Origin of the sequence: Kitasatospora sp. NPDC057015, from assembly GCF_042673745.1 — a bacterium.
In the GTDB taxonomy this organism is placed as follows: Bacteria; Actinomycetota; Actinomycetes; order Streptomycetales; family Streptomycetaceae; genus Kitasatospora.
Map to the genome: position 1 here is coordinate 1 of NZ_JBHUSG010000029.1, position 57,671 is coordinate 57,671.

Below are 57,671 nucleotides of genomic sequence, written 5' to 3' on the forward strand. Positions count from 1 at the left end.
AGCAGCCGGATGTTTCCGGACTCCCAGTCGACGTGCGAGGTCGGCGCGTCGACGTGCAGCGTCGGCGGCAACTGCCCGTGCCGCATCGCCATGACCATCTTGATCACACCGGCCACACCGGCCGCCGCCTGGGTGTGGCCGATGTTCGACTTCACCGACCCCAGCCACAACGGCTCCACCCGCCCCTGACCGTACGTCGCCAGGAGTGCCTGAGCCTCGATGGGATCGCCGAGCGTGGTGCCGGTGCCGTGGGCCTCCACCGCGTCCACCTCGGACGGCTCCAACCCGGCATTGGCGAGGGCCTGGCGGATGACCCGCTCCTGGGAGGGGCCGTTGGGCGCGGTCAGACCGTTGGAGGCGCCGTCCTGGTTCACCGCCGAACCCCGCAGCACCGCCAGCACCCGGTGCCCGTTGCGACGGGCATCCGACAACCGCTCCAGCAGCACCAACCCCGCGCCCTCACCCCAGGCCGTACCGTCCGCCGTCGACGAGAAGGGCTTGCAGCGGCCGTCGGGGGCCAGGGCACGCTGGCGGGAGAACTCCGTGAACTGCAAGGGGGTCACGCTCACGGTCACCCCGCCGGCCAGGGCGAGTGTGCACTCCCCCGAGCGCAGTGCCTGCGCCGCCAGGTGGATCGCCATCAGTGACGAGGAGCAGGCGGAGTCGACGGACACGGCCTGGCCCTGGAGGCCCAGCAGGTAGGAGACCCGGCCGGAGGTGATGCTCGGCGAGATGCCGGTGGCGAGGTAGCCCTCGGTGTCGGGTGGTGCCTGGTCGGGGCTGCCGACGTAGCCGGAGGACCAGATGCCGGTGAACACGCCCGTCTGGCTGCCCCGCAACGACGTCGGATCGATCCCCGCATCCTCCAAGGTCTCCCACGCGGTCTCCAGCAACACCCGCTGCTGCGGATCCATCGCGAGCGCCTCACGTGGCGAGATCCCGAAGAAGTCGGCATCGAACCCCGCCGCGTCCGCGAGAAAACCACCCGACCGCGTATACGACGTCCCCGGATGATCCGCATCCGGATGGAACAACCCCGCAACGTCCCAACCACGATCAGCAGGAAATCCCCCGATCGCATCCACCCCACCCGACACCAAACCCCACAACTCCTCCGGCGACCCCACCCCACCCGGCAACCGGCACCCCATGCCCACGATCACCACCGGATCACCCGACACCGGATTCCCGACCGGCACCACCGACGCCACCGACGCCGCACCCCCACCGGAGAGTTCGGCCGTGAGGTGGTCGGCGAGGTCGGCGGGGGTGGGGTGGTCGAAGACGAGGGTCGCGGGCAGCCGCAGGCCGGTGGCGCCGGCGAGGCGGTTGCGCAGTTCGACGGAGGTCAGGGAATCGAAGCCGAGGTCACGGAAGGCGAGTCCGGGGGTGATCGCGGCGGCGTCGGAGTGGCCGAGGACGGTGGCGGTGTGGGCGGCGACCAGGGACAGCAGGTCCGACGCGGGGGTCTTCGGCGTCGGCAGGGTCTGCGGCATCGAGAGGTCGGCCGTGGTCAGCGCGGGACGTCCGGCGGCCAGCGCGGTGTCGAACATGGCCAGGGCGCGATCGACGCCGATGGGGCGGATGCCCTTGCGGGCGAGGCGTTGGCGGTCGGCCGCGGTGAGGTGGGCGGTCATGCCGCTCTCCTGCTCCCAGTAGCCCCAAGCCATCGACACCGCGGGCAGTCCGAGGGTCTGCCGGTGTGCGGCGAACGCGTCGAGGTAGGAGTTCGCGGCCGCGTAGCCGGCCTGGCCGGCGTTGCCGAGTACACCCGCGGCCGCGGAGAACAGCACGAAGGCGGCGAGGTGGTGCTCGCGGGTCAGCTCGTGCAGGTGCCAGGCACCGTCGACCTTGGGACGCAGCACCCGGTCGAGCTGCTCCGCGGTCAGCCGGTCCACCACGGTGTCGTCGAGCACGCCGGCGGCGTGGACGACGGCGGTCAGCGGATGCTCGGCCGGGATGGAGTCCAGTACGGCCGCCAGCGCGTCGCGGTCCGCGACGTCGCAGGCCACGACCCGCACGTCGACGTCCCCTTGCGGCTCCAGGTGCGGCACCGCGCCGCCGCCGCGGCTGACGAGCAGCAGGTGCCGTACCCCGTAGCGGGACACCAGGTGCCGGGCGACGGCCTGGCCGAGGGTGCCGGTGCCGCCGGTGATCAGCACGGTGCCGCCGGGGTCGATCGGCTGGGGGACGGTGAGGACGATCTTGCCGGTGTGGCGGGCCTGGCTCATCAGCCGGAAGGAGGCGACGGCCTGGCGGAGGTCCGCGGCGGTGACCGGCAGCGGCTCCAACGTCCCGTCGGCGACCATCGCCACGACCCTGGAGAGGATGTCGCCCTGCCGCGCGGGGTCGACGTCGTTGAGGTCGAAGGCCCGGTAGATCAGGCCCTCGGGTGAGCGGACGTCCGTCTTGCCCAGCTCGACGAACCGTCCGCCGTCGGCGAGCAGCCGCAGGGAGGCGTCGGTGAGTTCCCCAGCGAGCGAGTTGAGGACGACGTCCATGGCCGGGAACCGGTCGGCGAAGCGGGTGTCGCGCGACGATCCGATGTGGTCGTCCGCCAGTCCGAGGCGCCGCAGGGCGTCCCACTTGGCGGGGCTCGCGGTGGCGAAGACCTCCGCGCCGCTGTTCAGGGCCAACTGGACGGCGGCCATGCCCACACCGCCCGCGCCGGAGTGGACCAGGACCCGGTCACCGGGGCGCAGTTCGCCGAGGTCGAACAGCCCGTACCAGGCGGTGGTGAACGCGATGGGCACCGACGCCGCCTCGGTGAAGCCCCAGCCGTCGGGGATCGCCGTCAGGAGCCGGTGGTCGGCGACCGCGCGCGGCCCGAAGGCGCCGGGCATCAGTCCCATGACGCGGTCGCCGGGCCGCCAGGCCGTGACGCCGGGGCCGACCTCGATGACGGTGCCGGCGCCTTCGCCGCCCAACGGGGGCCGGTCCGGGTACATGCCGAGGGTGATGAGCACGTCGCGGAAGTTCAGGCCGGCCGCGCGTACGGCGACCCGTACCTGTCCGGGTTCCAGCGCGGCCTCCTGCCAGGGCAGCAGGGCCAGGTCGTCCAGTTGGCCGGTGCCGGACTCGCTCAGCCGGTACGCGCCGTCGGGGGCGGTCAGTTCCGGCGCGTACCTGGCCTGCCGCGGCACCAGGACGCCTTCCCGGCGCAGGGCCAGTTCGGGTTCGTCGCCGGCTGTCATGGCGGCCCGGACCGCGTCCTCCTCGGACGCGTCGCCCAGGTCGACCAGGACGAACCGGCCGGGGTGCTCGGCGGCGGCGCTGCGGACCAGGCCGCGTACGGCCGCGCCGGCCACGCCGCGGGTCAGGACGGCCAGGCGTGCGGCCGCCCGCTCCGGCTGCTCGGCCAGGAAGTCCTGGACGAGCGTGCGGGCCCGCTGGACGAGGGCGTGCACGGAGTCCGCGTCGGCTTCCGCGGTGAGGACCGGGCTCGGCACCACCTCGGTCGGTGTGCTCGCGGTGAGGGGCACCCACCGGGTGTGCAGCACCGCGGTCCGGACCTCGGCGGCCGGACGGACGGTCAGCGCGGTGATGTCCGCGACCGGGTTGCCGGACAGGTCGGTCAGTGTCGCGCGGTAGGTGCCGGTGCCCGTGCGGACCAGGTGGACCCGGGCGGTCGACACACCGGTGGTGTGCACGGCGACGCCGGAGAAGGAGAACGGCAGCCGGACCCGGGTGTCGGGGCTGAGCAGGATCAGCGGCTGGAGTGCGGCGTCCAGGAGCGCGGGGTGGATGCCGAAGCGGGCGCCGTCGGGGACGGACACCTCGGCGTACAGTTCGTCCTCGCCCTGCCACAACGCCCGCACGCCCCGGAACGCGGGTCCGTACTGGTATCCGAGTCCGGCGAGGAAGGCGTAGAACCCTTCGGGGTCCACGGGTTCGGCGTTCCTCGCGGGCCAGTCGAGGCGACCGGCCGTCACCTGGCCGCCGAGGGTTCCGGACGCGTGGCGGACCCAGCCGTCGCCGCCCCTGGAGTGCACGGTGACCGGCCTGCGGCCGGCGTCGTCCGGGGCGCCGACCGAGACCCGGATGTCCGTGGGTGTGTCCGAGAGCGCGAGGGGCAGGTGCAGGACGAGGTCGTCAACGGTCCCGCCGGCCAGGGTGGCGAGTTCGAGGAAGGCGGTGCCCGGCAGCAGGACCGTGCCGTCGACGGCGTGGTCGGCCAGCCATGGGTGGGTGCGGGTGGAGACCCGGCCACTGTGCACGGTGTTCCCGTCGGGCAGTTCGACCGCGGTGCCCGCCAGCGGGTGCCCGGTGCCGTGGTCGCCGGCCGCGGGGGTGAGCCAGTAGGTGCTGCGCTGGAAGGCGTAGTGCGGCAGCCTGACGCCGTGCGGGCGCCGCTGCGGCCAGGTCACGGCGACGCCCTGGACGTGGAGGCGGGCCAGGGCGGTGTGGAATTCCCCGATGGCGCCGTGGTCGCGGCGCAGGGTGCCGGTCGCGATGCCGTCCAGCTCCTGCACCAGCACCGGGTGCGGGCTGACTTCCACGAACACCTCGTGGCCGTCGGCGGTGAGCCGGGCGGTGGCCAGGTCGAACCGTACGGGTTCGCGGAGGTTGCGGTACCAGTAGTCGGCGTCCAGGGCGGAGGTGTCGACGGGTTCCGCGGTGACGGTCGAGTAGAAGGGGACGTCCGCGGTCCGCGGTGTGATCCCGGCGAGGTCGGCGAGCAGTTGCTCGCGGATCGCCTCGACCTGCGCCGAGTGCGCCGCGTAGTCGACGGGGATGGCGCGGGCGCGGATGCCGTCCCCGGCGCAGGCTGCCAGCAGTTCGTCCAGGGCACCGGGGTCGCCGGACACGACGACGGTCGAGGCGGAGTTGACCACCGCGACGGTGATCCGCTCGCCCCAGGGGCTCAGGTAGCCGGCGGCGTCGTCCGCGGACAGCGCGACCGAGACCATGCCGCCGTATCCGGCCAGGGCGACCAGGGCCTTGCTGCGCAGGGCGACCACCTTCGCGGCGTCCTCCAGGGACAACGCGCCGGCCACGTACGCCGCCGCGATCTCCCCCTGCGAATGCCCGACCACGGCATCAGGCACCACACCATGCGCACGCCAGAGTTCGGCCAACGCCACCATCACCGCGAACAGAGCCGGCTGCACGACATCCACGCGCTCCAGCGGAGCGCCACCGACCAACACCTCCACCAACGACCAATCCGTGTACGGCGCCAACGCCGCCTCACACGCATCGATCACCGCCCGGAACACCGGCTCCGAGCCGTACAACTCCCCACCCATACCGACCCACTGCGCACCCTGCCCCGGAAACACGAACACCGACCGACCCACCGGGCGGGCGGTCCCGGTGACCAGACCCGGCACCGACCGGCCCTCCGCCAGTGCCTCCAGGGCAGCGGCGGTACCCACCACCACGGCCCGGTGCTCGAACACGGTGCGGGCAGCCAGAGCGCCCCCGACCGCGGCCGGGCTCACCTCGGGGTGCACGGCGGTGAAGGCCCCCAGCCGACGCGCCTGCTCCCGCAACGCCGCCTCGGACCTGGCCGACAGCGGCCAGAGGACCTGGTCGTCCGCGCGGCCCCGGGGAGCGGGTGCGGCGGAGTCGGCCTCGGCGGGCTGTTCGAGGACGCCCTGCTCGATGATGACGTGGGCGTTGGTGCCGCTGATGCCGAAGGCGGAGACGGCGGCCCGCCGTGGCCGCCCGGTCCCGGGCCAGGCGACCGGTTCGGTGAGCAGGCGGACCGCGCCGGACTCCCAGTCGACGTGCGTGGTCGGCGCGTCGACGTGCAGCGTCGGCGGCAACTGCCCGTGCCGCATCGCCATGACCATCTTGATCAGGCCGGCCGCGCCGGCCGCGGCCTGGGTGTGGCCGATGTTCGACTTCACCGACCCCAGCCACAACGGCTCGTCCCGCCCCTGACCGTACGTCGCCAGCAGCGCCTGGGCCTCGATGGGATCGCCGAGCGTGGTGCCGGTGCCGTGGGCCTCCACCGCGTCCACCTCGGACGGCTCCAACCCGGCATTCGCCAGTGCCTGGCGGATCACCCGCTCCTGGGAGGGGCCGTTGGGCGCGGTCAGACCGTTGGAGGCGCCGTCCTGGTTGGTGGCGGAGCCTCGGATGACCGCCAGCACCTCGTGGCCGTTGCGGCGGGCGTCGGACAGGCGTTCCAGCAGCAGGAGTCCGGCGCCCTCGGCCCAGCCCGCCCCGTCGGCGGCGTCGGCGAAGGACTTGCTGCGGCCGTCGGGCGCGCTCGCCCCCTGCCGGGACATCTCGGTGAACAGCGTGGGTTCCGCGTTGACGGTGACGCCGCCGGCCAGGGCGAAGGAGCATTCTCCCGAGCGCAGCGCCTGAGCGGCCAGGTGCAGGGCCACCAGGGACGACGAGCAGCCGGTGTCCAGGGACAGTGCCGGGCCGAGCAGGCCGAGCTGGTAGGCGAGCCGGCCGGACCCCACGCTCGACGCGGCGCCGGTGACCTGGTAGCCCTCCAGGTCGTCGGGGACCGGCCCGGCGGCGTAGCCGGTGGACCACATGCCGGCGAACACGCCGGTGGCTGTGCCCTCCAGCGTGGTCGGGTCGATGCCGGCGTACTCGATGGTCTCCCACGCGGTCTCCAGCAGGATGCGCTGCTGCGGGTCCATGGCGAGCGCCTCGCGGGGCGATATCCCGAAGAACGCCGCGTCGAAGTCGCCGGCGGCGTCGAGGAAGCCGCCCCGGGACGTGCTCGACGTGCGGGGGCGGCTTCCCGTCGGGTCGTACAGGCGGTCGATGTCCCATCCCCGGTCGGCCGGGAAGTCGCCGACCGCGTCCACGCCGTCCGCGACCAGCCGCCACAGGTCCTCGGGGGTGCCGACGCCTCCGGGGTAGCGGCACCCCATGCCGATGACCGCGATCGGCTCGTCCGTCGCGGCCGGGGCCGGGGCCCGCGGCGTGTCCTGCTCGCCGGACTCGCCGGACAGGTGGGCGGCCAGCCGTGCCGGGGTGGGGTGGTCGAAGACGAGGGTGGCGGGCAGTTTCACCCCGAGCGCGGCGGTCAGGCGGTTGCGCAGTTCCACCGCGGTCAGCGAGTCGAAGCCCAGGTCCTTGAACGCCTGCCGGGGGTCGAGCCGCTCGGGGGTGGCGTGTCCCAGCACCCCGGCGACGTGGGTGGTGATCAGCTCCAGCAGGTCGGTGCCGCCGGCGGGGGGCGCGGGTCGGGGGGCCTGCGGCCGGCTGTGGGCCTCGGGCAGGTCCCGCAGCAGCCGGCTCGGCCGCGCGTGGGTGTAGGCGCGGGCGAACTGTGCCCAGTCGGCCTCGGTGACGACCGCGAGGGCCTCGTCGTGGTCGAGGACGTCCTGCAGCGCGTCGAGTGCCCGGCCCGGGTCCAGTTCGCCGAGGCCGAGCAGGGTGCGCTGGCGCTGCACGGACTCCAGGGCCGCCATGCCGCCCTCGGCCCAGATGCCCCACGCGACGGAGGTCGTGGCGCGGCCCTGGGCGCGGTGCTGTGCGGCCAGGGCGTCGAGGAAGGCGTTGCCGGCGGCGTAGGCCGCGCCGTGGCCGTCGCCCCACACGCCCGCGGTGGAGGAGAACAGGACGAAGGCGTCGAGGTCCGGCAGGAGTTCCGCCAGGTTCGCCGCCCCGGCGACCTTGGCCGTGACCACCTCGGCGAACTCCGCCGGTGTCGTGTCGGCCAGCCTGGTCGCCCTGATCGCGCCGGCGGTGTGGAAGACCGCGCGGATGTCGCCGACGCGCTCGACGAGGTCCCGTAGGGCGTCCCGGTCGGCCACGTCGCACGCCGCCACGGTCACCCGTGCCCCGGCTGCCTCCAGTTCGTCGCGCAGGCCGGCCGCGCCGGGTGCGTCGGGGCCGCGGCGGGAGGCCAGCACGATGTGCTCCGCGCCCTGCCGCGCGAGGCGGCGGGCCACATGTCCGCCGAGCGCGCCGGTACCGCCGGTGACCAGCACCGTGCCCCGCGGCCGCCAGGGCCGCGCGGCCGGGCCCGACGAGGCCTTGCGGCGCAGCCGCTTGGCGAAGCGCCGGGCGCCGCGGATCGCCACCTGGTCCTCGCCCGTGCCGGCGAGCACGACGAGCAGCGCGTTCACGCTCTCCTCGTCGGGCACGGCGGGAAGGTCGACCAGGCCGCCCCAGCCGTGCGGGAACTCCAGCGCCGCGGACGCGCCGGTGCCCCACGCCAGGGCCTGGGCCGGGCTGGTGACCGGGTCGGTGCCCGAGGTGCTCACGGCGCCGCTGGTCGCGCACCACAGCGGGACGGCCGCCGTCCTCGCCGGGTCCGGGCTGCGCTCCGGGTCCAGGGTGCGGATCAGATCCAGGGTGCGGACCAGGCCCGCCGGGAGCACCGGGTGGTCGGGGTGCGGCTCCTCGTCCAGCGCCAGCAGCGACAGCACACCGTCCGGCCCGGGCCGGGTGTCCCCGGTGTCGGCCACGTCCCAGCTGTCGGCCACCGCGAAGCCCCGTTCGCGCAGGGCCTCGGCCCACGGGTGCCCGGTCGCGGCCAGGACCAGCCAGCGATCCGGGTCCACCGGGGGCACGGCACCGCTCGTCGGCGCCCATGCCACCTCGTACCGCCAGTCGTCACGGGGCACCGGCGGGGTCGCGGTCACCCAGTAGGGCTCGCGCTGGAAGGCGTACGTGGGCAGGTCCGCCCTGGGTGCGGTGCGGGGCAGGACCGGAACCCAGTCGACGTCGGCTCCGGCGGCGTAGAGGCGTCCCGCCGCGGCGAGGAACTCGGTGAGGCCGCCGTGGTCGCGGCGCAGTGTTCCGGTGGCGGCGACGTCCAGCGCGGGCACCAGCACCGGGTGCGGGCTGACCTCCAGGAACAGGTCGTGGCCGTCGGCGGTGAGCCGGGCGGTGGCCAGGTCGAAGCGTACGGGTTCGCGGAGGTTGCGGTACCAGTAGCCGGCGTCGAGGGCGGAGGTGTCGACCGGCTCGCCGGTGACCGTCGAGTAGAACGGGATCGCCGCCGAGTGGGGCGTGATGTCGGCCAGTTCGGTGAGCAGTTGCTCGCGGATCGCCTCGACCTGCGCGGAGTGGGCGGCGTAGTTGACGGGCAGGCGGCGGGCGCGGATGCCGTCGGCGTCGCAGGCGGCCAGCAGTTCGTCCAGTGCGTCGAGGCCGCCGGACACCACGACCGCCGCGGGTCCGTTCACCACGGCGGTGGTCAGCCGCTCGCCCCAGCGGGCCAGGTAGCCGGCTGCCTGTTCGACGGACAGCGCGAGGGACACCATGCCGCCCCGGTCGGCGATGACGGCCAGTGCCCTGGAGCGCAACGCCACGACCTTGGCGGCGTCCTCCAACGACAACGCGCCGGCGACGTACGCGGCGGCGATCTCCGCCTGGGAGTGGCCGACCACGGCGTCCGGCTGCACGCCGTAGGACCGCCACAGGTCGGCCAGCGCCACCATGACGGCGAACAGGGCCGGCTGCACCACGTCGACGCGGTCCAGCGAGCCGTGGCGCAGTTCGTCGACCAGCGACCAGTCGGTGTACGGGGCCAGGGCGGCGGCGCAGGCGTCGATGCCGGCGCGGAAGACCTCGGACTGCTCGTACAGGTCACGGCCCATGCCCGCCCACTGCGCCCCCTGGCCGGGGAAGACGAACACGGTCCCGCCGGTACGGGCCGGCAGTCCCGGCAGTCCCGGCGGGAGCGCGGCCAGGCCCGACAGCAGGTCGTCCCGGTCGGCGCCGACCACCGCGGCCCGGTGCTCGAACCGGGTGCGGGCGGCCAGTGCGCGGCTGATCGCGGCGGCCGGGACCTCTGGGTGGGCGGTCGCGTACGCGTGCAGCCGCTCGGCCTGGGCGCGCAGCGCGGCGTCGGTCTTCGCGGACAGCAGCCAGGCGGTGGGGGCGGCCCGGCCGGCGGGTTCCGGAAGGTGGTCAAGGTCCGGGTCGGAGGACCTCTCGATGCTGCTCTGCTCGACGATGAGGTGGGCGTTGGTGCCGCTGACGCCGAAGGCCGAGATGCCGGCGCGGCGCGGGTGCTCGCGCTCCGGCCACGGCCGGGCCTCGGTGAGCAGCCGGACGCCGCCGGAGGCCCAGTCGACGTGCGGGGAGGGGGCGTCGATGTGCAGGGTTCGCGGCAGTTCGCCGTGCCGCATCGCCATGACCATCTTGATCAGGCCCGCGACGCCGGCGGCGGCCTGGGTGTGGCCGATGTTCGACTTCACCGACCCCAGCCACAACGGCTCGTCCCGGTCCTGACCGTAGGCGGCCAGCAGGGCGTGGGCCTCGATGGGATCGCCGAGGGTGGTGCCGGTGCCGTGGGCCTCCACCGCGTCCACCTCGGACGGCTCCAACCCGGCGTTCGCCAGCGCCTGGCGGACGACGCGTTCCTGGGAGGGGCCGTTGGGCGCGGTCAGGCCGTTGGACGCGCCGTCCTGGTTGACCGCGCTTCCGGCGACGACCGCCAGCACGCGGTGGCCGTTGCGGCGGGCGTCCGACAGACGTTCCAGCAGCACCAAGCCGGCGCCCTCGGCCCAGCTGGTGCCGTCGGCCGCGGCGGCGAAGGGCTTGCTGCGGCCGTCCGCCGCGAGGCCGCGCTGGCGGGAGAACTCGGTGAAGCCCAGCGGTGTCGCCATGATCGTGACACCGCCGGCGAGCGCCAGCGAGCACTCGCCCGCGCGCAGGGCCTGGGCGGCCAGGTGGACGGCGACCAGGGACGACGAGCAGGCGGTGTCCACGGACAGCGCCGGACCGCGCAGCCCGAGGTGGTAGGCGACCCGGCCGGACGTGACGCTGGTCGCGATGCCGGTGAACAGGTAACCCTCCAGGTCCTCCGGCAGGCCGGGCCCGGTCGCGTAGCCGGACGACCAGACGCCGGTGAACACGCCGGTCTGGCTGCCGCGCAGCGAGACCGGGTCGATCCCGGCGTGCTCGAAGGTCTCCCAGGCCGTCTCCAGCACGAGCCGCTGCTGCGGGTCCATGGCGAGCGCCTCGCGGGGCGAGATGCCGAAGAACGGAGCGTCGAAGTCGGCCACCGCCTCCAGGAACCCGCCCCGGGTGATGTACGTGGTGCCCGCGCCGCGCAGTTCCGGGTCGTACAGGCCGCCCAGGTCCCAGCCGCGGTCGTCCGGGAAGTCGCCGATCGCGTCCACGCCCTCCGTGACGAGCCGCCACAGGTCGTCCGGCGAGGCCACCCCGCCGGGGAAGCGGCAGCCCATCCCCACGATGACGACCGGGTCGTCGTCGGCGGCCCGGGCGGCGGCGGCCGGCCGGTCGCCGGGGCCGGTGCGCAGCCAGTCGATCAGCTCCGCGGGCGTCGGGTGGTCGAAGACGAGACCGGAGGGGAGTTGCCGGTCGAGGGCGCCGACCAGGCGGTTGCGCAGTTCGAGCCCGGTGACCGAGTCGAAGCCGAGCTCCTTGAAGGTGAGCGCGGGATCGATGTCCGCGGGGTTCTCGTGGCCCAGCACGAGCGCGATCTGCGCGGTGACCACGGCGGCCGCGTCGATCGCGTCGGCCGACTCGGCCGACTCGGGCTCGCCCGGGTCCGTGCCGCCCACCGCGGTGTCGTAGGTCTCCGGGCCGCCGTCCGGCCGGCCGGGCGCGGCGGCCTGCGCCGCGTGCGCACCCGGGCCGGCCGCGGTCCGTCCGCTCTGCCCGGCCGTCGTTTCGGGCAGCCAGTACGAACGACGTTGGAAGGCGTACGTGGGCAGGTCGACCGGCGCGGCCCCGGCGACCGCCGGGGACCAGTCGACCGGCACGCCGGCCACGAACAGCCGGGACAGCGCGGTCAGGAAGACGTCCGGCCCGCCCCGGTCACGGCCCAGCGTGCCGGTGGCGACGCCGGACACGCCGGTCCGCTCGCGGGTCTGTTCCAGGATCTGTTCGAGGGCGGGCAGCAGCACCGGATGCGGGCTGACCTCGACCACGACGTCATGCCCGTCCGCCAGCAGTGCGGCGGTGGCCAGGTCGAAGCGGACCGGCTCGCGCAGGTTGCGGTACCAGTAGCCGGCGTCGAGCTCCGTGGTGTCGTCGAGGAGGCCGCCGGTGACCGCGGAGTAGTACGGGATGGTGCCCTGCCGCGGCCGCACACCGTCCAGTTCGGTGTCCAGCCGTTCGCGGATCGCCTCGACGTGCGCGGAATGGGAGGCGTAGTCCACCGGGACGACGCGTGCCCGGACACCGTCCGCCGCGCAGGACTCGACCAGTTCGGACAGGGCCTGCGTGTCGCCGGACACCACGACCGAGCCGGTGGTGTTGACCACGGCGACCGTCAGCGCGCCGCCCCAGCGCGACACGTAGTCCTCGGCCCGCTCGGCGGACAGGGCCACGGACACCATGCCGCCCCGGCCGGCCAGCGCCACCAGCGCGCGGCTGCGCAGCGCCACGATCCGGGCCGCGTCGGACAGCGACAGCGCCCCCGCGACGTACGCCGCGGCGATCTCGCCCTGCGAGTGCCCGACCACCGCGTCGGGCTCGACGCCGAAGGAGCGCCACAGTTCCGCCAGGGACACCATCACCGCGAACAGGGCGGGCTGCACGACGTCGACGCGGTCGAGCGGGGCGCCGTCCAGGACGTCGGCCAGGGACCAGTCGGTGTACGGGGCCAGGGCCTGGGCGCACTCGTCCATGGCGGCCCGGAAGACGGGGTACGCGGCGTACAGCTCCCGGCCCATGCCGACCCACTGCGCGCCCTGGCCGGGGAACACGAAGACGGTACGGCCCGGGGTTCCGGCCCGGCCGGCGGCGACCTGGGCGGAGTCGAGCAGGACCGCGCGGTGCGCGAAGCGGGTTCTGGTGGTGGCCAGCGCGTGCGCGACCTCGGCGCCGGTCAGGTCCGGGTGGCTGCGCAGGTGTCCGCGCAGGCGCTCGGTCTGCGCTCGTAGCGCCTGCTTGGTCCGCGCCGTGACGATCCACGGCGCCGGCAGGGCCTCGGGGGCGGGCCGCCGGACCGGCGGCGCGGCCGCCTCGGGCGCCTGCTCGACGATCACGTGCGCGTTGGTGCCGCCCATGCCGAACGACGACACGCCGGCGAGCAGGGGCGCGTCCGGCCGCGGCCACGGGGTCAGAGCCGTCTGGACCCGCAGCGCCAGTGCGTCGAGCGGGATGCCGGGGTTGGGGGTTTCGTAGTTCAGGCTCGGCGGCAGTGCGCGGTGGTGCACGCTGAGGACGGCCTTGAGCAGACCGACGATGCCCGCGGCGCCTTCCAGGTGGCCGACATTCGTCTTGGCGGATCCGACCCGCAGGGCGCTGTCGGCGTCGCCGGACTCGGCCGGGTCGCGGTAGGCCGCCGCGAGGGCGGCGGCCTCGACGGGGTCGCCGACAGCGGTGCCGGTGCCGTGCAGCTCCACGTACTGCACATCCGCGGGACGCACGCCGGCCCGGGCCAGTGCTCCGCGGATGACCTGTTCCTGGGCCTGCGCGCTGGGCACGGTCAGGCTGCGTGTGGCGCCGTCGTTGTTGACCGCGCTGCCCCGGATGACACCGTAGACGCGGTCCCCGTCGGCCAGGGCCCGGTCCAGCGGTTTCAGGACGAGGAAGGCGCCGCCCTCACCGCGGACGAAGCCGTTGGCCCGGGCGTCGAAGGTGTAACAGCGGTCGTCCGGGGACAGGCCGCCGAACTCCGCCGCTCCCTCCTCGCGGGCGGCGGTCAGGTTGAGGTTCACCCCGCCGGCCAGGGCGAGCGCCGACTCACCGCGGCGCAGGCTCTCGACCGCCAGATGCACCGCGACCAGCGCCGACGACTGGGCCGTGTCGACCGTCATGCTCGGTCCGCGCACGCCGAGGAAGTGCGAGACGCGGTTGGCGATGACGCCCCGGCTGGTGCCGGTCAGTGTGTGCGGCGTGATGTGACCGGGGTAGGCCAGGGACGTGTAGTCCTCCCACATCGAGCCGACGAACACCCCCGTCGGGCCGCCCGTCAGCGTGCTCGGCACGATCCGGGCGTCCTCCAGCGCCTCCCAGGCGAGTTCGAGCATGAGCCGCTGCTGCGGGTCCATGCCGGCGGCCTCACGGGGGGACACACCGAAGAACGCCGCGTCGAAGCCGTCCACCCGGTCCAGGTAGCCGCCCTGCCGTACGCCCTGCCGGCCCACGGGCGGCGCGGTGATCGCGTCGGCCCCGTCGCACAGCAGTCGCCAGAACGCCTCCGGGTCCGGGGCTTTCGGCAGCCTGCCCGCCATGCCGATGACAGCGACACGATCAGCGTGCGAATCCAGGGGGGAGCGCATCACATCGACACCTCGTGAGCCGGGGGATGAAGGAAGGCGGGGTGTTCCCGTAGCAGTCCCGATGGTGCGGCTCCGCCGCGCGAGCGGCCGGATCATCGAGCACGCGGCCGGCACGGCGACCCGGTGGTGTCCGAACCCGGGCTCGACCGCGCCTCTGGCGCCTATTCAGTGGAGCGGTCCTCGAGCGCGACAGCGTTGGCGACGCTCTTTCAGGAAGATGCGCTGGTGAGCTGAGCGTGGGGCCGAGGCGATGATCGCCCGCGAACGAGCATGGCAGCAACATCACGCCATCGCCATAGAGCAGGCGAAGGCTGTCTCAAACGAGGCACATGACAACGACATCTGCCTGCACGACCGCGGCACCATGGCGAGATCCGTCCCGTGCCGCGTGAAACGCGGCGCTTCTTGCGGACGGCGTGTCGCAGTGCGCGCCGGCCGACCTGCCGCGAATCTGCCGGTGAACCTGCCGGGGCGGTCGCGGACGTTCCTCCACGCCCCGCACCGCAACGACCGGGCCGGGTTCACGGGCACCGTCGACGCCGCCGGTGACAACACCCTAGAATCCCATTCGCACTCGCACGGAAGAACGTCCTCGACCGCCATCCGGCCACCCGGGGAAACCTCCGCACGGCGATCAATACCCGGATCGAGCGAACCGATCACCGGCGCCGCCGACAGCTCCGGCCGAACCGTTCGACCCCCATCGACTTCGAGACGATCGCGAAGTGCCACCGCCACCGGCGGCACACAACCCAGCTGTCACCGATCCGTGCATCGGTCCCGGCCGCTCGCGCCCGGCACCCGGTGCCCCGGTCTGGTGACATCCAGTCAGGAGGCAGCGATGCAAGCCACGTTCCCCCTCACCACGCCACACCACCTCGACAACGAGCCCGAAGCCGAGGCTCTGCTCGCACAGGCTCCGGTCGTCCTCGCGACGATGGGTACGACAGACCTCTGGCTCGCCCTCTCCTACAAGGCGGTGCGCCAGGTTCTGAGCGACAGCCGGTTCAGCCGGGAGGCGGCCACACGTCCGGGCGGCTCGCTGAAACTGTCCGTCGCCGCCGACCCGTTACTGGTCACCAGCCTGGACGGCGAGCGCCACGCCCGCCTGCGCAAGCTGATGTCGCAGGCGTTCAGCCCACGCATGGTCGATCAGCTCGAACCACGCGTGCAGTCCATCGTGGACTCCTTGCTCGACTCCCTCGATCCAACCGCGGACCTTGTGGCAGGTCTCTGCGCCCCACTGCCGTTGATGGTGATCTGCGAGCTGCTCGGCGTGCCCTACTCCGAGGCGGAGGCCATCCGCAGGTGGACCAGGCGGCTGTTCGTCACGAACATCACCCCGGACGAACTGCGGGCCGCACAGGGCGAGATGCAGGACTGGCTCGCCGATCTGGTGCGCCAGAAGCGGGCGCAGCCCGACGACGGGTTGATCTCGGCGATGGTCGCCGCCAACGACGAGGGCGACCACCTCACCGAACCCGAGCTGCTGGCCAACCTGGAGGGCCTGCTGATCGCCGGCCACGAGACGACCGTCAACCAGCTGGGCAACTCGTTGCTGACCCTGCTGCGCCACCCGGACCAACTCGCGCTGCTGCGGTCGTCACCGGACCTGATCGGACCGGCGGTCGACGAACTACTGCGCTACAGCAGGCTCTTCACCTCGGCCGAGGTCCGGGTCACGACCGAGCCCGTCGATCTGGAGGGCGTCGAACTGGGGGCGGGCCAACCGGTGCTGCCGGTCATCGTCGCGGCCAACCGCGACCCCGCCGTGTACCCGGATCCCGGCCGCTTCGACATCACGCGCGAAGGACCGGCAGCGCACCTCGCCTTCGGGCACGGGCCGCACTTCTGCCTCGGCGCGATGTTGGCCCGCCGGGAGATGCGGGTGGCGATCGGGTCCGTGGTGAAGCGGTATCCGGGGCTGCGCCTCGCCGTTGACGAGTCCGAGCTCACCTACGTGCCGGAGCTGGTCTTCCGCGGCCTGCAGGCGTTGCCGGTCACCTGGTGATCCGTGGTCTCGCGTACCGCAGGCGCGGGAGTCGGACGGGATCGACCGGTCGGGGCACGACACGACCGACGGCCCTTCCGGCACCTTCGACCTGCGGTACGACCGGCACGGCGAACTCGTCGGCGTCCAAAGGGTCTACGGGGCCGCCGAGCGGTTGACGGCCCACGCTCCCGCCCCCGTGTACCAGCACCCCGGCCGGATACGCCGCCGTGAGGGTGACGTCGGTGATGGTGCGGCTGCGGTCGGGGCGGCCGTCGTCGTGTCGCTCGCTGTGGCGGGACACATGGCGGTGGGCGGTGCCGACCGGGTGGTGCGGCCCCGGGAGGAGTACCCCGGCCGGCACGCCTCCCCACCCGCGGCGCGGTCGGCCGGACGGACACTCAGGTCGCACCCATGAGACCTCCGTCGAGCATCTGCGGCGAGGGTGCCGGAGCCGGTGGCCTGCACGGGTTCGCCGGCCACGACCGCGCGCACCAGGACGTCGCGGACGGCGTCCACCCTGCTCGACAGCCGCGGGACCGGCCGCGGGCGCGGCCCGAAGGGCCGAGGAAACGGCCGGTCACCAGGGGCCGGGGTCCCGCGGCGGTCAGCGCACCGCCGTGCCGTCGCCGCGGGCGAGGAGCGAGAGGTCGGCGCGGGTCGGGAGGGACTCCCAGTCGCCGCGGACGCCCACGCAGAATGCTCCCGCGGTGACGCCGCGGGTGAGCCGGTCGTCCGTCGGCAGCCCGTCGAGCGCGGCCGAGAGGTATCCGGCGACGAAGGCGTCGCCCGCGCCGATGCTGTCGGCGACCGTGGTCGGCAGGGCGGTCCGGGAGCGGCTGCGGCCGGGGGTGTGCGCGCGGGCGCCGGCCGCTCCGGCGGTGACGACGACTTCGGCCACCCCGCGGGCCAGCAGGTCGGCCACCGCGTCGGCGGCGGGGGTGAGGAGGTCGAGTTCGTCCTCCGAGGCGAAGACGGTGTCGACCCAGGGGAGCAGGTCGCTCAGCACGGCCGCGGCCTCGGCCCTGGTCCACAGTCGGGCCCGGTAGTTGACGTCCAGGCAGACCCGGGCGCCGGCGCCCCGGGCGGCGCGGGCGGCGGCGAGGGTCGCCGCCCGGGCCGTGGCGGACAGGGCGGGGGTGATGCCGGTGAGGTGCACCAGCTCCGGCGCGCAGGCGGCGACGGCGGCCTCGGTCTCGGCGGCGGTCAGGGTGGACCCCGCGGACCCGGCTCGGTGGTAGCTGACCCGGGTGATGTCGTGGGCGGCCTGGTCGAAGGTGATGAACCCGGTCGCCGCCTCGGGCGTGACGCGCGCGTACCGGAGGCCGACGCCTTCGGCCCGCAGGGTCCGCAGGACGAGTTCGCCCGGCTGGTCGGCGCCGACGGCGCCGAGCCAGTCGACCTGGTGCCCCAGGCGGGCGAGGCCGATCGCGACGTTGCTCTCCGATCCGGCGACGGACAGCCGGGCCGGCCCGCCGAGCCGCAGCGGGGCCGCGGTGCGCACGGCCGCCATGGTCTCGCCGATGGTCAGGACGCCGCTCATCGGGCGGCCCCCGCGGCGGTGGCGGCCTCGGTGCCGTCCGGGACTTCGGCCGCGCCGGTTGCGGTACCGGGCTGCCGGACGGCGCGGAGCAGCCGGGCCGCGCGATCGGCCAGGCCGGCGAGGTCCCCGCCGCTGCCGGCGTCGCCCAGGAGCGGCGAGCCCACGCCGACGGCGAGCGCCCCGGCGGCGAGGTAGTCGGGTGCGGAGCGGTCGTCGATGCCGCCGATGGCCACGAGCGGTGCGTGCGGCAGCGGGGCGAGCAGATCGCGCAGGTAGCCGGGGCCGTGTGCGGCGGCGGGGAAGACCTTCACCGCGGTGGCTCCGGCGGCGAGCGCGGCGATGACCTCGGAGGGGGTGAGGGCGCCGCAGAGCAGCGGCAGGCCGAGGGCGGTGGTGCGGGGCGCGCCGGGGGTCAGGCCCGGGGTGACGGTGAACGAGGCGCCGGCGGCGGCGGCCAGGTCGGCGTGCTCGGCGGTGAGGACGGTGCCCGCGCCGATCAGGACGCCCGGAGGGCTGTCGGCCCGGGCGCGGGCGATGGCGTGGAGCGCGCCCGGTGTGGTGAGGGAGACCTCCAGCGCGGTGATCCCGGCCTCGGTGAGGGCACGGATGCAGTCAACGGCGAGGTCGGGGCCGTCGGCCCGGACGATGGCAAGGACCTTGCGGTCGGTGAGTTCCTTCAGCAGATCCACGGGTTCTCCGGTGGTCAGGGGGTTTCTCGCACTCCGGCAAACGTGGATACTACTTTCAACATACGCAAGCGCCAAGCCATCATGCGGAGGAGCTATGCGGATTATCCAACTTTGGGAGCCTTCTTGCGCATCACCGATGTGACGACCTTCATCCTCAAGCAGCCCACCGGCCCGTCCGGGGCCGCGTACCTCTCCGACGGCGGGGACCGCCCCGATCCCGGCTACTTCACCCGCCCGCCCTGGCGCAGCCTCTACTCCGCCCGGATGGAGACCCTGCTGGTCCGCCTCACCACCGACGACGGCCACCAGGGCTGGGGCGAGGCGCTCGCCCCCGTCGCGCCCGAGGTGACCGGCGCGATCGTCGACCGGATGCTGGGCCCCTGGCTGACCGGCCGCGACCCGCGCGCCGTCCGCCCGCTCTGGGACGCCATGCGCGACCTGATGCGCGAGCGCGGCCACCTGACGGGCCACCAGGCCGACGCGATGGCCGCCCTCGACATCGCCCTGTGGGACCTGCTCGGCCGCGTCACCGGCCTGCCCGTCGCCCAACTCCTCGGCGGCGCGTACCGCACCGAGATCCCCGCGTACGTCTCCGGGCTGGCCGAGCCCACCGACGAGCGGCGGGCCGAGCTGGCGGCCCGGCTGGCCGCCGAGGGCGCCACCACCGTCAAGCTGGCGGCCGGCCAGGGCGTCGACGCGGACCTGGCGACCTACGACGCGGTGGCCGCCGCCGCGCCCGGCCTGCGGATCGCGCTCGACGCGCACTGGGTCTACCCGCTGTCCGACGCGCTGCGCCTGGGCCGCGAACTCGACCGCCGGGGCGCGCTGTTCTTCGAGGCCCCGATCGCCCCCGAGGACGTCGAGGGCCACCGGGAACTGGCCGCGCGGATCGCCACCCCCGTCGCCGTCGGCGAATGCCTGCGCAACCGCTACGAGTTCCGCGACTGGATCACCCGCCGCGCGCTGCGCATCGCCCAGCCCGATGCGGCCCGCACCGGCCTCACCGAGGCGATGGCGATCGCGGCGATCGCCGACGCCCACCACGTCCCGGTCGCCTACCACCACTCGGTGGGGCTCGGCATCGCCCTGGCCGCCGGGCTGCACGCCTCGGCCGCGACCGCCGACTGCCCGTTCTTCGAGTACCAGCCGACCCCGCTGCCGTACGCCCAACGCATCCTGCGCACCCCGATCACCGCCGGCCCGGCCGGTTTCGTTCTGCCCGAGGGCCCCGGCCTGGGCATCGAGATCGACACCGAGACCGTCGAGCACCTCGTCAAGGAGAGCTGACCGTTGTCCCCCACCCGTACCCCCACCGGACTCGTGCCCATCCTCGCCACGCCGTTCGACGACTCCGGCGCGCTCGACCGGCCCTCGCTGCGGACGCTGGTGGAGTTCCAGCTCGCGGCGGGCGCGGACGGGCTCGCGGTCTTCGGGATGGCCAGCGAGGGCTTCGCGCTCACCGCCGCCGAGCGCCGCGTCATCCTGCGCGAGGTCCGCGCAGTGGCCGGCCCGGCCGTCCCGCTGGTCGCGGGCGTCAACGGCACCGGGACGGCGGTCGCGGTCGAACAGGCCCGGCTCGCCGCGGACGAGGGCGCGGACCAGCTGATGGTGCTGCCGCCGTTCCTCGCCAAGCCGAGCCGCCAGCAGGTGATCGACTTCTACGGCGCGCTCGCCGCCGCCACCGACGCCTCGGTGATGGTCCAGGACGCGCCCGGGGTCACCGGCGTCGCCATCGACGCCGCCGCGATCGGCGTGCTGGCCGCCGTCCCCGGCATCACCTCGGTGAAGGTGGAGGCCCCGCCCACGCCGGTGAAGATGGCCGCCGTCGCGCAGGCCGCCGGGCCCGGCCTCGCCGTCCTCGGCGGCCTCAACGCGGCCTCGCTGTGCGAGGAGTACGACAACGGCAGCGTCGGCACCATGCCCGCCTGCGAGTTCACCGACCTGCTGCGCCCGGTCCTGGACGACCTGGCGGCCGGCCGGCGGGCCGCCGCCCGCGCCGCCTTCACCCGGCTGCTGCCCCTGATCCACCTGGGGATGCGACCGGGTCAGGCCTGGGCGGTGCACAAGGAGGTGCTGCGCCGGCGCGGGGTGATCGCCTCCGCCGCCGTCCGGCTGCCCGCGCAGGAGCTGGACCCGCTGACCGCCCGGGCCCTGGACGAGGTCCTGGACGATCTGCGGCTCGTCCCGGCCGGCGGCCGGGTGCCCGGCGGGCGGCGGGAGGTCGTCGGATGAGCCGGGCCGTGCTGCTGGTCGGCAGCTCCTCCCCGATCGGACGGGCGATCGCCGAGGCCTTCGTCCGGGGCGGCGACCGCGTCGTCGGGGTGAGCGTCGAACCCGACCCGAACCCCGCCCTCGCGGACGCGCTGGTCCTCGACGCGGGCACCCCCGAGGGCGCGGACCGGGCGGTCGCGCACACCGTCGACCTGCTCGGCGGGCTGGACGTGCTGATCCTGGCGGCCGCGGTGATGGCGCCCGGCCGGGCTCACGAGATCGGGCCCGAGCAGTGGCGCGCGGCGCTCGACAACACCCTGGACACGGCCTTCTTCCCGGCCGCCGCGGCGCTGCGGGTGCTGCCCGCCGGCGGGGCGGTCGTCGCGGTGGGCTCGGTCAACGCGACACTGGCCGCCCCGTGGCTGCCCGGGTACGCGGCGGCCAAGGCGGGGGTCGAGGGACTGGTGCGCCAACTCGCCCTGGACTACGGGCCGCGCGGAGTGAGGGTCAGCGCGGTGGCGCCCGGAATGATCGGCAACGAGCAGCTCCCGCACGTCGCGGACGGCTACCCGCTGGGCCGGGTCGGCCGCCCCGACGAGGTCGCCGACGCGGTGCGCTTCCTGGCCGGCGCGACCTTCGTGACCGGCGTGGTCCTCCCCGTCGACGGCGGACTGTCCATCGCGTCCCCCGCCGCGTTCCTCCGCCCGGACCTGCGCGAGCGCCTCTACGGCGGCGCCTGACGCACGCCGATGCCCTGCCGCCCGCGCGACGCGGGCGGCAGGGCATCGGCGTTCCCGCCGGGGTTCAGCGGACGGGCAGCTCGGCCCGGTGCGCCGCGGGGCCGCCGACGCCGACCTCGACGGCGTACGTCCAGCCGGAGGCGTCCTCGCCCTCGACGGTCGCGGTGGTGACCACCAGCCGGGTCCCGACGAAGGCGCAGGCGGTCGGCCGGGAGCAGGGCATCTCCACCCGGTGCAGCTCGGTCCCGTCGGGAGCGAGCCGGACCACGGCGGCGGCGTCCCACAGCGCGACCCACAGGCAGCCCCGGTCGTCGACCGCCAGCCCGTCGGGCGCGCCCTGCCGGACGGTCAGCGGCTCGCCGTCGGGCCGCGGGACGCCGTTCCGGTCGAGGCGCAGGCGGTGGATCCGCCGGTGCCCGGTGTCGACGACGTAGGCCAGGGATCCGTCCGGGCTCCAGCCGATGCCGTTCGCGGCGAGCATGCCGTCGAGCAGGACGGCCGGCGGCCGGCCGGCGGACAGCAGGTGCAGCCGGGCCACCGGTTCCAGGGGGCGGCGGTGGCCGATCGAGCCGACCCACAGTCGGCCGAGCCGGTCGACCGCGCCGTCGTTGAGCCGGGCCCGGCCCGGGTCGGGTTCCGGCACGGCGGCCACCGCGGCCTGCGCGGGCGCGGTACCGGGCCGCCAGTGCAGGACCGTGCCGTCCAGCGCGAGCAGCCAGTCGTCCGCGCCGCCGGCCCGGACGGCGCAGCCGAGCTCGCCCTGGAACTCGGCGAGCAGGGCGGGTGCGGACAGCGGCTCGGCGGCGTCGGGGCGGGCCTCGGCCGACCAGAGCCGTCCGGCCACCAGGTCGACCCAGCTGAGGGTGCCGGTGGCGGCGTCCAGCCTCGGCGACTCGCCCAGTAGGGTCCGGGGCAGGGCGGTGCGGACGGGCCGGTCGCTCAACTGCCGGGCTCCGTGGCGGCCAGCGGCAGGCGCGGCTGGGGGCCCCGGGAGGGGGAGAAACCGAGGCCGACGGAAAGCTCGTCGGCGGCCTCGATGACGGTCAGTGCCCAGTGCTGCCTCCGGTTCGGCAGGTCCAGCTCCGAGAGCGGGCCGCTGATCGAGAGGGCGGCGACCACCGTGCCGTTGCGCCCGCGGATCGGGGCGGCCACGCAGGCCCGTCCGAAGGCCAGCTCCTCGATCTCGGTGGCGTAGCCGCGGCTGCGGACCTCGGCGAGCGCGGACTCCATCGCGGCGAGGTCGGTGAGGGTGTTGGGGGTGTAGGCGTCGGCGCGGCCCTCGCCGTAGTAGCCGCGGACGTGGGCCGGGTCCAGGTCGGCGAGGACGGCCTTGCCCATGCCGGTGGCGTGCAGGGGGGCGGTGCGGCCGGCCATGGTGAAGTTCTTGGGGGCCCGCGCGCCTTCGAAGTTGCACAGGTAGAAGAGCTGCTCGTCGCGGAACTCGGCGAGGTTCACACCCAGTCCGGTGGTGTGGGCGAGGTTCTGGGCGATCTGGCGGGCGGTGCGGAACAGCGGGGAGCTGTTCAGGGCGACCGAGCCCAGCGTCACCGAGGTCGGGCCGAGGCGGTAGAGCCCGGTGCGGGCGTCCTGGAGGACGAAGCCCAGGCGGTCGAGCGAGGCGACCATCCGCGAGACGGTGGACTGGCCCAGTCCGGTACGGGCGCAGAGCTCGGAGATGCGCAGTTCGCTGTCCTCGTCCGAGAAGCAGAGCAGCAGTGACATGGCCCGTTCGACGGCCTGGGTGCCGGCCCCGGATTCGGCGGTCATGGTCCTCCTCGGTAGGACGCGGCGGCTGGGCGCCACGCCATCGGCTATCCACACGTTGCAACACGCTTGCATATCATGAGCATGGCTGAGGCGCCATCGCGAGCCCTGGAGCGGCAGTGCCGTGCCCCCGTCACCCGGCGGCGGCGGGGGCACGGCGAGGGGTCAGGGATTCTGGGCCAGGATGTCCTCCACCTTCTTCCGCAGCGCGTTCAGGCCGCCCTGCACCTGGCTCTGGCCGGCCAGGATGGCCGCCACGCCGTCGCCGATCGCGGTGTCGATCTGGGCGTAGGCGGCGAGGCGGTCCCAGGCCGCCGCCCGCGACTGGTCGGCGATCTCGGTGCGGAACGAGGTCTGGAAGGTGTCCTGCGCCAGGCCGGGGACCCGGGCGGCGATCCCGGCGTCGGCGGGCGCCAGCGCCGACTGCTGGTACAGCGCCGTGGCAGCGGCGAGGTCGCCCGCGACGTAGGCGATGAAGTCCTTGCTGGTCCGCTCGCCCTTGCCGGAGCTGCAGAACAGGCCGCTGCCCCAGAACCGGTTGTAGGACGGCGCCCCCTTGACCTGCGGCCGCTGGAGCGGTCGGACCGCGGCGGCGAGCTCGGCGCTGCCGCCGTTGGTGGTGACGAACTTCCGGGCCAGCGGGGCGTCGTCGTACAGCACGGCCTGGCCGCGGGCGAACAGGATGCGCGCGTCGCCGCGGGCCACCCCGGACCTGGTCAGCCCGGCGTCCTGGAGCTGCTTGTACCAGGTGATCGCGGCGACCGACTCGGCGTCGCCGATGGTGACCTTCCGGTCGTCGGTGACCACCGGGCTGCCCCAGCCCCACATCCAGTGCACGGCGTCCTTGAGGTCGGGGTTCTTGGTGACGGCGGCGTACGGGATGAGCTTGGCGTCCTGCTGCCTGATCCGCTCCAGCGCCGCGGCGAAGTCCTCCACGCTCAGACCGGCCCGCAGACCGACCTCGTCGGCGATCCGGCCGTCCCCGACCAGGCCGATGCCGGAGGCGTTGACCGGCAGGTAGTACAGCTTGCCGTCGATCCGCAGCGAGTCGGTGATCCGGGTCGGCAGGCTCATCCCGGCCGCCAGGTCGGAGACGTCGGCCAGGATGCCGGTGGGCACCAGCACCTGCCACGGCCCGGCCTGACCGACGCCGGCGAAGTCACCGGATCTCGCGGCCAGCGCCAGCTGGGTGGACGCCTGGTCGTACGGGTAGATCACCGGCTTGACGCTCCGGCCGCTCTTCTTCTGCCAGCCGTCCACGGCGGCCTGCCAGGCGGCCTTCTGCGACTCCTCGCCGAGCACGTTGTTGTAGAAGTTGATGGTGCCGATCTCGGTGGCGCCGCCGGGCGCGGCCTTGGCCGGCGCGGGGGTCGAGCAGCCGGCGAGGCCGGCGGTGCCGAGGGCGCCGAGCGCGCCGAGGCCGGCGAGCAGGCTGCGGCGGGACAGGGGACGGTGGGTGCCGGGGGCGAGGGACATCGCTGCTCCTGGGGAACGGGACAAGGGTGTGGACGTGGATGTGGGCGTGCCGACGGACGGACCGGCGGACGGTCGGGTGGGGTCGGGTGGGGGCGGGTGGTCAGCCCTTGACGGCCCCGGCGGCGAGGCCGGAGACGAAGTAGCGCTGCAGGACGACGAAGACGACGGCCAGCGGGAGCGAGGTCACCACGGAGGAGGCCATCAGGGCCGGCCAGTCGGCTGCGCCCTCGTGGATGAAGGCGGTGGTCAGGCCGACCGGGAGGGTCTGCTTGTCGGGACCGGCCAGGGTGAGCGCGAACAGCAGGTCGCTCCAGGCCCGCATGAAGGCGAACATCCCGGCGGTGACCAGGCCGGGGGTGATCAGCGGGAGCACGATCCGGTACAGGATCGCCAGGTTCGACAGTCCGTCGACCCGGCCCGCCTCGATCAGCTCGCCCGGCAGCCCGTCGATGATGCCCTTCAGCAGGAACGCCGACAGCGGCAGCGTGAAGGTGGTGAACGCCAGCACCACCGCCGTGTAGGTGTGCAGCAGCCCCGCGGAGCTGAACATCAGGTACAGGGTGACCAACAGCAGCGCGCCGGGCAGGAGTTGGCCCAGCAGGAACATCACCATGACGGCGTTGCGGCCGCGGTAGCGGAACTTGGAGAGCGAGTACGCCATCAGGCCCGAGACCACCACGGAGAGCGCGGCGGTCGCGGAGGAGACCACCGCCGAGTTGCCGAGCGCGTGCAGCAGGGCCGGGTCGTCGAAGAACGCGCGGAAGTTCTCCAGGGTCGGGTGGAGCGGGAACAGCGGGCGGTTCGCGGCGAAGACGTCCGAGCGGTGCATGAACGCGGTGGCGAACAGCCAGTAGACGGGCAGCAGTCCGAACAGGGCGAGGGCGGTGAGGCCGATCCGGCCCCACGGGCCGAGGACCGGTGCGGTGATCCCCTCGCCGACGTGGCGCGAGGACCGGCGGCGGCCGGCGGCGGGCAGGGCCATCAGCGGGACTCCATTTTCTTGTCCAGCAGGAAGTAGGCCGCGCACACCGCGGACAGGGCGACGAGCCACAGCACGCCCATGGCCGCGGCCCGGCCGAGCGAGAACTCCGTGAAGGCGTAGCGGTAGAGGCTGACGGCGAGGGTCATGGTGGAGGTGCCGGGGCCGCCGCCGGTCATCACGAAGATCAGGTCGAAGGAGCCGAAGTTGTAGATGAACTCCAGCATCGCGACCAGGGCGACCGGTCCGGCCAGGTGCGGCAGCGAGACGTGCCGGAAGCGCTGTGCGCGGGTGGCGCCGTCCAGTGCCGCGGCCTCCAACTGCTCACGCGGCAGGGACTGCAGGGCCGCGAGCGCGACGACCATCACCCAGGGGAAGGAGTTCCAGGTCTTGGCGACCACGACGGCGGCCATCGCGGTGGCCGGACGGCCGAGCACGTCGACCTCGGGCAGGCCCGCGCCGGACAGCAGGTGGTTGAGGACGCCGTAGCTGTCGTTGAAGATCCAGGCCCAGAGGAAGGACACCACCACCCCGGGCAGCAGCCACGGCAGCATCAGCGCTCCGCGCAGCAGCGCGCGGCCGCGCAGCCGGGCGTTGAGCAGCACCGCGAGGGCGAGTCCGACGGCGAGCGGGAAGACCGTGGCCAGCGCGGAGAAGACCAGCGTGGTGCCGAGCCGGTCCACGAAGTCGGGCCAGACGGCGGCGTAGTTGTCGAGGCCGACGAACCGGCGCTCGGGGCGGATCAGCGACTGGTCGTAGAAGCTCGTCGCCACACCGGCCAGCAGCGGGTAGACGGCCACCACCAGGAACAGCGTGAGCGCGGGCGCGACCAGCATGAATCCGAAGGTCCGGTCCCGGGCGGCCGCCGACCGCGGCCGCCCGGGGGTGCGGACGGTCGGGACCACGGTCCGGGCCGGTGGGGGTTCGGTCGTTATCGCCATGTTTACTCCTCATAATGTGACGACATGTCACCGTATCCCACACCTCACATCCAGTAAATAGATGCGAGATTCACTATATGGATCAGCCAAGGGCGCTGACCGTCAGGTCGGAGACGGTGAAGGGCTGCTGGTACCCCTTCACGCCGATCCGGCCGGTCCCGAAGACGAAGTCGTCCTTCACCAGCTTCTGCACGCCGTCGACGTAGCCGGTGAGGACGCCGTCCCGGATCGTCAGCTTCAGCCGGTACGGCGTTCCGGCCGTCACGGCCGCCGGCGCCGTGGCCAGCACGGTGGAGACGCCGGCCACCTTGCGCACCAGGGCCACCTGCTGCTTCGCGGGCAGCAGCTGGAGGTAGTAGTAGTTCTGGTCGTCCTTGGCCCGGGCCATCAGGCCCGCGCCCTGGCCGTCGCCGTCGAGGGTGACGGTCGCCTCGACCGCGACGTTGGTCCAGTCCGGCGCGAACGGGAGGGTGTTGGGCAGCGGCGGGTCGGTGACGGGCTGCCCGAGCAGGGCGATCGCGTCGCCCTGCGCCGAGGGGTGGCGCAGACCGCCGCCGGCCGGGACGGTCGACCAGGTCGAACCGGGCTTCTTCCACCACCGGGCCCCGCCGTCGGCGAAGTCCTCGCCGACCGTGGTGAAGGCGGGCGGCAGCGGCGTGGAGTCGTCGAACGGCGGGACCTGCCCGTCGGGCGCGTAGTAGGCGACCCGGTCCACCCGGTACGTCCCGAAGCTGGTGCCGACCGGGACGTCGGCGCCGATGTACGCGGGGGTGGTCAGCACCGCCGAGATCCAGATCGACATCGGGGAGTTGTAGGCGGCCGCCGGGTAGCTGGCCGTTCCCGGCATCGGGTCCTGGATCGGGTTGGGCACGGTGCCGATCGGCTTGCCGTCGAGCACGTACGTCAGCGCGGTGGGCGTGTAGAAGAGGCCGTAGCGGTGCTGCTCGTTCCACAGCGCCGAGCCGTCCGCCTTCTTCCAGGGGAAGCGCGGCTTGAACTCGGTGTTCTTGATGTCGTTGCCGGAGGTGTTGTTGTTCCAGGTGATGACGCCGCCGTCGAGCTTGGTGGTGGCGGGGACGGTGCCGTGCGGGGCCACCGACTGGACCTCGAAGACGTCGAGTTCGGTGAACGGCCGGTCGTAGACCGGGCGGCCCTCGGCGCCGTCCCACATCTGGGTCCAGAACGCGGGGTGCCAGCCGGGGGTCAGGGTCGGGAGGGTGGCGGTGATCTCGTAGTACCCGTAGCCGAAGCGCTGCCTGGTCGAGATGCCGCCGCCCCGGAAGCCGTCCTTGCCGGTGGACGCGCTGACCCGCTTCATGTCGATGGACAGCTTTCCGCCGCCCACCGAGACGTTGGAGTCGTTCGACCAGGAGGTCTGGCGGACGTTCCACTTCGCGGGGTCGAGCGAGGTCCCGTCGAAGTCGTCGGCGAACACCTGCCGCAGGCACGGCAGCGGGTAGGTCACGCCGGTGGGGTCGACCGGGTTGGCGCACGGCGTCGCGGCCGCGGCGCTCGCCGGGCCGGCCGCGGTGAGCACGCCGAGGGCGGTGACGAGGCAGAGCGAACCGGCGAGGGCGCGACGGCGCAGGCTGCCGGCGGGACGAGCAGTCATGGGGGACCGCCTTTCGAACTGGTGGGTGGTTGCTCATATGGTGGTCATCTCATCCACTTTTAGCAATAGCCATGCAACATCTGATAAACACATCCATGCCAGTGGGCCGTCGAACCGCCGGGAGCCGAAAGTACGATCCAAGGCCGCCCCGCCCCCGCAGACCACCCCGCACCTGGGAACGGCCGCAAAGATCGGGGGGTCGGGTAAGGGGGTGGGCGCGGCACAGCCGCCCAGGGCGGCCGCGAGCTGAGCGCGGATCAGCCGAGCAGGGCGGCCGCGAGCTGGGTGCGGGCGGAGATCCCGAGCTTGCGGTAGATCCGCGACAGGTGGACCTCGACCGTCTTCGGCGTGACGAACAGCTGCTGGGCGACGACCCGGTTGGTCGCCCCCGCCGCCACCAGCTCGGCCACCCGCAGCTCGCTGGGGGTGAGCGCCGCCGGCCCGGACAGCGCCGCCCGCCGGGGACGCGCGCCCGCCGCCCGCAGCGCCGTGCGCACCCGCTGCGCCAGCGGCTGGGCACCGCACTGGTCGGCCGCGTCCAGCGCCGCCCGCAGCACGGTCCGGGACTCCGCCGTCCGCCCGGCGGCCCGCAGCGCGACACCGAGGTCGGCCTGCGCCGCCGCCCGGTCCAACCGCGCCATCGAGCCCTCCAGCACGGCCACCGCCTCCCGCAGCAGCTCAACCGCCCCCGCCCGCTCCGGCGCCAGGTCGGCGAGCAGCCGCAGCGCCCGGCCGACCGGTGCGGGCGCGCCCCATCCGCGGGCCCGCTCCAGCTCCTCCGCCGCCAGTTCCCGCGCCTGCTCCGTGCGGCCGTCCGCGTGCAGCGCCAGCGCCGCCGGGACCCGCCACTGCACCACCGCCGGGTTGAGCACGCCGAGCGCCCGCGCGGACCGTCCCGCCTCCAGGGCCTCCCGCGCCACGAGCGCCGGGGCGTCGCCGCGGGCCTGCCGCAGCCGGGCCCGCGGTCCGCCGAGCAGGTGGACCGGTCCGGCGACGCGCAGGGTCCGTCCGGCCTCGTCCAGCGCGCCGCGCAGGATCAGCGTGTCGCCGAGCGCGGCCCGCACCACCGGGCCGAGCACCGTGGTCCGCAGGCCCGTCCGCTCGTAGATCCGGGCCGCGGCCAGACCCTCCCGGGCGTCCGCCTCGGCCTCCGCCAACTGCCCGGCCAGCAGCCAGCCACGGGCCCGGACCGTGCTCACCGATGCCAGGATCCGCAGCGAACCGCGCCGCCGGGCCTCCGCCATCAGGGCGTCCAACCGGGCCATCGCGCCCGGGTCCTCCGCCAACAGCAGCACCGCGAGGGCCAGGGACAGCGCCGTGACGGTGTGCTCGGACGGCTCCAGCAGCCCGCCGGACAGCCCGCGCCGGGCCCGGTCCGCCGCGTCCGGACGGCCCGTCATGGCGTCCTGGTAGGCGATCGCGCAGTCCAGCATCCGCGCGCCCGGGCCGTCGTGCTCGGCCAGCGACCGCAGCGCCGGCATCCGGTCCGGCAGCTCGCCCCGGCCGGACCGGGAGGCGAACGCGGTGAACAGCATGGTGGCGGCCAGCCGGCGGCGTAGGTCCTCCGCCGGGACGCCGCCCTCCTCCCGCTCCAGCGCCGCCACCGCGTGCTCCAGGTCGGCCATCGCCTGCTCGGTCGGCTGCACGTAGGTCGCCGCCTCGCCCAGCAGCGCCGCGATCCTGGCCCGCTCCACGGGGCCGGACGCCAGCCGCAGCGCGGTGCGCAGGTGGCCGGCCGAGGCGGCGATGTCCTGGGTGATGGTCGCCTCCGCCAGTTCCAGCAGCAGCGGTACCCGCTCCGGTTCGGGCGGCGGCTCCTCCAGGGCCCGGCGCAGGAACACCGCCGCCTCGGCCGGCGCGCCCACCTCGGTCGACCGGTCGGCCGCCCGGCGCAGCAGCGCCACCGCGTGCGGGTCCGCGGCGGGGACGGCGTGCAGCAGGTGCGCGGCGACCCGGGCCGGGTCGCCGTCGCCCGACCGGGCCTCCACCAGCCGGGCGGCCCGGCGGTGCAGCAGGGCCCGGTCGGCCGCGGGGATCGCCGCGTACACCGCGGCCCGGATCAACGGGTGGACGTAGCGCACCCGGCGCGGCCCGCGCCCGTCCCCGGCGTCCTCCCCGTCGCGGACGGTGCCGGGGTAGCCGATCTCGTCCAGGCAGCGCAGCGCGGTGCCCGGATCGGTCCCGGCGAGCGCCGCCGCGTCGGCCAGCGGGGCGTCGTCGCCGAGGACGGCGAGGGCCGCGGCGAACCGCTGCGCCTGCGGTCCGAGCCGGTCCCGGCGGCGCTCCACCAGCCGGGCCACCGCGTGCGGCCCGAGGTCCACCACGTACTCGGCGTGCTCCGCGTCGACCGGCAGGTCCTGCTCGCGGACGGCGCGGGCCAGCTCGCGCAGCAGCAGGGGATTGCCCGCGGTGGCGTCGTGGCAGGCCCGGACGAACGCCGGGTCGACGCCGTCCCGCGCCAGCGTCCGGGCCAGGAACTCCGTGGTGGCGGCCCGCCCGAGCGGGCGCGGGCGCAGCACCGTGAACGCCGGGTCGGTGGCGACCTGGTTGAGCAGCGGACGGCTCTCCCCCGGCTCGTCGCTGCGCACGGCGGCGACCAGGGCGATGCGCAGTTCGGCGATCCGGGGCAGCAGGAACGCCAGCCAGCGCAGCGACGGCGGATCGCACCAGTGCAGGTCGTCGACGGCGAGCAGCAGCGGCTCCTCCTCGGCCGCGTTCGCGGCGAGCCACAGCAGGCCGTTCAGCGCGGCGAAGTCGCCGATCGCGGGCCTGGCCGCGCCGCCGCCCGACTCCGCGCCCGACTCCGGGCCCGGGTCGAGGACCGGGCCCGGGTCGAGGACCGCGCCGGCGGCCCGGGCCGGACCGGCCAGCAGGGCGGCCCGCCGCTCGGGCGAGGCCGCGGTGAGCAGCGGTTCGAGCAGTTGCCGCACGACGCCGAAGGCGAAGCTGGTCTCCAGTTCGGTGGCCCGGGCGACGAGGACCCGCACGCCCGCCGCCCGGCCGCGCCCGCGGGCGTGGGACAGCAGGCTGCTCTTGCCGATCCCGGCCACGCCCTCCAGCAGCACGGCCGCCCCCGTGCCGTGCGCGGGCGCCGCGACCGCCGCGTCGAGGACGGCGGACTCACGGCCGCGTTCGAGCAGGGCGGCGTCCGCTGCGGGGGCCGGTGACGGCCCGGGTTCGGCGCTCACAGGCCCATCCTCGCTGCTCGGGCCGGGTCGGGCCAGGTCGCGGGCGGCGGCGCGGGGGCCCGTGCGGGGGCCGTCCGCGCGGTCAGCCCACCGCGACGCAGGCCCAGCGGACGACCGCCCCGCCGCGGTGCGGGCGCGCCCCGTGGGCGAGGGCGAGGGCCGCCACGAGCAGCAGTCCCCGGCCGTGCTCGTCGGGCGGCGGCAGCTCGGCGCCGCCGCCGAGGGCGGGCCCGCCGTCGGTGACCTCGACCCACAGTCGCTGGTCCGCCCGGTCGTGCCGGAGCCGGAGCGCGACCGGCGGCAGCGCGTGCCGCACCGCGTTCGTCACCAGTTCCGACACCACCAGCACGGCGGCCTCGACGGCGGACGGCTCCACCCCCCACGCGCTCAGCGAAGCCCGGGCCTCCCGCCGGACCGGCCCGAGCGCGTCGGGACGGTGCTCGATCGCCCACTGCTGCCCCCACCGGCACGGCGCGGGGGCGGCGTCGACGGGACGCGGGGCGGCTGAGGTGTCGGGTGCGGCCACGGCGATCACTTCCAGAACGTGCAGGCAATTCCTCTTCCTCCCGTTGTGCCACCCCGGGGCCGTCCCCGGCGTCAGGGGGTGCCCCCCAACAAATCGGCACCGTTGACCAGCGGCACGTTCGCCGTACGGACAGGAACGAACCCGAGGTCGTCGACCTCGGCGACGGCGCAACCACCGCGCCGGCACCGGCGCCGGAGAGCCGCGCGACCGGCGACCCGGAGGCGGCTCCGGCGGTTGCGGGCGTCGGCCGTCCGACGGCGCAGCGGGACAGCCCGCACGGCGGCCGTCCGTCCAGGACCGCGACGGCGCGAAGCATCCGTTGCGGTGGACCCGGCTCGACCACCCCGGCGTCAAGAAGGTCCGGGCCGACCCTTCGCCGGCCACCCGGTCGAGTGGGTCACCACTATCTCGGCCGCGACGATGACCGACGCCATGGAACGGCCGGGGCCCGAAGAGCGCCCGGCCGACGTGGATGGCGGGCCGGGCGCTGCGGTCGGGGTCAGTGGAGGGGGCCGCAGAGGGCGGGGGCGGTGGCTTCCTGGGGAAGCATGGGGTTGAGTTCGCTGGCTCCGAGGACGGTGTCGTACTTGCCGTTCTTGTTGTAGTCGATGCCGTGGACCACGACCACGGCGTTGTCGCGGCGGACCTGTTGGGCGACGTCGTCGGTGATCTGAATGGTGCGGGAGTAGGTGTAGGTGCCGGCCGACGGGAAGCGGTCGATCGCGAGCGCGCTGTTCGGGCTGGTGTCGCCGGTGGTGGTGAGCGAGGTGCCGATGGCGCCGTAGGCGCGCAGGCCGTCGGTGGTGGAGGTCGCCAGGTGGCCGTTGTGCAGGCGCGAGTCGTCGGTCGTGGGGCACTCGCCCGAGCCCTTGACGTGGATGTGCATCGCGTGCGGGGCGTGGTTGAGCAGACCCCGGACGTGGATGGTGATCTTCGCGTCGTGGCCGTGCAGGACGACGGTGGCGGTGCCGATGCCCTGCACGCGGTTGTTGGCAACCGGCAGCAGCAGCGCGTAGGTGAAGGTGTTGCGCTGGTCCTGCTTCGGGGACGGGTGGTGGCCGGTGTCGGCGGAGGCCACGGCCACGCCGAACGGCATGACCAGGGCCGCGATGGCAGCGGGAATCAGGAGCTTCCTCATCAGGATGTCCTTCGGGAGGGAGCGCGCGCGGCGGTTTCCGGGCCGCGGCTGGAGCCGTGCGGAGCCCGGGCGGAACGACGGCTGGGCGTCTCCACTCGCCGTCACGCGCTTCTACCAGGCATTCGGCGCACCGACTCGAACGGATGGGCCTGATCCGTACCTTCCTCCGGTCCCGTCGGTCACGAGCCCAGCCGGGCCGCAGGAGGGCCGCTCCTTGTCGCCTCACACGTCGGCGAGCGGTGCGCCGGTGATGCCGGGTCCCGCGCTGCCTCGAACCACGGCGTTCGAGGTCGGCGAAGCCGTTCCCGGTGGGGAGAGACGCCTCCGGCCCCGCGTTCCGGGTGGACTTCGGGCCCATGACGGGTGGGCCCGGCAGACGGGCAGTCAGCCGCCATGACCTCCGATGGCTCACTCGGGTGTGCACACGAGCACCGTCCGTGATGACTTGGTGAGTGGCTTCCCCCTTCGGTCGGGCTCCGGATCGCATGCCGCTCCCACGGCGTGCACCCCGCCCCTGCCCCGCGCGCGTCGCGCGCCCGTCCAGGAGAGAAGCCACCTGGAGTGGCCTGCGCCCGGACGCGGAGACTCCCCTGTCCGCGAGACCGAGGCCGGTCCGTCGCGGAACGCCGATCCGGGCCACCCTCCAGAAAGACGGACCATGCAGCCTCCCGCTTCGCCCCGCCTGCCCTCCCTCGCTCGCCGTGCCGAGCGACCGCTGGCCGGGATGGGCGTCCTCGCCCTCGCGGCCGCCGGCGCCCTGGCCGGGCTCGCGCCCGGCGTGAGTTCCGCCTCCAGCCACCGGGAGGCACCTCTGATCGCGGGCGACCCGCGGGCCGACAACACCGACGTGTACGCCTTCGTCAGCCCGGACAAGCCGGACACCGTCACGTTGATCGCGAACTGGATCCCGTTCGAAGAACCCAACGGCGGCCCCAACTTCTACGCCTTCGCGGAGGACGCGCGGTACAACATCAAGATCGACGCCGACGGTGACGGCAGGGCGGACACCACCTACACCTGGACCTTCAGCAATCACTACCGCGACGACGCCAACCAGTTCCTCTACAACACCGGCGTCGTGAACAACCTCGACGACCCGACGCTGAACTTCCGCCAGACCTACACCCTCACCGAGACCCACGCGGACGGGTCCGCCAAGACCCTCCTCAAGGACGCGGTCGCAGCCCCGTCGAACACGGGGCAGGCCTCGATGCCCGACTACGCGGCGCTGCGCCGGCAGGCGACACTCGACCTCCCCGGCGGCGGGCAGACCTACGCCGGACAGGCCGACGACCCGTTCTTCCTCGACCTGCGGGTCTTCGACCTTCTCTACGGCGGGAACCTCAAGGAGTCGGGGCACGACACCCTGAGCGGCTACAACGTCAACACCATCGCCATTCAGGTCCCCAAGAAGGACCTGGCGCTCAAGGGCGACCCGACCCGCAACCCGGTGGTCGGCGTCTGGTCCACCACCGACCGCAAGGGCGCCACCGTCGTGGCCGACAAGGGCGGTGAGGGCAAGGGCGGCGAGGGCGCGACCGCCGACAAGGGCGGCGAGGGCTTCCACCAGGTCTCCCGGCTCGGCAACCCGCTGATCAACGAAGTCGTCGTCCCGATCAAGTACAAGGACGCCTTCAACGCGCTGAGCCCCGAGAAGGACGCCACCGTCACCCCCGTGGTCGACAAGGTGAAGGACCCGATCGTGCCGAAGCTGATCCAGAGCGTCTACGGCATCCCGGCGCCCGCCACCCCGCGCAACGACCTGGTGGAGATCTTCCTCACCGGCATCTGCAAGGCCTGCGGCCCCATCCAGGCGGACCTCAACTCGCAGCAGCTGAACGCGGACGTGAGCAAGGAGAAGTTCCTCCCCGGCGAGGAACTGCGCCTCAACCTGTCCGTCCCGCCGTCGGCCGCCCCCAGCCGCCTGGGCGTCCTCGGCCAGGACCTGGCGGGCTTCCCCAACGGCCGCCGCCTCGCCGACGACGTCGTGGACATCGAACTCCAGGCGCTGGAGGGCGCGGCCCAGACCGGCACGATCGTGCCCGCGCTGGCCGCCGGTGACGGCGTGAACGCCAACGACCGCGCCTTCGGCAAGACCTTCCCGTACGTCGCGCTGCCCAACACCGCGGCCGTCAACCAGGCCGTCCCCGACAACCCCGCCGGCGGGGTGGCCGCGGGCCTCGGCGGCCTGTCCCTGGGCGACTTCCCGATCGCCGGCGCCAGCGCGCTGGGCGGTGGCGTCCTGCTCACCGCGGCGGCCGTCATCGCGCTGCGCCGCCGGCACGGCGCCCGGGTGTGACGGCTCCGCCCCGCTCCGGCCGCCGGCTCCTCCTCGTGAGGGGCCGGCGGTCCGGGCGCGCGCGCAGCCGCCTCCACGGACCGGTCGCCATGGCCGCACTGGCGCTCGGCCTCACCCTGACCGCTGCCGGCACCGTAGGCCTCGCAACCGGGTCGGCAACCGGGGGCCCCGCCCCTGTGCGGGACATCGGCGAGATACCGGGCCGGATGTCGGCCCCGCAGGGAACGACGCCAGCCGGCCGGCAGGCCCCCCCGGTGCGAATACGGATACCCCGCATCGGGTTGGACAGCGCACTGACGGACCTGCAGGTCCAGAGCGACGGCCACCTCGGCACCCCCGACGACCCGCAGGTCGCCGGCTGGTGGGACCAGGGCCCCGCCCCTGGTAGCCCGGGCACCGCCGTCATCGTCGGCCACGTCGACTCGGACACCGGGCCGGCCGTGTTCGCCGGACTGTCCGTCCTGCGCCCCGGGGACGCCGTCGCCGTGGACGCCGCCGACGGCAGCACCAGCACCTTCACCGTGCAGGCGCTGCGCAGCTACGCCAAGGACGAGTTCCCCGACGACACCGTGTTCAGGCAGACGCCGGACCCGAGCCTGCGATTGATCACCTGCGGAGGCGTCTACGACCGGAACAGCCGGGAGTACCTCTCCAACCTGGTGGTCTTCGCCGGCCCGGCCGCCCGCCCGGGTAGCCCCTCGACCACTTGACCCCCCGTTCGACGAGACCCACCCTCCTTGGAGCCCCAGTGAACCGACGCCGCCGTCTGCTGCCCACCGCCGTGGTGACCGGACTCGGTGTCGGCCTGTTCCTCGCCGGCGGCCTCGGGCTTGCCCCGCACGAGGGTGGCGGTCAGTCCGCGTCCGACAGCAGAGCGGTCGACGAGGGGATGGCCGGCGTCGGCCTGAGCGCGGACATCCGAGGCCTGCAGCAGCACTTGAAAGCGGCGCCCGGTGACACTCTGGCGATGGCGTCGCTGGGCCTGGCCTACGTCCAGCAGGCCAAGATCACCGCCGACCCGTCCTACTACCCGAAGGCAGAGGCCGTCCTCACCGAGTCGCTGACCGCCGAGCCGGAGGACAACTTCACCGCCATGGGCGGCATGGCCGCCCTGCACGCCGCCCGGCACGACTTCACCGCGGCCCTGGACTGGTCGCAGAAGGCGATCGCCGTCAATCCGAACAGCTCCACCCTCTACGGGACCCTCGCCGACGCCTACACCCAGCTCGGCCGCTACCCGGAGTCCTTCGAGGCCGTGCAGCGGATGGTCGACCTCAAACCGGGGACGCCCTCGCTGGCCCGCGCCTCGTACACATGGGAACTACGGGGCGACACCGCGGCGGCCACCGCCAACATGAAGCGCGCCCTCGACGACGCCGACTCTCCCGCCGACCGAGCCTTCGCGCTCTACCACCTCAGCCAACTCGCCCTCGACAACGGCGACCCGACGACCGCGCTCACCCACGCCGAGGCGGGCCTGCGCGCCGCCCCCGGCACCGCATCACTACTGGAGGCGAAGGCCAAGGCCGAAGCGGCTCGCGGCGACGCAGCATCCGCCGTCACCGACTTCGAGCGCGCTGTCACCCAAGTCCCCCAGCCCGAGTACGTGCTGGAACTCGGCGAGCTGCTCCAGTCCCTGGGCCGCACCGCCGAGGCGCAGCAGCAGTACCAGGTCTTCCGCGCCCAGCAGCAGCTGTTCGCCGCCAACAACGTGGCGCTGGACACCGACGCGGCCCTGTTCGAAGCCGACCACGGCGACCCGCCGGCGGCCCTCGCCATCGCCGAACAGGGCCTGAGGACAAGGCCGTTCCTGGAGATGCACGACGCCTACGCCTGGGCGCTGCACGTCAACGGCCGCGACCAGGAGGCGCTCGCGCAGTCCGACGAGGCCCTTTCCCTCGGGACGCGCAACGCCCTCTTCCACTACCATCGCGCCCGGATCCTCCAGGGGCTCGGGCGAGCGGCCGAGGGGCGGACCGAACTGGAGACCGCGCTGGCGATCAACCCCGCCTTCCACCCGCTGCACGCCGCAGCGGCCCGCACCGCGTTGGCCGAACCCAAGAACGCGACCAGCGCGAGCTGAGGACGGCGTGGCCTGCTACTGCTACTGCTTCGGCTGAGGGACGTGGCTCGGGTCGCCGCCGAGCTTCGCGTACAGCTCGGTCCAGCGGCGGTCGGTGCTGGTCGGTGGCTTGCCGTCGCAGAACACCTTGGTCCCGTTCGCCGTGTAGAAGCGCATCATCTCCAGCACCGACCGCGGATCGGACGTCTCACCGCCGGTGTACCGGGTACCCGGCTCCTGGTTCTGGTGCTGGATGCAGGACGGGGACGGGGTGCCGGGCTGGGCGTCGAAGCTTCCGTCCGTATCGGCCGCGCAGGCTGCCAGCAGCGGGAGGGGCAGAAGGATCAAGCTCAGCAGATGTGCCGGGCGGGTGGTCACGGTGATCGGCCTCCGGGTGCGGGCTGGTGTTCACAGGGTGGCGGGCAGGCTGCGGACGACGAGTCCGAGCCCGACGGTCAGGATCAGCAAGGCAGTCAGCAGGCTGCTGTACGGGGCGATCCGGCGCAGCCGTCCGACGATCGGGCCGTCCGCTGCCGTTGACAGCCGCGTGCCGAGCCGGACCAGGAGCAGGCCGACGGCGGTCAGGGTGGCCGCCATACCGAGGCCGTAGGCGACCACCAAGGCCGCGCCGAAGAGCGTGCGGCCGAGTGCGACGGCGCCCAGCAGGACCACCAGGGCGGACGGGCTGGGGACCAGGCCACCGGCGATCCCGAGGCCGATCAGGCCGCGGCGGCTCGGAGCGGCCGGGTCGTGGTGGTGATGGTGGCGCCCGCCGAACAGGCCGTGCGTGTGACCATGGTCGTGGTCGTGCCCGTCCTGCTCGTGGCCGTGGTGGTCGTGCGGGTGCAGGTGGTCGCGGTGCTCGTCGTCGTGGTCGTGCCGGTGGTGGGCGTGTCCGTCGTGGTCGTGCCCGTCGTGGTCGTGCGGGATCAGGTGATCGCCGTGCTCGTGGTCGTGGTCGTCGTGGTCGTGGCCGTGGTGATCGTGGCCGTCGTGATCGTGGCCATGGTGATCGTGCGGGAGCAGATGATCGCCGTGGTCGTGGTGAGCGTCCGGGGCGGGCGTTGCCGTCGCGTGCGCGAGCTGCCTGACGGGCTCGTGCTCAGGGTGAATGAGCTGGAGGTGCTTGTGCCTTCGGGCTCCGCGGGAGCGCCGCGCCGCATCCCGCAGCAGGCCGGCCCCCACTGCGGCGACGAGGGCGCCACTGAGCACGCCGAGCCAGCCGAGCAGTCGGTCGCCGGCCAGCGAGGAGAACGCGGTCAGGCACAGGCCGATGACGAGGACACCGGCGGTGTGGGTCACCGTGACGGTGGCTCCGACGGTCACCGCGTCGCGGGTGCTGCCGCGGCGGCCCGCCAGGTAGGCCGCCATCACGGTCTTGCCGTGCCCGGGCAGCAGCGCGTGCCCGGCGCCCAGCACGATCGAGAGGAGCACCGCCAGCAGGCCCAGCGGGAGGGTGAGGTGCTGGGCGGCGCCGAGCTCGGCAAGGCGGGCGTCGAGGCTGCCGAGCCAGGCGGTGGGCCCGGAGGCGGCCGCCGTCACCGTCGTTCCCTGGACGATTGCGGCGCCGGCGCCGGGCCGCGCGCGGAACCGGGCGCGGGTGACGCCGCTGGGGCTGTCGAGCAGGTCGCGCGGGTAGTCGCGCAGTTCCTGGGAGAGGGACCGGGCCGGGACGTCCGTGTCGTCGACGGTGGTGCCGTCGCCCCGGGCGGTGATCTCGTTCCACCCGACCCGGCTCGGGTCGCTGCCACTGGCGACGCGCAGGACGGTGCCGCCGGCCGGGATGCGAAGGTCCGCCCGCAGGCGGCACTCCAGGCGGCTGGTGCGCAGGCCCGCCGCGCCGCCCTCGTAGCGGAACTGCGCGGAGTCGGTGCTCCAGCGCAGCGGCCCGGGCGCCTGGTCGGTCGTCACCTGGAGGCGCTGCGCGGTCTGCGTGCACTGCTCCGCGGCCCAGTCGGCGCGCTCCGCGTCGTCGACGCTGCCGTCGCCGTTGCGGTCCACCTTCGACTGCTCCTGGAGGGTGGGGATCTCGGCGGCGTCGGTGACGGCGAGCACGTCGAGGGTGTCCGGGTGGACGGTGAAGCCGAGGTAGTGATTGAGGGAGAAGTTCCCCAGAGGATGGGCGCCGGCGGCAGGTGCGGCGAGACCGAGCAGGAGCAACGCGCCCGAGGCCGCCACACCTGTCCGGACGAGGAATCGTGGGACCGGCACGCTGGGCCTCCAGGAACGGGACCGGCCGCCGCGGCGGCGAAGCCGGGCCCGGCAGGAAGGGGAAGAGGCCGAGAGGGCCCACATCACCTTCGGGGCTGACCGCCGCGAAGAGCGGCCACCATTCCGGTCCGGCCAGGAGATCACCCGCACAGAGCAGCGCCGTAGGACTCCAGTTCCCACGGCTCGAACTGGTGCTCCCTGAACAGTGGTCCCTTTCGGTGGAGGCATCGGCAGGGCGCCGGCGACGCACCTCCTCGCGCCCCTGGCGCGCCCCGTGACACAACGCCTTGTTGCAGACATAGTGCAAGTACGAGATCGATGCGTTGAACACGGCGCTTCGGCCGTAGATGCAGGAAGGACGCCCATGGCCTCCTCATCCGTAGCCCCCTCCCCCAACCCGCCGAGACCTGCCCGGGCGACCGCAGCGGCCTCGATCACCCGTCAGGAGTGGCGGCGCCTTGCGGGAATGGCCGGCTTCATCGTCGCCCTGCACGTCGTCGGCTGGGTCACCCTCGTCGCGGTCGTCGCGCCCGAGCACCACACCGTCGGCACCAAGGGCTTCGGCATCGGGATCGGCGTCACCGCCTACACCCTCGGCATGCGGCACGCCTTCGACGCCGACCACATCGCCGCCATCGACAACACCACCCGCAAACTCATGGAGCGGCGCGAGCGCCCCCTTTCCGTGGGCTTCTGGTTCTCCCTCGGACACTCCTCCGTCGTGTTCGCGCTCGCGGTGCTGCTCTCCTTCGGTGTGAAGTCCCTGGCCGGCCCCCTCCAGGACGACGCCTCCGGCCTCCACCAGATGACCAGCCTGATCGGCACCGCCGTCTCCGGCTCCTTCCTGTACCTCATCGCGATCGTCAACCTCGTCGTCCTGGCCGGGATCTGGAAGGTCTTCCGGCGCATGCGGGCCGGGCACCTCGACGAGGCCGCGCTGGAGGAACAGCTCGACAGGCGCGGCCTGATGAACCGCCTCCTGGGCCGGGTGACGAGGTCGGTCAGCAAGCCGTGGCAGATGTACCCGCTGGGCATGCTGTTCGGGCTCGGGTTCGACACCGCGACGGAGATCGCCCTGCTGGTCCTGGCGGGCTCCGGGGCCGCGTCCGGACTGCCCTGGTACGCCATCCTGTGCCTGCCCGTGCTGTTCGCCGCCGGAATGTGCCTGCTGGACACCGTCGACGGCTCGTTCATGAACTTCGCCTACGGCTGGGCGTTCTCCAAACCGGTCCGCAAGATCTACTACAACCTCACCATCACCGGCCTGTCGGTCGCCGTGGCCCTCATCATCGGCACCGTCGAGCTGCTCGGCCTGCTCGCCGACAAGCTCCACCTGCACGGCGCGTTCTGGGACTGGGTGTCCGGGCTGGACCTCAACACGGTCGGCTTCGTGATCGTCGGCCTCTTCCTCGCCACCTGGGTCGTCGCGCTCACGGTGTGGAAGCTCGCCCGGATCGAGCAGAAGTGGAGCCTTCCCACCTCCGTCGGTGCTGCACCGGTGGCCGCCAACGAGGGCTGACGCCGTGAAAGTCCGGTGGCCGTCGAAGCGCACGTGGGGTGACGTGCGGCCGGGCGGGTGACAACGCTGGTCCATGGGAGTGAGGCGACCAGACCGCGCCCGCCCTGCTGACGAAGTCGGCTCGGGATCCGGTCCACAGTGCCGAGTGCGGCTGCTCAGCCGGATCACGCCCCGCGGCCCTCCGGCCCGGGGCGGACACCACTCGTCACGGAAGCGGGACCCCACCCTCATGATCGTCACGCGCCGACCTGCCCGATCGAGCTCCCCCGCCCGCACCGCGGCGATCCTCACCGCCATGAGCCTGGCCGTGGCCGGCACCGCGGTCCTCGGCTCCGGAGCCGGCGTCAGCACCGCCTCCAGCCACCGCGAGGCACCGCTGATCGCCGCGGACCCGCAGGTCGACAACACCGACGTGTACGCCTTCACCAGCCCCGACCAGCAGGACAGCGTCACCCTGGTCGCCAACTGGCTCCCGTTCCAGGAGCCCAACGGCGGTCCGAACTTCTACCCCTGGGCCGACGGCGCCCACTACGACATCAACATCGACTCCCAGGGCACCGGCAAGCCCGACCTCACCTACCGCTGGACCTTCCACACCGAGGACCAGCGCGGCACCAACACCTTCCTCTACAACAACGGGGTGGTGAACAACCTCACCGACCCGACCCTGCTGTTCCGCCAGTACTACACGCTCCAGGAACTCCGCCCCGGCTGCGACCCGGTCACCCTCGTCGAGCACGGCACCGCCGCGCCGTCCGACACCGGCCGCGCCTCGATGCCCAACTACGCCGGCCTCCGCCAGCAGGCCACCGTCCAACTCCCGGGCGGCGGGCAGACCGTGGCGACCCAGGCGGCCGACCCGTTCTTCCTCGACCTGCGGGTCTTCGACCTGCTCTACGGCGGCAACCTCTCCGAGGTCGGCCAGAACACCCTCGCCGGATACAACGTCAACACCCTCTCCATCCAAGTCCCCAAGAGCCGCCTCGCCTACAAGGGCGACGCCACCCGCAACCCCGTCATCGGCGTGTGGTCCAGCACCGAGAAGCAGACCCTCAAGCTCAGCCCCGGCAAGGCCACCCCCTCCGGCAAGTTCGTCCAGGTCTCCCGCCTCGGCAACCCGCTGGTCAACGAGGTCGTCCTGCCCGCCGGACTCAAGGACGCCTTCAACTCCCTCCCGCCGTCCGAGGACCACAACCAGCCCGCCGTGGTCAACAAGGTCCTCAACCCGGAGGTGCCGCAGCTCATCCAGGCGATCTACGGCCTCCCTGCCCCGGCCACCCCGCGCACCGACCTTCAGGAGATCTTCCTCACCGGCATCGCCAAGGCCACCGGCGGCCCCTACCAGGTCGACCTCAACTCGCAGCTCCTCAACAAGGACATCGACCCCAACTGCTTCGTGCCCGCGGAGGAGCTGCGGCTCAACATGTCCACCCCGGTCACCCCCAACCCCAACCGTCTCGGCGTCCTGGCCGGTGACTTCCAGGGCTTCCCCAACGGCCGCCGCCTGACCGACGACGTCGTCGACATCGCCCTGCAGGTCATGGAGGGCGCCACCCCCGGCAACCTGATCCCCGCCCTCGCCGCCGGCGACCAGGTCAACACCGCCGACAAGCCGTTCGGCACCACCTTCCCGTACGTGGCGCTGCCGTACGACAAGGCCGTCAACCAGCCCAACTAGCAGACACCGCTGTGCGGGTGGACGGCGTGATCCCGTCGGCCACCCGCACACCTGATGCTTCCCGCCGAACGACCGAGGGGCTTTCATGCGCCGCCTGCCACTGTTGCTCAGCACTGTCGCCCTGTGCGGCGCACTGGCCGCCTTCGGTGCCCTGGGCCGTGGCGGCCCCGATGCCCACGAGCCCTCGGCGGACGCCGCCCGGCGCCCGGGCACCCCGTCGCTCTCCGACGGTTCGCTGGCCCGGGCGATCGCGGCCGACCAGCAGCGGCTACGACAACTGCCCGACGACGCGCCGGGGTGGGCCCGCCTCGGCGCCGAGTACGTCGAACAGGCCAGACTCACCGCGGACCCGTCCTACTACCCCAAGGCCGAGGAGGCCCTGAACCGCTCGATGACGCTGGCCCCGCAATCCAACGCCGACGCCCTCACCGGCCTCGGCGCCCTCGCCAACGCCCGCCACCTCTTCGGCCAGGCACGGGACTTCGCCGACCAGGCCATCACCGCCTCCCCGGCGCACTGGCCGGCCTACGCCGTCCTCGCCGACGCCCGCACCCAACTCGGCGACGACACCGGCGCCACCGACGCCGTCCAGCAACTCCTCGACCGCCGACCCGGCACGGCGTCCTTCACCCGCGCCGCCTACGACCTCGAACAGCACGGCCGCACCGACGACGCACGGGCCGCACTGCGCCAAGCCCTCGACGACGCCTACGACCCCGCCGACAAGGCCTTCTGCCAGTACCAGATCGCCGAACTCGACCGGAACTCAGGCCACACCCTCGACGCACTCACCGGCTACCGGGCAGCACTGAACACCGACCCGTCGTACACCCCGGCCCTGGCGGGCCAGGCCCGCGCCGAAGCCGGGCTCGGCCGCACCGACGATGCCGTGCAGGACTACACCGCCGCCATCGCCCGCGTCCCACTCCCCCAATACCTGCTCGAACTCGGCGAACTCCACGAATCCCTCGGCCACCGCACGGCCGCCCAGGAGCAGTACCGCCTGCTCACCGCCGAACAGCGACTCGCCGCCGCCAACGGCGTCGTCGACGACCTCACCCTCGGCCAGTACCAAGCCGACCACGGCGACCCCGCCGAAGCCGTCCACCTCCTGCGCGCCGAATGGGACCGCCGACAGAACGTCCTCGTCGCCGACGCCCTCGCCTGGGCCCTGCACCGCACCGGCGCCGACACCGAAGCCCTCCCCCTCGCCCACCAGGCCCAGGCCCACGGCTGGCACAACGCCCTCTTCGACTACCACCTCGGTGAAATCGAACGCAGCCTTGGCCAGGTCGTAGAGGCCCGCAACCACCTCGACCGCGCACTCACCACCGATCCCGCCTTCAGTCCCCTCCACGCACCCCTGGCCCGCACCGACCTGGCAACCCTCGCCAACCAGCCCTGAGGCGGCCCACACCCGCCAGGCGCGGCTACCACCGGGTCGTACCGCCCGGTGGCCTCGCGCGGTGTGCCGGGTGGTGGCTCGCCGGCCCCTCGGACGAGGGCCGGTTCGCGGGCAGCTGGTGTGCGCCTTTCCGCCCGTGCACGCGGAAGGCTGCCCGGTGCTGACCGGTGACCGATTCAGCTCGCGGTGGGCCCGCCCGGCGGCGAGGCGGGGAAGGTGGTGCGCAGGGCTTCACCGAGCTGGGTCCGGGTGGTGATTCCGAGCTTGGGGAAGATCCGGTAGAGGTGGGAGCCGACGGTGCGGTGGGAGAGGAAGAGCTGCTGCCCGATCTGGCGGTTGGTCAGACCGGCGGCCGCCATGGTGGCGATCTGGAGCTCCTGAGCGCTGAGCTGCTCGCGGGCGGCGGGACTGCGCTGCCGGCTGTCCTCGCCCGCCGCCCTGAGCAGCTGGCGGGCGACGCTGCTCCAGTGCGGCGACCCGAGGGCGTCGAAAATGTCGCGGGCCTGGCGCAGGGGTACGCGTGAGTCCGCGGGCCGGTGCAGGCGGCGCAGCAGGCGTCCTTGGGCGAGGAGGAGGCGGGCCCGGTACAGGGGCCAGTGGCCTGATTCCTGGGTGAGGGCTTCCTTGATACGGAGTTCGGCGTCGTCGTCGGGGGCGAGGACGGCCTGGGCGTAGTGCAGGCACATCAGGTTCATGGGAGAGGGGAGGCTGCCGGCGAAGGTGTCGAGCCCGGTGAGGATGCGACGTGCCTCGCTCTGGCGACCGGTGTGGGCGGCGGCATCGGCGAGGTCGGGGGCGGTCCACCAACGCATGTCGTGGTGGGTGTCGTCGGTGGGGTCGAAGGCGTTTCGCAGGAGGTCGAACGCTTCGTCGGGGCGGCCGGCCGCGATCGCCGCGACGCCGCGCACCTGCTGGATGCTGACCAGCAGGAAGCGGATCCCGGTCACGTGGGGGCTGCTGCGGGCCTGCAGCGCGAGGGCTTCTGCGAGGTCGTGCTCGCCGCGAAGGGCGGCGAGCATGGCCAGGTTGGTGGTGGCGGACACGGCCCAGAACTGTTCGCCGGTCTCTTCGGCGAGGGTGGCGGCTTCTTCGCTCTCGGTGCGGACGCGGTCCCATTCGCCGGTCCACAGGCGCCCCCAGTTGCCGGCGCCCAGGGTACGGGCCAGCAGCGCCAGGCGGCCCTGGGAGCGGCAGCTCTCGGCGGCGGTGGCCATGTAGGAGGAGGCGGTGTGGAAGTCACCGAGGATCAGGGCCGTGCTTCCGAGGAACCGCATGACGTCGGGGTCGGAGCGGTCCGGTGTCACCTGAGCCATCCGGGCGAGGGCAGTGGCGCCGTGGGTCTCTGGGAGGGCGTAGGCGCGTACGGCGAGCAGGCGCGGGTCCTCGGGCGGCAGGCCGAGCGGGTCGGCAGCGGCGGCGACGCCCTCGCGCAGGCGCGGCGAGAGGTTTCCCCACCAGCAGCGGGAGGCGGCCCGCCAGAGCAGGTGGACGGCCAGGTCGGTGTCGCCGGAGCGGTGTGCCTGCTCCGAGGCCTGCAGCAGGGTGTGGACCCGGGCCTCGTCATGGATCGGGCCGGGGGCTGTGACCTCCCGGACGGCGGCGAGCCGGGCGTGCTCGGCCGGCCCCATCTACGCCGGGTCAGTCCTATCGGCGAGGCCGACGGCGACCTGGCGGCGGCCGAGTTCGCCGGCGAGTTCCGCGGCGCCGAGCAGGAGAGAGGTGCGGCGCGGCGGCAGGGCGGTCAGCGCGGAGGCCTGTCCCAGGGCGTCGACCGCGGCGGCGACACCGCCGCGGGCCCGGGCGCGGGCGGCGAACTCCTCAAGGAGGGTGACCACCCCTTCGTCGGTGCCGAGGGTGGCGGCGGCCCGTTGCCAGACGTGCCGGTCCGGGTCGTCGGCCAGCACGGTGGACAGGGCGGCATGGACGGCGAGCCGCTCGACGAGGCCCGCCCTGGCGTAGACGGCGGAGCGGATCAGCGGATGGCGGAACCGGACCCGGAGGGTTTCGGGATGCACGAGGCCCTCGTCGACGGCGGGTTGGAGCGCGTGGGCTCCGACCGGGGCGCCCTCGACGATGCCTGCGGCCCTGAGGAGTTGTCCGAGCTCGCAGCCGCTCTCGGCGGCCGCTGCCAGCAGCAGGGTCCTGGTCGCCCGAGGCAGCGTGGTGGCGCGGGCGCTGAACGCCCGTTCCAGGCGTTCGGTGAGGGGGACGAGTTCGGGCAGCCGTCCCGCCCCGTCGTCGTCGGCCAGGGCCCGGGGCAGTTCCACCAACGCCAGCGGGTTGCCGGCGGCCTGGGCGAGGACGAGGGCCCGGGCGGCGGGTGCGAGTCGGGGGGAGCAGCTGTCCAGCAGCGCGCCGGCGTCGTCGTCCTCAAGAGCCCGCAGCCGCAGGTGTTCGTGGTCGGCGCCGCTGTGAGGGTCGGGTGTCTCGGTGCGGGAGGCGGTCAGGACGACGACCGGGTCCGCGCCGAGGCGGCGGGCGACGAAGGCCAGGACGTCCTGGGTCGGCCGGTCCAGCCAGTGCGTGTCGTCGGCGATCAGGAGCACCGGGGTGCGTCCGGCGGCTTCCGAGAGGAGTTCGAGGGTGGCCAGCGCGATGCCGAACAGGTCCGGGGCGGTGTCCTCCAGACCGAATGCGGCGCGCAGGGCGTGCCGTTGTTTCGGCTCCAGCCTGACGGCGTCGGCGCGCAGCGGCAGCAGGAGTTGGTGCAGTCCGGCGAACGGCAGGTGGCTCTCGGACTCGACGCCCAGGGCGCTCAGGACGGTCATCGCGCGACGCCGTGCGCTGCGGTCGGCGGCGGCGAGCAGGGTCGACTTGCCCAGGCCTGCTCCACCGCTGATGGACAGGGCACCTCCCCGGCCGTGTCGAGCCTGGTCCAGCAGGTGTTCCAGGAGTGCGAGGTCGTTCTCCCGGCCGTACAGGGTCTTGGTGGCGAGAGCCGTCGGTGTCGTGGGCGGGCCGGGCGGCCGTGCGTGGGTGATCGATTCGAGGTCGGGCAAGGATTCACCACCGGGGAGCAGGGGGCGGGCAGGTGGGCGAAGCCCTCTCGTCCATCCTGGGCCGCTGGTCGGCGGGGTGCTTAGGTCATCTGACCGGTCATCACGCCAGGCCTCCCGGGTGTCCGGTTCGTACCTGTTCGTCGAGGGCTCTGCGCAGCTGGGAGCGGGCGGTGACGCCCAGCTTCGGGAAGACCTGGTACAGGTGGAATCCGATGGTGCGCGGTGACAGCAGGAGCCGCTCGCCGATCTCCCGGTTGCTCAGGCCTTCGGCCGCGAGCCGGGCGATCTGGAGTTGCTGCGCGGTGAGGCCCGCTCCTCCCTGTTCGTGTGGGCCGTCGGTGTGCTGCGGGGTCACGCCGCAGGCCCGCAACTCGGCGGCGCACCGGGCCGCCCACGGCTTGGCCCCGAGCCGCTCGAAGACGGCCAGCGCGCCGGCCAGCACGGGGCGGGCGTCGTTCACGCGGCGGCGTCGGCGCAGCCATTCCCCGTACTCCAGCCGCGCCTTGGCCCGCTCGAACGGCCATGGATCGCCGGCCGGATCGAGGGCGGCAAGGAAGTGCTCCTCGGCGTCCTCCGGGCCGGACAGCAGCGCGCGTGCCCGGCGCAGCAGGAGACCCAGGCGCATGCTCGTGCCTCCTTGGAGGCGATCCTCGACCGCCTCCAGCAAGGACAGGGTTTCGCGCCGGCGGTCCACCCGGGCCGCGGCGGCCGCGAGGTCGGCGACGGCGTAGAAGGAGGCGTGGTAGTGCAGCGGTGTGGCGTCGGCGTCGCCTGCGAACAGTCCGCGCAGTTGCTCCCACGCGCCCGGGTGGTCGCCGTCCGCTGTTGCCGCGCTCGCCAGGACGAGACGGGCGCGCACCGCCATGGCACGGGTCTGTGTCGGTTCGATCCCGGCCATGGCCTGCGCGAGTCTGGTCCGTGCCCGCGCGGTGTCGCCCTGTACCGCGTCCAAGGCCGCGACCAGCGACCAGGAGCTGGCAGCCGCCATCTCCAGGCCGCCCACCCGCGCGACCCGGTAGGCCTCGGTGCAGGTCGACCGGGCGGCCTGCCACGCCCCGCTCTCGTACTGCACCAGCCCCAGGGCGGCGGACAGTGTCGCGTTGGCGCCCGTCGTGGTGACGCGTTGCAGGTGTTCCTGTGCCTGACCGAGCAGGTGCAGGGAGGTGTGCGTTTCGTCGAGGATCCACGCGCCGGCTCCCAGCAGGATCAGGTGCGGCAGGCTGGGCTCCTGCTCGGCGGCGCCTTCTGCCAGCAGCCGCAGGTACTGCGGCCGGTCACCGAAGGGGTCACAGCCCGCCTGGGCCCACAGGCGGTCCGCCGCCCGGCCGGGGAGTGCGGCGATCATGGCGGCCAGTCGCAGGCTCTCATCGCGTGAGCGGGGGTCGCCGCTGTTGTAGATGACGGTGGCCGCTGTGCTCAGCGCGGCGAGCGCGTCCCGCGGGTCGCGGGTGAGTACGGCGGCGGCGGCCGGCAGCAGGAAGCCGAGCGAGGCGCTGTGGCGGGTGGTGACGGCCAGCGCCCATCCGGCCCGGATGGACGCCGCGCTCAGTGACTGCGGGTCGTCGGTGCTCGCCACGGCCTCGGTGGTGATGGCGGCGACCTCGTCCGGCAGGCCCGCGAACATCGCGAGCTCGGCGGCCTCCAGCAGCCTGAGAGTGCGCAGTGGCGCCTCCCGGGTCAGTTCCGCCGCGCGCCTCATCGCGTCCGCGGCCCCCTGGTACCCACCTCGCCGGCGGGCCCGCTCGGCTGTTGCCACCAAGTCCTGCGCGATCTCCTCGTCGGGTCCCAGTGCCGCTGCCGAGCGGTGCCATGCCTGCCTGTCGGGGCTGCCCCCGAGTGCCGCCGCCAGCGCGAGGTGGGCCTTGCGGCGGGCCGCGAACGGCGCCGCCTGGTAGACGGCCGAGCGCACCAGCGGGTGCCGGAACCGCACCCGGCCGTCCTCGACGGTCACCAGGCCGGCCTCCTCCGCGGCCTGCCAGACCTCAAGCCCCAACGGGTCGTCAGCGCCTGCCGCGCAGAGGTGCACCGCGGTCAGCACCGCTGCCCGGTCCGGCTCGCCGGCGGCCGCGGCGACCAGCAGCGCCTGCCGGGTGGTCGCGTCGAGGCCGGGCAGCCGCTCCCCGTGGATCCGCTTCAGTGCGGGTGTCAGGGGCAGCAGACCGGTCGGTTCAAGGCGGGTTTGCGCTGTGCCGTCGGTCACCGCCCGGGCCAGTTCGAGCAGTGCCAGCGGATTGCCTGCGGCCTGCTGGAGGACGAGGGTGCGCTGCGCCGGGGTCGGTCGCTGTGGAAGTGAGTCCAGCAGTGCGCCCGCCGCGACGTCGTCGAGTTCCCGCAGGTGCAGGGAGGTCAGGTGGGCCTCGGCCGCCAGGGAGGCGCTGCCGTGGCTGCGGGGGCGGCTCGCGGTCAGCAGCAGGAGGGGCACCCGTTCGATCCGGCGGGCGACGAACGCCAGTACGTCCGCCGTCGGGTCGTCGATCCACTGCCGGTCGTCGACGACGGCGACCAGGGGTGCGGAGGTGGAGGAGGCGGTCAGCAGCTCCAGGGCCGCATTCGCCACCCTGTGGTGGCCGTCCGGCCCGGTCCCTGCCTCGATGGCGGCTCGCAGCGTACGCGCGATGTCCTGGTCCGGCCGGCGGGAAGGGGACCACAGCGGCTCCAGGAGTCGGTGCAGAGCCGCGAAGGGCAGCCGGCGCTCCGGCTCGGCGCCCGCGACGCGGAGCACCGTCATGGACCGCCGCGCCGCAGAGTCCCCAACGGCGTCCAGCAGGACGGACTTGCCGGTGCCCGCGGCGCCGACCACGGCCGCAGCGGCGCCGACGCCCTGCTGCAGTCCGTCCAGCAGCCGCTCCAGGTAGACGATCTCGCCTTCGCGTCCGTACAACGCGGGCGCTCCTCCTGCGGGTTCTGCCCGGGAGGGGACGGACCGGGGCGTGGCCGATGTGAGGGGACGGTTCATGGGCTGCTCTCCGACGTGGTGCCTGTGCTGCATGCACGACCGGGGCCCGCACCGGGCGAAGGGTGTCCGGGCGGGTGACCTTGCATCGTGAGCCTAGGAACGGAAGCCGCACACCGGGCAGGTGGTGCCCGCTTTGTCGCAAACGCCGACACGGTGGGGCCAGCGCAGGGCGTGCGCCGCACGTTCAGGCCAGGCGCCGTCGTCGCAGGCCGGCTAGCCGCCCTCGGCGAGGAGGCGGCGCCACTCGCGGGGGGTGAGTCCGTACGCCGCGCGGAAGCGGCGGCCGAAGTGGGAGGGATCGGCGAAGCCCCAGGAGCGGGCGATGTCGGCGATCGGTCGGTGGCGGTGCTCGGATCGGGCCAGGTCCGCGCGGATGCCCTCCAACCGCCGGTTGATGATCCACTGCTCCAGAGTCGAGTACGGCGGCTGCACCAGCCGGTAGAGCGTCCGCAGCGAGATGCCGTGGGCGGCCGCGATCGTGGCGGGCCGCAGCAGCGGGTCGCGCAGGTGCAGGTCGATGTAGGCGTGGATCCGCACCGGGAGGGTCTCGGCGAGGGCCGGGCGCGCCTGCCGGTCGTGGTGGGCGGCGGACGCGAGCAGCGCGCGCACCAGCACGACGCTCGCCTCTCCCAGCGCGGATGCTCCGGCATCGGCCCCGAGCGCGTCCGCGTCCGCGGCCAGCCTGGCCAGGTGCTCGCGGACGAAGCCGTACAGGCTGCTCGTGTGCAGCAGCGGCGCGGCCCGGCGCACCAGGTCCACCGGCAGCCCGAGCCGCTCGTACGGTATCGACAGCGCGCTGGCGGCGCCGATCCCACTCCACGCGTAGTCGTAGGGCGCGGTCAGGTCGGACAACAGGAGGTCGCCGCGGCTCAGTTCCGCCGTGTGCGAGGCCTGGATCCGCCGGGCGCGGCCGAACTCCTGCAGGGCGATCGCCACCGTCTCGGGGGCGTCGCGGCGGATGTGGGCCGCGGTGCGGGTCATCCGCACGCCCGACCCCTCGTGGCGCCACAGGAACACCCCGCCGAAATCCCACAGGTCGATCCGCGCCCGCAGGACGGCGTCCGGATCCCAGTGCACGAGCCGGCAAGCCGGAGTGGCGATCAGCATCGCGGCGAACACCGCCTCCGCACGATCCTGGCGCGGCAGCTCCGCCGTGTCGAGTACGAGCGCCACGACCCACTCCCCTCCCACGCCCCCGGGGCTGCGCACCACCCCCGATGACCAGCGCGACCGAGGATATCGGACCGCCCGTCGGGCCTGCCGCGCCGCCGGCGGGCGGCCACCCACAGGCCGACGACTGAGCGTGCCGTCGACGACTCAACCCGCTACAGGGGAGTCGGTTGACTCAAGCTCGGACCACCTCCCGCGCAACAGACTCTGACCACCGGAACACGGCAGGCCGGGGTGGCGACACCCGGGACAGCCGGACACGTCACCCGCACGCTCAGGAGGTACACCATGCCCACCATCACCACCCGCGACGACGCCGAGATCTTCTACAAGGACTGGGGCACCGGCCGGCCGATCATCTTCAGCCACGGCTGGCCGCTGAACGCCGACGCCTGGGACAACCAGGCCCGCCTGGTCGCCTCCCACGGATTCCGCGCCGTCGCCCACGACCGGCGCGGCCACGGCCGCTCCTCCCAGACCTGGGACGGCAACCACATGGACCAGTACGCCGACGACCTCGCCGAGCTCGTCGAGCAGCTCGACCTGACCGACGCCGTCCTGGTCGGACACTCCACCGGCGGCGGCGAGGTCACCCGCTATCTGGGCCGCCACGGCAGCGCCCGCGTCTCCAAGGCCGTCCTGCTCGGCGCCGTCCCGCCGCTGATGCTGAAGACCGCCGCGAACCCCGAAGGCTCCCCCATCGAGACCTTCGACGGCATCCGCGCCGGGGTCGCCGCCGACCGCTCGCAGTTCTACCAGGACCTCAGCACCCCCTTCTACGGCGCGAACCGGGACGGCTCCACCGTCTCCCAAGGCCTGCGCGACGCCTTCTGGCTGATGAGCATGCAGGTCGGCCTCAAGGGCGCACTCGACTGCATCAAGGCCTTCTCCGAGACCGACTTCACCGAGGACCTCAAGAGCATCGACATCCCCGTCCTGGTCGCCCACGGCGACGACGACCAGATCGTCCCCATCCGGGCAGCCGCCCTGCAGAGCGTCAAGCTCCTCAAGAACGCCGTCCTGAAGACCTACCCGGGCGCGCCGCACGGCCTGGTCGGCGACTTCGAGAAGGCCTTCAACGCCGACCTGCTCGCCTTCATCGCCACCTGAGCCCAGACCTCACGAAGGCCGGCGGCGCAGGCCGCGACCGGCTGCGCAGGCCCGGCCGCGCACCCGCCAGGCCGCGCCGCCGGCCCCACGGGCGCCCCCTCGCCAACCGCTCCCCGCACATCCGCACCCTCCGGTCTCTTCGCACCTCACGGAGCAGCCATGTCCGACCCCGCACCCTTGATTCCCGCCGCGACCCTGGCCGACATCGAGCGGGCCAACGCCTCCGGGCGCACCCCCGTCGTCTTCATCCACGGCCTGTGGCTCCTGCCCGCCAGCTGGGACCGCTGGGCCGCCCTCTTCGACGCCGCCGGTTACACACCGCTGTCCCCGGGCTGGCCCGACGACCCCGACACCGTCGAGGAGGCCACCGCCCACCCCGAGGTCTTCGCGAACAAGACCGTCGGACAGGTCGCCGACCACTACAGCGCCGTCATCGCGCACCTCCGGCGCAGGCCCGCCGTCATCGGCCACTCCTTCGGCGGACTCCTCGCCCAGATCATCGCCGGGCGCGGCCTGTCCGCAGCCACCGTCGCCATCGACGCCGCCCCCTTCCGGGGCGTCCTGCCCCTGCCGATCTCGGCCCTGCGCTCCTCCCTCCCGGTACTCGGCAACCCGGCCAACCGCCACCGCGCCGTCCCGCTCACCTACGAGCAGTTCCGCTACGCCTTCGCCAACGCCGTCAGCGAGGAGGAGGCCCGCCAGCTCCACGAGACCTACGCCGTCCCCGCGCCCGGCGCGCCGCTCTTCCAGGCCGCCACGGCGAACTTCAACCCCTGGACGGAGGCGAAGGCCGACACCGACAACCCGGACCGCGGGCCGCTGCTGATCGTCTCCGGCGAACGCGACCACACCGTCCCGCACGCGATCTCGGCCGCCGCCTACAAGCGGCAGCAGCGCAACCCCGGACCCACCGAGTTCACCGAGATCCCCGGCCGCGGCCACTCGCTCACCATCGACTCCGGCTGGCGCGAAGTCGCCGAGACCGCCCTCGCCTTCATCGAACGCTTCGTCAAGTAGTCCAGCGCCAGCAAGCAACCCACCGCCGGCCCCCGATTCCCGAGGAAGACCCATGAACCCCCATGCCAGGCGCACAGCGCCCCGATCCGGCCGCGCCGCCGTCATCAGCGCCCTGCTCCTGCTCGGCCTGACCGCGGTCCCCGCCGCGGCGTCGGACAACCCGGCGCACAGCCCGACCCGGGTCAAACCCACCATCGTGCTGGAGCACGGCGCCTTCGCCGACGCCTCCGGCTGGAACGCCGTCATCCAGTCCCTGCAGAAGCGCGGCTACACCGTCCTCGCCCCGGCCAACCCGCTGCGCGGCCTGACCGGCGACACCGAGTACCTCAGGTCGTTCCTCAGCACCCTCACCGGGCCCGTGGTGCTCGTCGGCCACTCGTACGGCGGGGCCGTCATCACCGGCGCCGCCACCGGCAACCCCGCCGTCAAGGCCCTCGTCTACATCGCGGCCTACGCGCCGCAGGAGGGCGAGAGCGTCGCCCAGGCCACCGCGCTCGGCGGCGGCGCCTCCGAACTGCTCCAGCACGTGGTCGCCCGGCCATTCCCCGAAGCGGCGCCCGGCGACGCCGACGCGTACCTCGACCCCGCCTACTTCCGGCAGCTCTTCGCCCAGGACCTGCCCGCCGCGCAGGCCGCGCAGCTGGCCGCGGCGCAGCGCCCGGCGGCGTTCGCCACCCTCCTGCAGCCGGCAGCCGCCCCCGCCTGGCGCACCGTCCCGTCCTGGTACCTGGTGGCCCGCGACGACCGTGTCATCCCGCCGCAGGCGGAGCGGGCGATGGCCGCCCGCGCCCACGCCCACACCGTGGAGATCGACAGCTCCCACGCCGCGATGATCAGCCACCCCCGCGCCGTCACCGACCTCATCCTCGACGCCGCCGCCAACTGACCTGCTGCCCCACCCGTCGGGGACAGGCCCACCAAAGCCTGTCCCCGACGGTCAACCGACCCGTACGAGCGGAGCACCTCATGACGATCGTCACCGGCCCCCTTGCCGACTCCGACCAGGCAGTCGCCGCCCAGGCCCTGCAGGGCACCCTGGTTGACCTGCTCGACCTCTCACTGAACGCCAAACAGGCCCACTGGACACTCTTCGGCCCGCGATTCCGCTCCCTGCACCAGCAACTGGACGAACTGGTCACCACGACGCGCGACTTCTCAGACCTGCTGGCCGAACGCTCCGCCACCATCGGCAGCCCGCCGGACGGGCGCTCGGCCACCGTCACCGCCGCCAGCGGGCTCCCCGCCTTACCGGCCGGATGGATCAAGGACTCCACCGCCCTCGACCTCGTGACCGCCTCGATGAGCACGCTCGTCGCCCGGATGCGCCGGCGCATCGAGGTCACCGCGACGGCCGACCCGGTCACCCAGGACCTCCTCATCGCCGTCACCGGCGAACTGGAGAAACACCACTGGATGCTGCAGGTCGAACACTCGCATTGACCGCCGCGGCCACACCACGTCCCCCCGTCACCTACCCACCCCCTGCCCCGAACCGAGGAGAGCACCATGAAGATCACCATCACCCACATCGGCACCGCCACCGTCCTGCTGGAGATCGGCGGGTTCCGGCTGCTCACCGACCCGGTCTTCGACCCCGCCCCGGCGCAGTACCGGTTCGGCACCGCCACACTGAACAGCACTGCCGGCCCCGCCCTGACCATCGACCAGCTGCCGGCCATCGACGCCGTCCTGCTGAGCCACGACGAACACCCCGACAACCTGGACCATGCCGGCCGCGCACTGCTGGCCGGACGGACCGTGGTGACCACCACGAGCGGTGCCGGCCGGCTCGGCGACGGCGCCGTCGGCCTCGATCCGTGGGCGAGCCACGAGATCACCCGCGGCACGGAGAGCCTGCGTATCACCGCCACCCCTGCCCTGCACGCCGGAGACGTGATCGGCTTCGTCGTCGAGCAGCACGGCGAGCAGGAAGCGCTCTACATCTCCGGCGACACCGTCTACTTCGACGAACTCGACGAGATCGCACAGCGCTTCACCATCGACACCGCCGTCCTCCACTTCGGCGCCGCACAGGTCGACGAGATCGGTGAACTGCCGATCACCCTCGACGGCGCCCAGGGCGTGGAACTCCTCCGCTCGCTCGGCGCGAGGAACGTCGTCCCCATCCACTACACCTCTTGGGCTCACTTCTCCCAGGGCCGCGAGGACGTCAACTCCGCCTTCGATCAAGCCGGTCTCACCACCCACCTGCACTGGCTCACCCCGGGCACCCCCACCACCCTGGGCTGACCCCGCGAAGGGACCTCGCCTGTGACGTCGGATCAACTCCAGCCACCGGGCCTACGCAGGGCGTTGGAGCGCGCGGCGGACCCCATCAAAGCGGGCCGCCTTCCCTTTGAGGAACCCCGGCGAGCCATCAAGGACCCCGCCCTCAGCAAGGCCTTGATCTGGTCTTTGATAGGTCGAAGAGCACAGCACCGGGCCCGTTAATAATCTTTTCCACCAGCCCAATGAGGCCCCAGCCCTATACCGGCCATCCTGCTGGGCACCCGGTAGGCGAGCCGGGCAGCCGCGCAGGGGCCGCCGGACGGGGCCCCGTTGGTGCGCGTCGCGATGGGGGCGTTCGGCAACGCGGTGGTCATCTTCCGGCAATGAGCCTATTGACTGTTTGCTATAGCAGGATGCACTCTTGCGACCATGAGCAACGATGCACTGGGCCCCATGGAGACGGCGTCGCTGGCCGACCAGGCCTACCAGCGGCTTCGAGCGGCGGTCCGCGAGGGCTCGTTGCGTCCGGGCGAGAAGATCACCGAACGTGATCTCGCCGCCCGGCTCGGTGTGAGCCCCACGCCGGTGCGCGAGGCGCTGCGCCAGCTGGTGCACGAGAAGGTGGTGGAGCGGGTCGGGAGCCGAGCATTGCGGATCGCAGACCACTCGGCCGCCGCGCGTTCCGAGATCGTGGAGGCCGAGGTGCGGCTGTCCGCGCTGATGGCCCGGCTCGCCGCCCGCCATGCCACCGACGCCCAGCTCGCCGACCTGGCCGGAGTGCTACAGCGCGCCGACGGCGCGGTCGCGCGGATCGAGCAGGAACTGGCCGAACGCGGGCCGGGTGCCGACGTGACCGGCCGGCTCGCGGAGGTCCACCACCTGTTGCGCCACTTCCACCATCAGGTGGAGGCTTCGGTCGGCAACCCGGTCCTGGAAGGACTGTTGCAGCAGGCCCGCGCGTTCAGTGACGAGGAGCGCCTCGATCTGACCGTCAAGCTCGCCCCGGAGCGGGCCGAGGCGTTCCGCCGCCGCTACCGCGAGCACCGCGGCCTTCTCGATGCCCTGCTGGAACGGGACGAGGACCGGGCCGAGCAGCTCGCCGCACACCACCACCGCGAAGCGCTGATCCAGCTCTCCGGCAGCTGACCCCCACAAGCTCGAACGCCTGTTCACCGGTGCCGCGGGAGGCGACCGGCGCACAAGCATCCCCATTTTGCTATAGCATATGGCAAGGAGCCGCCATGATGCACAACTCTCCGTCCACCCCCGGCGGAACTCCGACCCTCACGCCGCCGGCCCCCGTCGTGCGGAACCGGATGAGCGCGAGCGCGGTCCTGTGGGTGACCCTGGCGGTCTTCGCCCAGGAGTCGGTGTGGAACTTCTACGACGCCCAGGTGCCCGAGCAACTGCGCCACTACGTCACCTCGGCCGGTGTCATCGGCCTGATCATGGGCCTGGACCACGCCTTGGGGATCTTCACCCAACCGTCCGTGGGATTCCTCTCCGACAAACTCGTCCGCCGGCGCAGGGGTCGATGGCCCATCGTGCTGATCGGCGCGTCGGCCGCCACGGTCCCGTTCGTGCTCATCCCCTGGGCCGGCAGCCTCCCGGTCCTCATGGTGTGCGTCGTGGGCTTCGCCGCGGTCGCCAACGCCTTCAAGGGCGTCACCGAGACGCTGGTCTCCGACTACGTCTCGGAGGGCAACCGCAGCAAGGCACAGGGCTTCATCAAGGCCGGCGTCAGCCTGACCATCATCATCTCGTCCCTGATCAGCCTGCTGGTCGTCGATCGCAGCCTGCGCCTGGCGTTCGCGATCCCCCCGGCCCTGATGCTGATCATGCTCGGCCTGTCCTGGTGGTTCCTCGGCCGCCGGCACGAGCAGGCCGTCCTGCCCGAGCAACCCGCCGACGTCCGCCCCGACACGGCGGACTTCGCCTCCCCCTGGGCCGTCCTCCGGGACGCGTTGCGATCCCCCTCCAGCCCCGCGCTGCTGCTGATGATCGGCATCTTCTGCTTCGCCGGCATGTGGACCGCCCTGCGGTCGCTGACCACCCCGTACGCCACCGAACTCCTCGGGCTGACCCGC

Annotated in this window: 35 protein-coding genes (1 of these 35 running past the window's edge); 17 read left to right on the forward strand and 18 right to left on the reverse strand. The window is 73.5% G+C overall.

Annotation, left to right across the window (positions count from 1 at the left end):
- Positions 1-14,084: SDR family NAD(P)-dependent oxidoreductase (locus tag ACFTWP_RS24630; protein ID WP_380266906.1), on the reverse strand; the 14,084-nt coding region annotated here is incomplete at its 3' end.
- Positions 14,085-14,973: 889 nt separating this feature from the next.
- Here ACFTWP_RS24630 and ACFTWP_RS24635 point away from each other — a divergent pair.
- A complete protein-coding gene (locus ACFTWP_RS24635; RefSeq protein WP_380266907.1) occupies positions 14,974-16,143 on the forward strand; it encodes a cytochrome P450 in 1,170 nt (389 codons plus the stop codon).
- Positions 16,144-16,729: 586 nt separating this feature from the next.
- Here the strand turns inward: ACFTWP_RS24635 and ACFTWP_RS24640 are convergent.
- A complete protein-coding gene (locus ACFTWP_RS24640) occupies positions 16,730-17,665 on the reverse strand; it encodes a sugar kinase (RefSeq protein ID WP_380266908.1) in 936 nt (311 codons plus the stop codon).
- Entirely contained in the window at positions 17,662-18,354 is a 693-nt protein-coding gene (locus ACFTWP_RS24645; RefSeq protein ID WP_380266909.1) for a bifunctional 4-hydroxy-2-oxoglutarate aldolase/2-dehydro-3-deoxy-phosphogluconate aldolase, read from the reverse strand. Before ACFTWP_RS24645 ends, ACFTWP_RS24640 begins: the two co-directional genes overlap by 4 nt.
- A gap of 123 nt (positions 18,355-18,477) precedes the next feature.
- On the opposite strand from ACFTWP_RS24645, the gene ACFTWP_RS24650 reads away from it, so the two are divergent.
- From ACFTWP_RS24650 to ACFTWP_RS24660, 3 genes are read left to right on the forward strand one after another with little or no spacing between them, the layout of a single operon-like run.
- Positions 18,478-19,641, forward strand: a complete 1,164-nt coding sequence (locus ACFTWP_RS24650; protein WP_380266910.1) for a mandelate racemase/muconate lactonizing enzyme family protein — start codon at positions 18,478-18,480, stop codon at positions 19,639-19,641.
- A gap of 3 nt (positions 19,642-19,644) precedes the next feature.
- On the forward strand, positions 19,645-20,586 hold the full coding sequence (locus ACFTWP_RS24655) for a dihydrodipicolinate synthase family protein (RefSeq protein WP_380266911.1): 942 nt from the start codon (positions 19,645-19,647) through the stop codon (positions 20,584-20,586).
- Positions 20,583-21,305, forward strand: a complete 723-nt coding sequence (locus ACFTWP_RS24660; RefSeq protein ID WP_380266912.1) for an SDR family NAD(P)-dependent oxidoreductase — start codon at positions 20,583-20,585, stop codon at positions 21,303-21,305. Before ACFTWP_RS24655 ends, ACFTWP_RS24660 begins: the two co-directional genes overlap by 4 nt.
- Before the next feature lie 64 nt (positions 21,306-21,369).
- On the opposite strand, the gene ACFTWP_RS24665 is transcribed toward ACFTWP_RS24660, so the two are convergent.
- The 9 genes from ACFTWP_RS24665 to ACFTWP_RS24705 all read right to left on the reverse strand — a co-directional run bounded on the left by ACFTWP_RS24665 (position 21,370) and on the right by ACFTWP_RS24705 (position 32,929).
- Positions 21,370-22,248, reverse strand: coding sequence for an SMP-30/gluconolactonase/LRE family protein (locus ACFTWP_RS24665; RefSeq protein WP_380266913.1), 879 nt, complete (start codon positions 22,246-22,248; stop codon positions 21,370-21,372).
- Entirely contained in the window at positions 22,245-23,072 is an 828-nt protein-coding gene (locus ACFTWP_RS24670; RefSeq protein ID WP_380266914.1) for an IclR family transcriptional regulator, read from the reverse strand. The genes ACFTWP_RS24665 and ACFTWP_RS24670 overlap by 4 nt, the downstream gene beginning before the upstream one ends.
- A gap of 162 nt (positions 23,073-23,234) precedes the next feature.
- Positions 23,235-24,545, reverse strand: a complete 1,311-nt coding sequence (locus tag ACFTWP_RS24675; protein ID WP_380266916.1) for an ABC transporter substrate-binding protein — start codon at positions 24,543-24,545, stop codon at positions 23,235-23,237.
- 100 nt (positions 24,546-24,645) lie between these two features.
- Positions 24,646-25,527 carry a carbohydrate ABC transporter permease gene (locus ACFTWP_RS24680; protein WP_380266917.1) on the reverse strand — a complete coding sequence of 294 codons (882 nt, stop codon included), beginning with the start codon at positions 25,525-25,527 and terminating at the stop codon, positions 24,646-24,648.
- Positions 25,527-26,465, reverse strand: coding sequence for a carbohydrate ABC transporter permease (locus ACFTWP_RS24685; RefSeq protein ID WP_380266918.1), 939 nt, complete (start codon positions 26,463-26,465; stop codon positions 25,527-25,529). Before ACFTWP_RS24685 ends, ACFTWP_RS24680 begins: the two co-directional genes overlap by 1 nt.
- A gap of 82 nt (positions 26,466-26,547) precedes the next feature.
- On the reverse strand, positions 26,548-28,077 hold the full coding sequence (locus tag ACFTWP_RS24690) for a family 16 glycosylhydrolase (RefSeq protein ID WP_380266919.1): 1,530 nt from the start codon (positions 28,075-28,077) through the stop codon (positions 26,548-26,550).
- A 257-nt stretch (positions 28,078-28,334) separates the two neighbouring features.
- Entirely contained in the window at positions 28,335-31,265 is a 2,931-nt protein-coding gene (locus ACFTWP_RS24695) for an AAA family ATPase (protein WP_380266920.1), read from the reverse strand.
- A gap of 82 nt (positions 31,266-31,347) precedes the next feature.
- On the reverse strand, positions 31,348-31,791 hold the full coding sequence (locus ACFTWP_RS24700; protein ID WP_380266921.1) for an ATP-binding protein: 444 nt from the start codon (positions 31,789-31,791) through the stop codon (positions 31,348-31,350).
- Positions 31,792-32,290: 499 nt separating this feature from the next.
- A complete protein-coding gene (locus ACFTWP_RS24705; RefSeq protein ID WP_380266922.1) occupies positions 32,291-32,929 on the reverse strand; it encodes a hypothetical protein in 639 nt (212 codons plus the stop codon).
- Positions 32,930-33,587: 658 nt separating this feature from the next.
- Here ACFTWP_RS24705 and ACFTWP_RS24710 point away from each other — a divergent pair.
- From ACFTWP_RS24710 to ACFTWP_RS24720, 3 genes are all read left to right on the forward strand, one after another.
- On the forward strand, positions 33,588-35,228 hold the full coding sequence (locus tag ACFTWP_RS24710) for a DUF4331 domain-containing protein (RefSeq protein WP_380266924.1): 1,641 nt from the start codon (positions 33,588-33,590) through the stop codon (positions 35,226-35,228).
- Positions 35,229-35,434: 206 nt separating this feature from the next.
- Positions 35,435-35,938 carry a class F sortase gene (locus ACFTWP_RS24715; RefSeq protein ID WP_380266925.1) on the forward strand — a complete coding sequence of 168 codons (504 nt, stop codon included), beginning with the start codon at positions 35,435-35,437 and terminating at the stop codon, positions 35,936-35,938.
- A 38-nt stretch (positions 35,939-35,976) separates the two neighbouring features.
- On the forward strand, positions 35,977-37,311 hold the full coding sequence (locus ACFTWP_RS24720; RefSeq protein ID WP_380266926.1) for a tetratricopeptide repeat protein: 1,335 nt from the start codon (positions 35,977-35,979) through the stop codon (positions 37,309-37,311).
- Between the two features lie 21 nt (positions 37,312-37,332).
- On the opposite strand, the gene ACFTWP_RS24725 is transcribed toward ACFTWP_RS24720, so the two are convergent.
- Both ACFTWP_RS24725 and ACFTWP_RS24730 read right to left on the reverse strand, forming a co-directional pair.
- Complete coding sequence (locus tag ACFTWP_RS24725) at positions 37,333-37,638, reverse strand: hypothetical protein (protein ID WP_380266927.1); 306 nt, start codon at positions 37,636-37,638, stop codon at positions 37,333-37,335.
- A 60-nt stretch (positions 37,639-37,698) separates the two neighbouring features.
- A complete protein-coding gene (locus ACFTWP_RS24730; RefSeq protein WP_380266929.1) occupies positions 37,699-39,501 on the reverse strand; it encodes a high frequency lysogenization protein HflD in 1,803 nt (600 codons plus the stop codon).
- A 433-nt stretch (positions 39,502-39,934) separates the two neighbouring features.
- Here ACFTWP_RS24730 and ACFTWP_RS24735 point away from each other — a divergent pair, with 433 nt between their 5' ends.
- From ACFTWP_RS24735 to ACFTWP_RS24745, 3 genes are all read left to right on the forward strand, one after another.
- Positions 39,935-41,020, forward strand: a complete 1,086-nt coding sequence (locus ACFTWP_RS24735; RefSeq protein WP_380266996.1) for a HoxN/HupN/NixA family nickel/cobalt transporter — start codon at positions 39,935-39,937, stop codon at positions 41,018-41,020.
- Between the two features lie 295 nt (positions 41,021-41,315).
- Positions 41,316-42,698 (forward strand): DUF4331 domain-containing protein, encoded by a 1,383-nt coding sequence (locus tag ACFTWP_RS24740; RefSeq protein ID WP_380266930.1) that lies wholly within the window; start codon positions 41,316-41,318, stop codon positions 42,696-42,698.
- A gap of 85 nt (positions 42,699-42,783) precedes the next feature.
- Positions 42,784-44,103: a tetratricopeptide repeat protein gene (locus ACFTWP_RS24745; protein WP_380266931.1), complete on the forward strand. Its 1,320-nt coding sequence runs from the start codon at positions 42,784-42,786 to the stop codon at positions 44,101-44,103.
- 176 nt (positions 44,104-44,279) lie between these two features.
- Here ACFTWP_RS24745 and ACFTWP_RS24750 read toward each other — a convergent pair whose 3' ends face one another.
- The 4 genes from ACFTWP_RS24750 to ACFTWP_RS24765 all read right to left on the reverse strand — a co-directional run bounded on the left by ACFTWP_RS24750 (position 44,280) and on the right by ACFTWP_RS24765 (position 51,231).
- The gene (locus tag ACFTWP_RS24750; protein WP_380266932.1) at positions 44,280-45,731 is read right to left on the reverse strand and encodes a LuxR C-terminal-related transcriptional regulator; all 1,452 of its coding nucleotides are present in this window, start codon (positions 45,729-45,731) and stop codon (positions 44,280-44,282) included.
- Complete coding sequence (locus ACFTWP_RS24755; protein WP_380266933.1) at positions 45,732-47,102, reverse strand: AAA family ATPase; 1,371 nt, start codon at positions 47,100-47,102, stop codon at positions 45,732-45,734.
- Between the two features lie 100 nt (positions 47,103-47,202).
- Positions 47,203-49,983, reverse strand: a complete 2,781-nt coding sequence (locus tag ACFTWP_RS24760) for an ATP-binding protein (protein ID WP_380266935.1) — start codon at positions 49,981-49,983, stop codon at positions 47,203-47,205.
- A gap of 288 nt (positions 49,984-50,271) precedes the next feature.
- Positions 50,272-51,231 (reverse strand): helix-turn-helix domain-containing protein, encoded by a 960-nt coding sequence (locus ACFTWP_RS24765; RefSeq protein ID WP_380266936.1) that lies wholly within the window; start codon positions 51,229-51,231, stop codon positions 50,272-50,274.
- A gap of 285 nt (positions 51,232-51,516) precedes the next feature.
- On the opposite strand from ACFTWP_RS24765, the gene ACFTWP_RS24770 reads away from it, so the two are divergent.
- From ACFTWP_RS24770 to ACFTWP_RS24800, 7 genes are all read left to right on the forward strand, one after another.
- The gene (locus tag ACFTWP_RS24770) at positions 51,517-52,338 is read left to right on the forward strand and encodes an alpha/beta fold hydrolase (RefSeq protein ID WP_380266937.1); all 822 of its coding nucleotides are present in this window, start codon (positions 51,517-51,519) and stop codon (positions 52,336-52,338) included.
- Between the two features lie 159 nt (positions 52,339-52,497).
- Positions 52,498-53,355 carry an alpha/beta hydrolase gene (locus ACFTWP_RS24775; RefSeq protein ID WP_380266938.1) on the forward strand — a complete coding sequence of 286 codons (858 nt, stop codon included), beginning with the start codon at positions 52,498-52,500 and terminating at the stop codon, positions 53,353-53,355.
- Positions 53,356-53,407: 52 nt separating this feature from the next.
- A complete protein-coding gene (locus ACFTWP_RS24780; protein ID WP_380266939.1) occupies positions 53,408-54,241 on the forward strand; it encodes an alpha/beta fold hydrolase in 834 nt (277 codons plus the stop codon).
- An 80-nt stretch (positions 54,242-54,321) separates the two neighbouring features.
- Entirely contained in the window at positions 54,322-54,795 is a 474-nt protein-coding gene (locus ACFTWP_RS24785) for a Dps family protein (RefSeq protein ID WP_380266940.1), read from the forward strand.
- A 66-nt stretch (positions 54,796-54,861) separates the two neighbouring features.
- Positions 54,862-55,605, forward strand: coding sequence for an MBL fold metallo-hydrolase (locus ACFTWP_RS24790; RefSeq protein ID WP_380266941.1), 744 nt, complete (start codon positions 54,862-54,864; stop codon positions 55,603-55,605).
- A gap of 408 nt (positions 55,606-56,013) precedes the next feature.
- Positions 56,014-56,730: a GntR family transcriptional regulator gene (locus tag ACFTWP_RS24795; protein WP_380266942.1), complete on the forward strand. Its 717-nt coding sequence runs from the start codon at positions 56,014-56,016 to the stop codon at positions 56,728-56,730.
- A gap of 95 nt (positions 56,731-56,825) precedes the next feature.
- Positions 56,826-57,671, forward strand: the 5' portion of a protein-coding gene (locus ACFTWP_RS24800; RefSeq protein ID WP_380266943.1) for an MFS transporter. It continues 456 nt past the right edge of the window; only the first 846 of its 1,302 coding nucleotides appear in the window; it begins with the start codon at positions 56,826-56,828; its stop codon lies beyond the right edge, outside the window.

What these genes read in the sequence shown, in the direction of transcription:
- ACFTWP_RS24740 (WP_380266930.1), top strand. Translation starts at nt 41,316, where the DNA reads ATGAGCCTGGCCGTGGCCGGCACCGCGGTCCTCGGCTCCGGAGCCGGC.
- ACFTWP_RS24690 (WP_380266919.1), bottom strand. Translation starts at nt 28,077, where the DNA reads ATGACTGCTCGTCCCGCCGGCAGCCTGCGCCGTCGCGCCCTCGCCGGT.
- ACFTWP_RS24715 (WP_380266925.1), top strand. Translation starts at nt 35,435, where the DNA reads ATGTCGGCCCCGCAGGGAACGACGCCAGCCGGCCGGCAGGCCCCCCCG.
- ACFTWP_RS24705 (WP_380266922.1), bottom strand. Translation starts at nt 32,929, where the DNA reads ATGAGGAAGCTCCTGATTCCCGCTGCCATCGCGGCCCTGGTCATGCCG.
- ACFTWP_RS24790 (WP_380266941.1), top strand. Translation starts at nt 54,862, where the DNA reads ATGAAGATCACCATCACCCACATCGGCACCGCCACCGTCCTGCTGGAG.
- ACFTWP_RS24795 (WP_380266942.1), top strand. Translation starts at nt 56,014, where the DNA reads ATGAGCAACGATGCACTGGGCCCCATGGAGACGGCGTCGCTGGCCGAC.
- ACFTWP_RS24750 (WP_380266932.1), bottom strand. Translation starts at nt 45,731, where the DNA reads ATGGGGCCGGCCGAGCACGCCCGGCTCGCCGCCGTCCGGGAGGTCACA.
- ACFTWP_RS24660 (WP_380266912.1), top strand. Translation starts at nt 20,583, where the DNA reads ATGAGCCGGGCCGTGCTGCTGGTCGGCAGCTCCTCCCCGATCGGACGG.
- ACFTWP_RS24675 (WP_380266916.1), bottom strand. Translation starts at nt 24,545, where the DNA reads ATGTCCCTCGCCCCCGGCACCCACCGTCCCCTGTCCCGCCGCAGCCTG.
- ACFTWP_RS24775 (WP_380266938.1), top strand. Translation starts at nt 52,498, where the DNA reads ATGTCCGACCCCGCACCCTTGATTCCCGCCGCGACCCTGGCCGACATC.
- ACFTWP_RS24670 (WP_380266914.1), bottom strand. Translation starts at nt 23,072, where the DNA reads ATGACCGCCGAATCCGGGGCCGGCACCCAGGCCGTCGAACGGGCCATG.
- ACFTWP_RS24635 (WP_380266907.1), top strand. Translation starts at nt 14,974, where the DNA reads ATGCAAGCCACGTTCCCCCTCACCACGCCACACCACCTCGACAACGAG.
- ACFTWP_RS24785 (WP_380266940.1), top strand. Translation starts at nt 54,322, where the DNA reads ATGACGATCGTCACCGGCCCCCTTGCCGACTCCGACCAGGCAGTCGCC.
- ACFTWP_RS24640 (WP_380266908.1), bottom strand. Translation starts at nt 17,665, where the DNA reads ATGAGCGGCGTCCTGACCATCGGCGAGACCATGGCGGCCGTGCGCACC.
- ACFTWP_RS24685 (WP_380266918.1), bottom strand. Translation starts at nt 26,465, where the DNA reads ATGGCGATAACGACCGAACCCCCACCGGCCCGGACCGTGGTCCCGACC.
- ACFTWP_RS24770 (WP_380266937.1), top strand. Translation starts at nt 51,517, where the DNA reads ATGCCCACCATCACCACCCGCGACGACGCCGAGATCTTCTACAAGGAC.
- ACFTWP_RS24710 (WP_380266924.1), top strand. Translation starts at nt 33,588, where the DNA reads ATGCAGCCTCCCGCTTCGCCCCGCCTGCCCTCCCTCGCTCGCCGTGCC.
- ACFTWP_RS24780 (WP_380266939.1), top strand. Translation starts at nt 53,408, where the DNA reads ATGAACCCCCATGCCAGGCGCACAGCGCCCCGATCCGGCCGCGCCGCC.
- ACFTWP_RS24680 (WP_380266917.1), bottom strand. Translation starts at nt 25,527, where the DNA reads ATGGCCCTGCCCGCCGCCGGCCGCCGCCGGTCCTCGCGCCACGTCGGC.
- ACFTWP_RS24745 (WP_380266931.1), top strand. Translation starts at nt 42,784, where the DNA reads ATGCGCCGCCTGCCACTGTTGCTCAGCACTGTCGCCCTGTGCGGCGCA.